Annotated in this window: 59 protein-coding genes (2 of these 59 cut by a window edge); 56 read left to right on the top strand and 3 right to left on the bottom strand. The window is 45.1% G+C overall.

From position 1 onward, the window contains the following. The 10 genes from CVD23_RS09030 to CVD23_RS08985 form a co-directional block, all read left to right on the top strand. A protein-coding gene (locus CVD23_RS09030; protein WP_101665808.1) for a heterodisulfide reductase-related iron-sulfur binding cluster crosses the window boundary here: on the top strand, window positions 1-437 show its 3' end. Its footprint begins 1,675 nt before the window's first position; the window shows 437 of its 2,112 coding nt (coding positions 1,676-2,112); the start codon falls outside the window, past its left edge; its stop codon occupies window positions 435-437. A 328-nt stretch (window positions 438-765) separates the two neighbouring features. Beyond that, a complete protein-coding gene (locus tag CVD23_RS09025) occupies window positions 766-1,953 on the top strand; it encodes an acetyl-CoA C-acetyltransferase (protein WP_101665807.1) in 1,188 nt (395 codons plus the stop codon). Between the two features lie 29 nt (window positions 1,954-1,982). After that, window positions 1,983-2,834, top strand: a complete 852-nt coding sequence (locus CVD23_RS09020; RefSeq protein ID WP_101665806.1) for a 3-hydroxybutyryl-CoA dehydrogenase — start codon at window positions 1,983-1,985, stop codon at window positions 2,832-2,834. Between the two features lie 45 nt (window positions 2,835-2,879). Then, window positions 2,880-4,010, top strand: coding sequence for an acyl-CoA dehydrogenase (locus tag CVD23_RS09015; protein WP_101665805.1), 1,131 nt, complete (start codon window positions 2,880-2,882; stop codon window positions 4,008-4,010). Window positions 4,011-4,025: 15 nt separating this feature from the next. Next, window positions 4,026-5,165: an acyl-CoA dehydrogenase gene (locus CVD23_RS09010; RefSeq protein ID WP_101665804.1), complete on the top strand. Its 1,140-nt coding sequence runs from the start codon at window positions 4,026-4,028 to the stop codon at window positions 5,163-5,165. A gap of 118 nt (window positions 5,166-5,283) precedes the next feature. Further along, window positions 5,284-5,907, top strand: coding sequence for a TetR/AcrR family transcriptional regulator (locus CVD23_RS09005; protein WP_101579389.1), 624 nt, complete (start codon window positions 5,284-5,286; stop codon window positions 5,905-5,907). Window positions 5,908-5,909: 2 nt separating this feature from the next. Further along, window positions 5,910-9,176, top strand: coding sequence for a fused isobutyryl-CoA mutase/GTPase IcmF (gene icmF / locus CVD23_RS09000; protein ID WP_101665803.1), 3,267 nt, complete (start codon window positions 5,910-5,912; stop codon window positions 9,174-9,176). 265 nt (window positions 9,177-9,441) lie between these two features. Then, on the top strand, window positions 9,442-9,642 hold the full coding sequence (locus CVD23_RS08995) for a hypothetical protein (protein ID WP_245917554.1): 201 nt from the start codon (window positions 9,442-9,444) through the stop codon (window positions 9,640-9,642). Between the two features lie 128 nt (window positions 9,643-9,770). Further along, window positions 9,771-10,364, top strand: coding sequence for a DNA-directed RNA polymerase subunit delta (rpoE, locus tag CVD23_RS08990; RefSeq protein WP_308303530.1), 594 nt, complete (start codon window positions 9,771-9,773; stop codon window positions 10,362-10,364). A gap of 246 nt (window positions 10,365-10,610) precedes the next feature. Next, entirely contained in the window at window positions 10,611-12,215 is a 1,605-nt protein-coding gene (locus CVD23_RS08985) for a CTP synthase (RefSeq protein ID WP_101665802.1), read from the top strand. Between the two features lie 409 nt (window positions 12,216-12,624). On the opposite strand, the gene CVD23_RS08980 is transcribed toward CVD23_RS08985, so the two are convergent. Next, entirely contained in the window at window positions 12,625-13,155 is a 531-nt protein-coding gene (locus CVD23_RS08980) for a DUF2529 family protein (RefSeq protein ID WP_101665801.1), read from the bottom strand. A gap of 239 nt (window positions 13,156-13,394) precedes the next feature. Between CVD23_RS08980 and CVD23_RS08975 the strand changes: the two genes are divergently transcribed. The 10 genes from CVD23_RS08975 to prmC all read left to right on the top strand — a co-directional run bounded on the left by CVD23_RS08975 (window position 13,395) and on the right by prmC (window position 23,264). Further along, window positions 13,395-13,766: a response regulator gene (locus tag CVD23_RS08975; RefSeq protein ID WP_101579375.1), complete on the top strand. Its 372-nt coding sequence runs from the start codon at window positions 13,395-13,397 to the stop codon at window positions 13,764-13,766. 256 nt (window positions 13,767-14,022) lie between these two features. Further along, window positions 14,023-14,880 (top strand): class II fructose-bisphosphate aldolase, encoded by an 858-nt coding sequence (locus CVD23_RS08970; protein WP_101665800.1) that lies wholly within the window; start codon window positions 14,023-14,025, stop codon window positions 14,878-14,880. 108 nt (window positions 14,881-14,988) lie between these two features. Further along, entirely contained in the window at window positions 14,989-15,633 is a 645-nt protein-coding gene (fsa, locus tag CVD23_RS08965) for a fructose-6-phosphate aldolase (protein WP_101579373.1), read from the top strand. Between the two features lie 359 nt (window positions 15,634-15,992). Then, window positions 15,993-17,279, top strand: a complete 1,287-nt coding sequence (locus CVD23_RS08960; protein WP_101579372.1) for a UDP-N-acetylglucosamine 1-carboxyvinyltransferase — start codon at window positions 15,993-15,995, stop codon at window positions 17,277-17,279. A gap of 51 nt (window positions 17,280-17,330) precedes the next feature. Next, window positions 17,331-18,296: a class II fructose-bisphosphatase gene (gene glpX / locus CVD23_RS08955; RefSeq protein ID WP_101579371.1), complete on the top strand. Its 966-nt coding sequence runs from the start codon at window positions 17,331-17,333 to the stop codon at window positions 18,294-18,296. A 407-nt stretch (window positions 18,297-18,703) separates the two neighbouring features. Further along, window positions 18,704-19,969 (top strand): transcription termination factor Rho, encoded by a 1,266-nt coding sequence (rho, locus tag CVD23_RS08950; RefSeq protein WP_101579370.1) that lies wholly within the window; start codon window positions 18,704-18,706, stop codon window positions 19,967-19,969. Between the two features lie 168 nt (window positions 19,970-20,137). After that, window positions 20,138-20,347, top strand: coding sequence for a 50S ribosomal protein L31 (gene rpmE, locus CVD23_RS08945; protein ID WP_101576074.1), 210 nt, complete (start codon window positions 20,138-20,140; stop codon window positions 20,345-20,347). Between the two features lie 178 nt (window positions 20,348-20,525). Further along, the gene (locus CVD23_RS08940) at window positions 20,526-21,146 is read left to right on the top strand and encodes a thymidine kinase (RefSeq protein WP_101576082.1); all 621 of its coding nucleotides are present in this window, start codon (window positions 20,526-20,528) and stop codon (window positions 21,144-21,146) included. Between the two features lie 185 nt (window positions 21,147-21,331). Beyond that, window positions 21,332-22,405, top strand: coding sequence for a peptide chain release factor 1 (gene prfA, locus CVD23_RS08935; protein WP_101576073.1), 1,074 nt, complete (start codon window positions 21,332-21,334; stop codon window positions 22,403-22,405). Between the two features lies 1 nt (window position 22,406). Continuing rightward, entirely contained in the window at window positions 22,407-23,264 is an 858-nt protein-coding gene (gene prmC / locus CVD23_RS08930; RefSeq protein WP_101665799.1) for a peptide chain release factor N(5)-glutamine methyltransferase, read from the top strand. 36 nt (window positions 23,265-23,300) lie between these two features. Here prmC and CVD23_RS08925 read toward each other — a convergent pair whose 3' ends face one another. Continuing rightward, the gene (locus CVD23_RS08925) at window positions 23,301-23,648 is read right to left on the bottom strand and encodes a hypothetical protein (protein WP_101665798.1); all 348 of its coding nucleotides are present in this window, start codon (window positions 23,646-23,648) and stop codon (window positions 23,301-23,303) included. Window positions 23,649-23,858: 210 nt separating this feature from the next. Between CVD23_RS08925 and spoIIR the strand changes: the two genes are divergently transcribed. From spoIIR to wecB, 11 genes are all read left to right on the top strand, one after another. Continuing rightward, window positions 23,859-24,536, top strand: a complete 678-nt coding sequence (gene spoIIR, locus CVD23_RS08920) for a stage II sporulation protein R (RefSeq protein WP_101576081.1) — start codon at window positions 23,859-23,861, stop codon at window positions 24,534-24,536. Between the two features lie 224 nt (window positions 24,537-24,760). After that, window positions 24,761-25,204, top strand: a complete 444-nt coding sequence (locus CVD23_RS08910; protein WP_101576071.1) for a hypothetical protein — start codon at window positions 24,761-24,763, stop codon at window positions 25,202-25,204. 181 nt (window positions 25,205-25,385) lie between these two features. Continuing rightward, the gene (locus CVD23_RS08905) at window positions 25,386-26,432 is read left to right on the top strand and encodes an L-threonylcarbamoyladenylate synthase (RefSeq protein WP_101665796.1); all 1,047 of its coding nucleotides are present in this window, start codon (window positions 25,386-25,388) and stop codon (window positions 26,430-26,432) included. A 128-nt stretch (window positions 26,433-26,560) separates the two neighbouring features. Continuing rightward, window positions 26,561-27,112, top strand: coding sequence for a manganese efflux pump MntP (locus CVD23_RS08900; protein ID WP_257988221.1), 552 nt, complete (start codon window positions 26,561-26,563; stop codon window positions 27,110-27,112). Between the two features lie 114 nt (window positions 27,113-27,226). Continuing rightward, window positions 27,227-27,670, top strand: a complete 444-nt coding sequence (locus CVD23_RS08895) for a low molecular weight protein arginine phosphatase (protein WP_101665795.1) — start codon at window positions 27,227-27,229, stop codon at window positions 27,668-27,670. A 21-nt stretch (window positions 27,671-27,691) separates the two neighbouring features. Beyond that, window positions 27,692-28,987: a methyl-accepting chemotaxis protein gene (locus CVD23_RS08890; RefSeq protein ID WP_101665794.1), complete on the top strand. Its 1,296-nt coding sequence runs from the start codon at window positions 27,692-27,694 to the stop codon at window positions 28,985-28,987. A gap of 149 nt (window positions 28,988-29,136) precedes the next feature. Next, complete coding sequence (gene rpiB / locus CVD23_RS08885; RefSeq protein WP_101576066.1) at window positions 29,137-29,577, top strand: ribose 5-phosphate isomerase B; 441 nt, start codon at window positions 29,137-29,139, stop codon at window positions 29,575-29,577. 63 nt (window positions 29,578-29,640) lie between these two features. After that, a complete protein-coding gene (locus tag CVD23_RS08880; RefSeq protein ID WP_101576065.1) occupies window positions 29,641-30,210 on the top strand; it encodes a TIGR01440 family protein in 570 nt (189 codons plus the stop codon). A 244-nt stretch (window positions 30,211-30,454) separates the two neighbouring features. Beyond that, complete coding sequence (gene glyA / locus CVD23_RS08875) at window positions 30,455-31,687, top strand: serine hydroxymethyltransferase (RefSeq protein ID WP_101665793.1); 1,233 nt, start codon at window positions 30,455-30,457, stop codon at window positions 31,685-31,687. A gap of 207 nt (window positions 31,688-31,894) precedes the next feature. After that, on the top strand, window positions 31,895-32,524 hold the full coding sequence (gene upp, locus CVD23_RS08870; RefSeq protein WP_101576063.1) for a uracil phosphoribosyltransferase: 630 nt from the start codon (window positions 31,895-31,897) through the stop codon (window positions 32,522-32,524). Window positions 32,525-32,542: 18 nt separating this feature from the next. Next, complete coding sequence (wecB, locus tag CVD23_RS08865) at window positions 32,543-33,691, top strand: non-hydrolyzing UDP-N-acetylglucosamine 2-epimerase (protein WP_101665792.1); 1,149 nt, start codon at window positions 32,543-32,545, stop codon at window positions 33,689-33,691. A gap of 273 nt (window positions 33,692-33,964) precedes the next feature. On the opposite strand, the gene CVD23_RS08855 is transcribed toward wecB, so the two are convergent. Further along, on the bottom strand, window positions 33,965-34,399 hold the full coding sequence (locus tag CVD23_RS08855) for a hypothetical protein (protein ID WP_257988217.1): 435 nt from the start codon (window positions 34,397-34,399) through the stop codon (window positions 33,965-33,967). 152 nt (window positions 34,400-34,551) lie between these two features. On the opposite strand from CVD23_RS08855, the gene CVD23_RS08850 reads away from it, so the two are divergent. The 25 genes from CVD23_RS08850 to murA all read left to right on the top strand — a co-directional run. Further along, entirely contained in the window at window positions 34,552-36,798 is a 2,247-nt protein-coding gene (locus CVD23_RS08850) for a S8 family serine peptidase (protein WP_441296844.1), read from the top strand. Between the two features lie 254 nt (window positions 36,799-37,052). Continuing rightward, entirely contained in the window at window positions 37,053-37,274 is a 222-nt protein-coding gene (locus tag CVD23_RS08845) for an AtpZ/AtpI family protein (protein ID WP_101576060.1), read from the top strand. Between the two features lie 6 nt (window positions 37,275-37,280). Then, complete coding sequence (locus CVD23_RS08840) at window positions 37,281-37,670, top strand: ATP synthase subunit I (protein WP_101576059.1); 390 nt, start codon at window positions 37,281-37,283, stop codon at window positions 37,668-37,670. A gap of 6 nt (window positions 37,671-37,676) precedes the next feature. Then, the gene (gene atpB / locus CVD23_RS08835; protein ID WP_101576058.1) at window positions 37,677-38,387 is read left to right on the top strand and encodes a F0F1 ATP synthase subunit A; all 711 of its coding nucleotides are present in this window, start codon (window positions 37,677-37,679) and stop codon (window positions 38,385-38,387) included. Between the two features lie 76 nt (window positions 38,388-38,463). Further along, window positions 38,464-38,676: a F0F1 ATP synthase subunit C gene (atpE, locus tag CVD23_RS08830; protein WP_023613579.1), complete on the top strand. Its 213-nt coding sequence runs from the start codon at window positions 38,464-38,466 to the stop codon at window positions 38,674-38,676. 157 nt (window positions 38,677-38,833) lie between these two features. Then, complete coding sequence (locus CVD23_RS08825; protein ID WP_101576057.1) at window positions 38,834-39,358, top strand: F0F1 ATP synthase subunit B; 525 nt, start codon at window positions 38,834-38,836, stop codon at window positions 39,356-39,358. Next, a complete protein-coding gene (locus CVD23_RS08820) occupies window positions 39,355-39,891 on the top strand; it encodes a F0F1 ATP synthase subunit delta (RefSeq protein WP_101665791.1) in 537 nt (178 codons plus the stop codon). Before CVD23_RS08825 ends, CVD23_RS08820 begins: the two co-directional genes overlap by 4 nt. A 24-nt stretch (window positions 39,892-39,915) precedes the next feature. Then, on the top strand, window positions 39,916-41,424 hold the full coding sequence (atpA, locus tag CVD23_RS08815) for a F0F1 ATP synthase subunit alpha (RefSeq protein WP_101665790.1): 1,509 nt from the start codon (window positions 39,916-39,918) through the stop codon (window positions 41,422-41,424). A 124-nt stretch (window positions 41,425-41,548) separates the two neighbouring features. Further along, window positions 41,549-42,406, top strand: a complete 858-nt coding sequence (locus tag CVD23_RS08810) for a F0F1 ATP synthase subunit gamma (protein ID WP_101665789.1) — start codon at window positions 41,549-41,551, stop codon at window positions 42,404-42,406. Window positions 42,407-42,526: 120 nt separating this feature from the next. Continuing rightward, the gene (atpD, locus tag CVD23_RS08805; RefSeq protein WP_101665788.1) at window positions 42,527-43,948 is read left to right on the top strand and encodes a F0F1 ATP synthase subunit beta; all 1,422 of its coding nucleotides are present in this window, start codon (window positions 42,527-42,529) and stop codon (window positions 43,946-43,948) included. Window positions 43,949-43,970: 22 nt separating this feature from the next. After that, a complete protein-coding gene (locus CVD23_RS08800; RefSeq protein ID WP_101576052.1) occupies window positions 43,971-44,378 on the top strand; it encodes a F0F1 ATP synthase subunit epsilon in 408 nt (135 codons plus the stop codon). A gap of 520 nt (window positions 44,379-44,898) precedes the next feature. Next, window positions 44,899-45,273: an NADH-quinone oxidoreductase subunit A gene (locus tag CVD23_RS08790; RefSeq protein WP_101576078.1), complete on the top strand. Its 375-nt coding sequence runs from the start codon at window positions 44,899-44,901 to the stop codon at window positions 45,271-45,273. Further along, window positions 45,264-45,776 (top strand): NuoB/complex I 20 kDa subunit family protein, encoded by a 513-nt coding sequence (locus CVD23_RS08785; protein WP_125928316.1) that lies wholly within the window; start codon window positions 45,264-45,266, stop codon window positions 45,774-45,776. Before CVD23_RS08790 ends, CVD23_RS08785 begins: the two co-directional genes overlap by 10 nt. A gap of 3 nt (window positions 45,777-45,779) precedes the next feature. Then, a complete protein-coding gene (locus CVD23_RS08780) occupies window positions 45,780-46,952 on the top strand; it encodes an NADH-quinone oxidoreductase subunit C (RefSeq protein WP_101665786.1) in 1,173 nt (390 codons plus the stop codon). Between the two features lie 3 nt (window positions 46,953-46,955). Next, the gene (locus CVD23_RS08775) at window positions 46,956-48,056 is read left to right on the top strand and encodes an NADH-quinone oxidoreductase subunit D (protein ID WP_101665785.1); all 1,101 of its coding nucleotides are present in this window, start codon (window positions 46,956-46,958) and stop codon (window positions 48,054-48,056) included. Next, entirely contained in the window at window positions 48,056-49,066 is a 1,011-nt protein-coding gene (nuoH, locus tag CVD23_RS08770) for an NADH-quinone oxidoreductase subunit NuoH (protein WP_101576047.1), read from the top strand. The genes CVD23_RS08775 and nuoH overlap by 1 nt, the downstream gene beginning before the upstream one ends. 32 nt (window positions 49,067-49,098) lie before the next feature. Beyond that, window positions 49,099-49,518, top strand: a complete 420-nt coding sequence (gene nuoI / locus CVD23_RS08765; RefSeq protein ID WP_101665784.1) for an NADH-quinone oxidoreductase subunit NuoI — start codon at window positions 49,099-49,101, stop codon at window positions 49,516-49,518. Further along, the gene (locus tag CVD23_RS08760) at window positions 49,515-50,036 is read left to right on the top strand and encodes an NADH-quinone oxidoreductase subunit J (protein ID WP_101576045.1); all 522 of its coding nucleotides are present in this window, start codon (window positions 49,515-49,517) and stop codon (window positions 50,034-50,036) included. Before nuoI ends, CVD23_RS08760 begins: the two co-directional genes overlap by 4 nt. Continuing rightward, window positions 50,033-50,347, top strand: coding sequence for an NADH-quinone oxidoreductase subunit NuoK (nuoK, locus tag CVD23_RS08755; protein WP_101665783.1), 315 nt, complete (start codon window positions 50,033-50,035; stop codon window positions 50,345-50,347). Before CVD23_RS08760 ends, nuoK begins: the two co-directional genes overlap by 4 nt. A gap of 199 nt (window positions 50,348-50,546) precedes the next feature. Continuing rightward, on the top strand, window positions 50,547-52,412 hold the full coding sequence (nuoL, locus tag CVD23_RS08750; RefSeq protein ID WP_101665782.1) for an NADH-quinone oxidoreductase subunit L: 1,866 nt from the start codon (window positions 50,547-50,549) through the stop codon (window positions 52,410-52,412). Next, a complete protein-coding gene (locus CVD23_RS08745; protein WP_101665781.1) occupies window positions 52,409-53,917 on the top strand; it encodes a complex I subunit 4 family protein in 1,509 nt (502 codons plus the stop codon). The genes nuoL and CVD23_RS08745 overlap by 4 nt, the downstream gene beginning before the upstream one ends. 6 nt (window positions 53,918-53,923) lie before the next feature. Next, complete coding sequence (nuoN, locus tag CVD23_RS08740; RefSeq protein ID WP_101576041.1) at window positions 53,924-55,435, top strand: NADH-quinone oxidoreductase subunit NuoN; 1,512 nt, start codon at window positions 53,924-53,926, stop codon at window positions 55,433-55,435. A 233-nt stretch (window positions 55,436-55,668) separates the two neighbouring features. Continuing rightward, window positions 55,669-55,926: a DUF1146 family protein gene (locus CVD23_RS08735; RefSeq protein ID WP_101576077.1), complete on the top strand. Its 258-nt coding sequence runs from the start codon at window positions 55,669-55,671 to the stop codon at window positions 55,924-55,926. 230 nt (window positions 55,927-56,156) lie between these two features. Then, window positions 56,157-56,900, top strand: coding sequence for a YwmB family TATA-box binding protein (locus CVD23_RS08730; protein WP_101665780.1), 744 nt, complete (start codon window positions 56,157-56,159; stop codon window positions 56,898-56,900). Between the two features lie 32 nt (window positions 56,901-56,932). After that, window positions 56,933-57,671 carry the 5' portion of a UDP-N-acetylglucosamine 1-carboxyvinyltransferase gene (gene murA / locus CVD23_RS08725; protein WP_101576039.1) on the top strand. The gene runs 575 nt beyond the window's last position, so the window shows 739 of its 1,314 coding nt (coding positions 1-739); it begins with the start codon at window positions 56,933-56,935; the stop codon falls past the right edge of the window.

Genomic DNA, 57,671 nt, shown 5'->3' with positions numbered 1-57,671 from the left:
CTGAAGTTTTGGCGAAGCTTGTGGCAGAAGGGAAGCTAATGCCGCGCTATGAGGTCAACGAAACGATCACCTTCCATGATTCCTGTTATTTAGGTCGTTACAATGATGTGTATGATCCGCCGCGTGAAATCCTCAGATCGATTCCGGGTGTCACGCTTGTCGAAATGGAACGCAATCGCGAAAACGGCATGTGCTGTGGGGCCGGGGGCGGATTAATGTGGATGGAAGAAGAAACGGGACACCGGATTAATGTTGCTCGTACTGAGCAGGCATTAGCAGTAAATCCATCCGTAATCAGTTCGGGTTGCCCATATTGTTTAACGATGATTTCAGATGGAACAAAAGCAAAAGAGGTTGAAGAGACAGTGCAGACGTATGATGTCGCGGAATTGCTTGAAAAAGCAGTGTGCGGCACCCAGCAAGCGCTTGTTTCTTAAATGGTTTGGGGTGGTGAGGCTTCGGCTGTCATCCCCTTCTTTTTCTGAATAAAAATTTCGCGTGCAGAGTTTTGTGAATTTTATATAAAGTATTTTAATTCTTAATATTATTAAAGTATTATATAATTATATATAAAAGCGCTTACATTTTTGAGTGAATAGTTTCAGGGAGACCTTTTTTCTTTGCGCAGTGCCTGAGCGAGCGTTCAGTCGTGTTGTGCCGGCATATTACGTTCCGAAATTAGTTTACTTTAAGTAACTGTGCGTTTTTCAAATCAAGAATTGCTTTATGAAATTCATTCAATCAACTATAAAGGAGAGGTTTTGGATGGGCAAAACCGTTATTTTAAGCGGAGTGAGAACACCGTTTGGTAAATTTGGCGGAGCGTTGAGCGGTTTCACTGCTTCCCAGCTTGGAGGGATTGCTGTCAAGGAAGCGCTTCGGCGTGCTGATGTAAAGCCTGAAGACGTAGAAGAAGTGATTTTAGGAACGGTCCTCCAAGGAGGCCAGGGCCAGCTTCCTTCGAGGCAGGCGGCACGGCATGCTGAACTTCCCTGGAACATAACGACTGAAACGATCAATAAAGTGTGTGCATCAGGAATGAGAAGTGTCACACTTGCCGACCAAATGATTCGCGCTGGCGATGAGGAGGTCATTGTTGCAGGTGGAATGGAGTCGATGAGCAACGCGCCATATATTTTGCCGAAAGCGCGCTGGGGACTCCGGATGGGCGATGCTTCGGTCAAGGATTTGATGGTTCATGACGGATTGAGCTGCAGCTTTACCGGAGTTCATATGGGCACGTACGGAAACAGCACCGCCGAAGAGCTTGAAATAAGCCGTGAAAAGCAGGATGAGTGGGCCTATCGCAGCCACCAGCGCGCCATTGCAGCGATTGAATCAGGAAAACTTGCTGAGGAAATTGTTGCCGTTCTGGTACCGCAGCGTAAGGGTGATCCACTCGTCATCTCCAGTGATGAGGCCCCGCGCCAGGATACTTCACTTGAAAAACTGGCGAAACTATCCCCTGTCTTCGATTCTAAAGGCACGATTACAGCAGGTAATGCACCCGGAGTTAATGACGGTGCGGCCGCACTTGTGCTAATGAGTGAGAAGCGGGCAGAGCTGGAGGGCAGGAAAGCAGAGGCATACGTAATCGGCCATGCTGCGGTTGCTGTTGAAGCAAAGGATTTCCCGAAGACACCAGGCTTCGTCATTAACGAAATTTTACGGAAAACGGGCAAGTCTTTAGAAGAAATCGATTTGTTTGAAATCAATGAGGCCTTTGCAGCCGTTGCATTGGCCAGCAGTCAAATTGCTAACTTAGACACAGAAAGAGTGAATGTGAACGGCGGCGCTGTTGCGCTTGGCCACCCGATCGGCGCGAGCGGAGCGAGGATCATTATCACCTTAATGCATGAACTGAAACGGCGCGGCGGCGGTATCGGGATCGCGGCGATTTGCAGCGGTGGCGGCCAGGGTGATGCAGTGATGATTGAAGTGCCAAAGCAATAATTTTTAAAATGATTCGGGGGGTGTAGCGTATGAATGTTCAAACAATCATGGTGATCGGTGCAGGACAAATGGGCTCAGGCATTACCCAGGTTTGTGCCCAGGCAGGTTTTAACGTCATTTTGAACGATCTAAAGCGGGAATTTACAGACCGGGGCATGGGGATTATTTTAAAAAATCTTTCGCGGCAGGTTGAAAAAGGAAAATTAACCACTGAGCAAAAGGATGAGATCATTAGTAGGCTTACTTTATCCACGGATCTTCAAGATGCAAACAAGGCCGATCTCATTATTGAAGCAGCTGTGGAAAATCTCGACGTGAAAATGAAAATCTTTTCACAGCTTGACCAAATTGCTTCACCCGGGGCGATTTTGGCCAGCAATACGTCGTCTTTGCCGATCACCGAGATTGCTGCAGCTACGAGTCGGCCCGAAAAAGTCATTGGCATGCATTTTATGAATCCGGTGCCGGTGATGAAGCTCGTCGAGATCATTCGCGGCCTGGCAACGACAGATGAAGTCTATGAAACAATCGAAGCTGTTACGAAAAGGCTTGCCAAGGTTCCCGTTGAAGTGAACGACTTTCCGGGGTTTGTTTCAAACCGTGTGTTAATGCCGATGATTAACGAAGCGATCTTCACTTTGTATGAAGGGGTTGCCTCAAAGGAGGCGATCGATGAAGTGATGAAGCTTGGGATGAACCATCCGATGGGACCGCTCACCCTTGCTGACTTTATCGGTCTTGATACTTGCTTATACATTATGGAAACATTGCACGAAGGCTTTGGCGATGATAAATACCGCCCTTGTCCGCTCCTGCGCAAATATGTGAAAGCAGGCTGGCTTGGGCGTAAATCGGGCCGGGGCTTCTATGTGTATGAATAGAGGCAGGGCTGGATCAGCAACTTGACCCCGCAGGAGGAGATTAGCGTGAACCTGAGATTTACAGAAGAACAGGAAATGATCAGAAAAATGGTCCGCGATTTTGCCCGCAATGAAATCGCCCCATTTGTTGAAAAGATGGAACAAGGTGAATTCCCGCGCGCAGTCCTGACGAAAATGGGTGAGCTTGGCATAATGGGAATCCCAATCCCGGAGCAATATGGCGGTTCCGGCATGGATTTCACTTCCTATATTATCGCTATCCATGAAATTTCGAAAATAAGTGCAACGGTCGGAGTCATCCTCTCGGTCCACACCTCTCTTTGCACAAACCCGATTCTTTTCTTCGGGTCGGACGAACAAACGAAAAAATATGTGACGAAGCTTGCTTCAGGAGAGTATTTAGGCGCTTTTTGCCTGACTGAGCCAGGTTCGGGCTCGGATGCAAGGAGCTTAAAGTCAAAGGCTGTCAAGGATGGGGAAGATTATATTCTGAACGGCTCAAAGGTGTTTATCACAAACGGTGGCGAAGCAGACGTATATATTGTTTTTGCGAGAACGAACGAGGAGGCGGGCAGCAAAGGGATTACCGCTTTCATCGTTGAAAAGGACACTCCTGGATTTATTGTTGGGAAAGATGAACAGAAAATGGGATTGCACGGATCCCGGACCGTCCAGCTTGTGTTTGAGGATATGCGCATTCCAGCGGGAAACGTCCTTGGCAAGCCAGGAGAAGGTTTTAAAATAGCGATGGCCAACCTGAATGCCGGGCGAATCGGGATCGCTGCACAGGCACTCGGCATTGCAGAGGCCGCTCTCGAAGCAGCCGTCTCCTATGCGCGGGAACGCCAGCAATTCGGCAAACCAATCGCCGCCCAACAGGGGGTTGCCTTTAAAATCGCCGATATGGCGACCAATATTGAAGCTGCCAAACTATTAATATACCGGGCGGCGGAAATGCGTTCAAAAGGTGTTAATTGTGGAAAAGAAGCCGCGATGGCGAAGTTGTTTGCTTCACAAACGGCAGTCGAAACGGCGATTGAAGCGGTGCAAATTTTTGGCGGTTACGGATATACAAAAGACTACCCAGTCGAACGATATTTTCGTGATGCAAAGGTTACCGAGATTTACGAGGGCACCAGCGAAATTCAGCGGCTTGTTATCAGCAAAAACGTATAATTGGAGGGTAAACGAATGAATTTTCAGCTCACTGAGGAACATGAAATGATTCGAAAAATGGTCCGGGATTTTGCCAGGAATGAAGTGGCGCCATCAGCGGCAGAACGGGATGAAGAAGAGCGTTTTGACCACGATATATTCGATAAAATGGCCGAGCTCGGCTTAACAGGGATCCCGTGGCCGGAAGAATACGGCGGCATCGGCAGTGACTATCTCGCTTATTGTATCGCTATTGAAGAGCTGTCCCGTGTTTGTGCTTCGACGGGTGTAACGTTATCGGCTCATACGTCGCTTGCGGGCTGGCCTTTATATAAGTTTGGCAGTGAGCAGCAAAAGCAGACGTATTTGCGGCCAATGGCAGAGGGAAAGAAGATTGGTGGTTACGGACTGACAGAACCGGCCAGCGGTTCGGATGCCGGCGCCATGAAAACAACGGCCCGCCTTGACGGCGATCACTATGTTTTGAACGGATCGAAAATTTTTATAACCAATGGTGGAATTGCTGATATTTATGTCGTATTTGCGCTGACAGATCCGGGCAGTAAACATAAAGGGACAAGCGCATTTATCATTGAAAAAGATTTTCCCGGTTTTTCCGTCGGCAAAAAAGAAAAAAAACTAGGAATTCGTTCCTCGCCAACAACAGAAATCATTTTTGAAGATTGCCGGGTTCCAAAGGAAAACCTTTTAGGCAAGGAAGGTGACGGCTTCAAAATTGCGATGATGACTCTTGACGGCGGCCGCAACGGGATTGCAGCCCAGGCGGTCGGGATTGCCCAGGGTGCGCTGGATGCTGCGGTTGATTATGCAAAGGAGCGCGAACAATTTGGAAAGCCAATTGCTGCCCAGCAGGGAATCGCCTTTAAGCTGGCCGACATGGCGACAAGTGTGGAAGCAGCCAGGCTTTTAACCTATCAGGCAGCATGGCTTGAATCAGCAGGACTTCCTTACGGGAAAGAATCTGCGATGTCAAAGCTTTTTGCCGGGGATGCAGCGATGAAGGTTACAACAGAAGCGGTTCAAGTATTTGGTGGTTACGGCTATACGAAGGACTATCCGGTTGAAAGATATATGCGCGATGCAAAAATTACGCAAATTTATGAAGGAACGCAGGAAATCCAAAGGCTGGTGATCTCGCGCCTCTTGACGAAATAAACGATTAAACAGATTTTTGGCTGTTAAGTTTTGCTCTTATCAAAAGAATCTCCGGGAGTATGGTCTCCGCTGCTTTTATTATAAAGATAGGAGACAACAAAGGCGGTTGGAAAACGTGATTAATAAACGGGAAGTGCATGCTTCGGTAAAGGATGAACGCCTTGTAATCAAAAGGCGCAACCAAATGATTAAAGGGGCAGTCAGCCTTTTTAAAGAAAAAGGCTTTCATCGTACAACGACAAGGGAGATCGCTAAAGCATCCGGTTTCAGCATTGGAACCTTATATGAATACATCCGCACGAAGGAGGATGTTTTATACCTTGTCTGCGACAGTATTTATGACCAGGTGCGCGACCGGCTTCAAAAAGACCTTGATCAAACCGAGGGAACACTCGAGAGCTTGAAGCTTGGAATCGCCAACTATTTTAAGGTCATGGATGAAATGCAGGATGAAGTGCTCGTCATGTACCAGGAAGCAAAATCGCTGTCAAAGGATGCCCTTCCATATGTATTGAAAAAGGAATTTGAAATGGTTTCAATGTTTGAAGATGTGATCCGGCGGTGTGTCGAAAATGGCGAGCTTGCTTTAACGGATAAACAAGTTGAATTCATTGCCCATAGCATCGTCGTCCAAGGGCAAATGTGGGGGTTTCGCCGCTGGGCCCTGCAAAAGGTTTATTCCCTTGACGAATATATTGAACTGCAGACGGAGCTCTTGTTTAACGGAATACGAGGGGGATGAGGATGAAAACGATTGAAAAGTATAAGCCAAAGCACCATATTCGGTTCGTAACAGCGTCAAGCTTATTTGATGGTCATGATGCTTCAATCAATATCATGCGCCGCATTCTCCAGGCTGGCGGTGCGGAAGTGATTCACCTTGGACACAATCGTTCTGTCGAAGAGGTTGTCAATGCTGCCATCCAGGAGGACGTCCAGGGCATCGCCATTTCATCTTATCAGGGCGGCCATGTAGAATATTTTAAATATATGTACGATCTGTTAAAGGAAAAAGGCTCATCCCACATCCGCCTTTATGGCGGCGGTGGCGGGGTGATTATTCCCCGTGAAATAAACGAGCTGCACGACTACGGAATAGCAAGGATTTTTTCTCCCGAAGACGGGCGCCAGCTTGGATTGGAAGGCATGATTGATCTGATGCTGAAGGAATGCGATTTTCAAACGGCCCCTGCGGAAGCAGACGGTTTCACTGAAAAGCTTCAGGCAGGTGAGACCGCTGCTGTTGCGAAAATGATTACATTGGCGGAACAGCAAGTCGGCCTGAAGGATGAAGCAGCTGCCGCTGTTGAAACATTAATGGAAAAAGTGAAGAAAATCGCTAAGCCGGTGCCGGTCGTTGGGATTACCGGTACGGGCGGAGCGGGGAAAAGCTCGCTGACAGACGAACTGATCCGCCGCTTTATCAATGAAATTCCTGAAAAAAGAGTCGCCATCCTTTCTGTCGATCCGACTAAGCAAAAAACAGGCGGGGCCCTCCTCGGAGACAGGATACGCATGAACGCAATTTTTTCACCGCGCGTCTATATGAGAAGTTTGGCAACACGATCTTCGAAAAATGAGCTTTCCTTGGCGATTAAGGATGCAATCGCAGTTGTAAAAGCAGCCGGGTTTGACCTCGTGATTGTCGAGACGAGCGGCATCGGCCAGGGAGATGCAGAGATTGCGGAAATATGTGATTTATCGATGTATGTGATGACAAGCGAATTTGGGGCTCCGACCCAGCTTGAAAAAATCGATATGATCGATTATGCCGATCTGATTGTCATCAATAAATTTGAACGCAAAGGTTCAGAGGATGCGCGGCGCCAGGTTCAAAAGCAATACCAGCGCAGCCATAGGCTGTTTGATAAAGAGCTTGATGACATGCCTGTGTACGGCACGATTGCGAGCCAGTTTAACGACCCGGGCACAAACGCTCTATTTGCTGCCTTAATCGACAAGATAAACGAAAAGGCCGGTACAGGATGGTCAACATCTTTTCAAAAAACCGCTCTTGTAGAAAAACAGAATGTGATCATCCCGAATGACCGCCGCTACTATTTGCGGGAAATTTCCGACAAGGTTCGGACTTATCATAAGAAAGCGCAGGAACAAGCCGAACTTGCCCGCCGGCTGTTTCAGCTTAACGGAGCGATTGCCGCTGTAAAAGAACAACAGCACAACGAAGAAGTTGTCGCTTCCCTCGAAGCTTTAAGGGCCGATGTAAAAAGGAAGCTGACAGCTGAATCAACAAAAATTCTCGATGGCTGGGAGCAGTTAAAGCAAAAGTACGCGGCTGACCAGTTCATAACGAAAATCCGCGACAAGGAAATTGTCACTGAATTAAAGACAACGAGCCTGTCCGGACTGGCGATTCCAAAAGTGTCGCTTCCGAAATACAAGGACTATGGTGAGATTTTAAGCTGGGTTTACAGAGAAAATGTTCCGGGATTCTTTCCGTATACAGCAGGTGTGTTTCCTTTTAAGCGGCAGGGTGAGGACCCGAAACGGCAATTTGCCGGCGAAGGAACACCGGAACGAACAAACCGGCGTTTTCATTATCTTTCAAAGGATGATCCTGCGAAACGATTAAGCACCGCCTTTGATTCCGTAACTCTCTATGGAGAAGATCCGGACTACCGTCCCGATATTTACGGAAAAGTCGGCGAGAGCGGCGTCAGCATTTGTACCCTTGATGATATGAAAAAACTCTATGCGGGCTTTGACCTGTGCGATCCGTCAACCTCCGTGTCGATGACGATTAACGGTCCGGCCCCGATCATTTTGGCGATGTTCATGAATACAGCGATCGATCAACAGGTCCGGATGCGCGAGGAAAAGCTCGGGCGCAGCTTGAACGAGGAAGAATATCAGCAAGTAAAGGAATTTACCTTGCAAACAGTCCGGGGAACGGTTCAGGCTGATATTTTAAAAGAAGACCAGGGCCAGAATACGTGCATCTTCTCAACTGAATTTGCCCTCAGGATGATGGGAGACATCCAGCAATATTTTATTGACAATAAAGTCCGCAACTACTATTCCGTGTCGATTTCCGGCTATCATATTGCTGAAGCAGGCGCCAACCCGATCTCGCAGCTGGCATTTACGCTTGCCAACGGATTTACCTATGTTGAGTACTATTTAAGCCGCGGTATGAATATTGATGACTTTGCAGCGAATTTGTCCTTTTTCTTCTCGAACGGCCTCGATCCGGAATATACGGTTATTGGCCGTGTAGCCCGCCGCATTTGGGCAACCGTTATGCGCGATAAGTATGGGGCAAATGAAAGAAGCCAGAAGCTAAAGTACCATATTCAAACCTCAGGCAGGTCTCTCCATGCACAGGAGATCGATTTCAATGACATCCGTACGACTTTACAGGCATTAATGGCCCTTCATGATAATTGTAATTCGCTCCATACAAACGCGTATGATGAAGCGATTACGACTCCAACCGAAGAATCTGTACGCCGGGCGATGGCGATCCAAATGATTATTACGAAAGAGCATGGCTTAACGAAAAATGAAAATCCGCTCCAGGGTTCGTTTATCATTGAAGAGCTGACAGATCTTGTTGAGGAAGCCGTGCTGCAGGAATTTGAGCGGATCGACGACCGCGGCGGCGTGCTCGGTGCGATGGAGACCCAGTATCAACGCGGAAAGATTCAGGAAGAGTCGATGTATTATGAAATGAAAAAACATTCAGGAGAGCTGCCGATTATCGGGGTCAACACTTATTTAAATCCGAATCCTCCTACTGAAGATGAGGTAAACAGCATGCAGCTTGCCCGGGCAACAAAGGAAGAGAAAGAGTTGCAAATCAATAATTTGCGAAAGTTCCAGGAACGAAACAGTGTTCATGGTGACGAAGCCCTTGTTAGGCTGAAAAAGGCCGCTGTCACCGGTGGTAATGTGTTTGCTGAATTAATGGAAACGGTAAAATCAGCGAGTCTCGGCCAAATTAGCCACGCTTTATACGAGGTAGGGGGCCAATATCGCCGCAATATGTAACAATCTGTTAAAATGGCTTATAGCCAAGCGCTATAAGCCATTTTTGTCTGGACGATGCGGAGCTTATATTATGCAAATACTTTTGCTAACAAAATTTGGCTCGAAAAATGCTTCTATTTATGCTATTCTTTCCGTACATATCAAAAAAGAAATGTCATCCCGTACAACGGAGCTTCGAAAATATAAATGATTGTACAATCCTTTATAATCCATATTGGATGAAATCCGTGAGCCTTCAAAGATGAGATGCAGGATGTGAAAGATTTTGAGACAGTTTTTTTTAATTGCTTCATTTGTTGGTGCACTTGCCGCGCTGTATTACCTATATCAACGGCAGCTCGGGGCAATTTCTTTTTTCCTTTTATCCATCTTTTTCTTCAGTCTTGCTGTAAATCAGCTTTCAAGGCAGCCGGATCAAAAACAGGGTAACCGGGAAAGAAGCGAATCGGACAGTGAAAAAAAGTGATGGAAACCGCAGATAGAAGTAGCATAAACGCTAAGAATTTGTTTATAATGAAGAATATGTATTTTGGGAGATTCCATTTCCAATTGCCGTTATCGCTCATATAAGAGCGCGAAATAGAGAAAGGAAGTGTGCCGAAGTTGAGCTTAAAACAATACACAAAAGAACAATTAAAAGAAATTTCATTAATCGAAGCCGCTTACGAGTGGCTGCATGATCAAAAACAAGCGGTTCCTTTTCACGAAATGATGAAAGCATTAACGTCCCGTCTGGAGCTTAGCGAAGCTGAAGTAAAGACAACGATTGCACAGTTTTATACAGACTTAAATATAGATGGACGTTTTTTATGTCTGGGTGACAACCGTTGGGGCCTGCGTGTTTGGTATCCTATCGACCAAAGTGAAGAAGATACAGTCACACCAGTTAAACCAAAAAAGAAAAAGGCTAAAAAGGTTGTCGATGAAGATGAGCTCGACGTCGTTGAATTTGATGATGCTGAGGAAGAAGAGATTGAGTACGATGAGCTCGACACCTTTGATGATAATGACGATGATGATGAGGACGATGACTTGCTCGGGGATGACGATCTCATTGAAGAAGACGACTTGGATGAAGACTTTGATGATGAAGATGAGGAAATTCTCGAAACCGAAGATGAATATGACCTTGATGAAGAGGCAGAAGACGAGGAAGACGAAGTCGTTGACGAAGACGCGGACAAATAGATAATCAATCATCTTGACTTTTTGAAAAAGGGCTTGTACAATTCTTTTTGGGCTCCTTAAAAAGGAACGTTAAAATTTAGCCGATCAAACGCTCCCCTACTGATTTTGTGGGTGGGGCGTTTTTTATTTTTTTATCCGGAAATTTTTCCATGCACGGTATAAAAAGCTGAGCAAAATTTTTCGCTGATACAACCTTTAAATAAAGGTTAATATGCACAAACTGATCTCTAGAGGGGGCAAACACAGATGACAAAGTATATTTTTGTAACAGGCGGGGTCGTTTCGTCGCTTGGAAAAGGAATCACCGCAGCTTCACTGGGCCGGTTATTAAAAAATCGCGGACTCAATGTCACGATCCAAAAATTTGATCCTTATATTAACGTGGATCCGGGAACGATGAGTCCCTACCAGCATGGTGAAGTATTCGTCACCGATGACGGCGCCGAGACAGATCTTGACTTAGGTCATTATGAACGTTTTATCGACATTAATCTCAACAAATTCAGCAATGTGACAACAGGAAAAATTTACTCAACTGTTCTGAAAAAAGAACGGCGTGGTGATTATCTGGGTGGAACGGTTCAAGTAATTCCGCATATTACGAATGAAATTAAAGAACGGGTTTTCCGGGCAGGCAGTGAAACAAACGCAGATGTTGTGATTACTGAAATTGGCGGAACGGTTGGCGATATTGAATCGCTGCCATTTTTAGAAGCAATCCGCCAAATTAAGAGTGACATCGGCCGTGATAACGTCATGTATATCCACTGTACGCTCGTTCCTTATATTAAAGCGGCAGGTGAAATGAAAACAAAGCCGACGCAGCATAGTGTGAAAGAACTTCGCAGCCTTGGAATTCAGCCAAATGTGATTGTTGTTCGTACCGAAATGCCTATATCGGATGATATGAAAGATAAAATCGCTTTGTTCTGTGATATCGCACCAAAAGCTGTTATTGAGTGCCGGGATGCAGAAACCCTTTATTCTGTGCCTTTAGCACTTCAGGACCAGAATCTTGATAAGATCGTTTGTGAGCATCTAAAGCTCCAATGTGCTGAAGCAGATATGACAGAATGGCAGGAGCTTGTTGACCGGGTTGTCAATCTTTCGCAAAAAACAACGATTGCGCTTGTCGGCAAGTATGTCGAACTTCAGGATGCTTATATTTCCGTTGTAGAAGCACTGAAACATGCCGGCTATGCCTTTGACGCCGACGTGCAAATTAAATGGATCAATTCAGAAGAAGTAACGTCCGAAAATGTCACTGAACTTCTGCAGGGTGTAGATGGAATTCTCGTTCCTGGTGGTTTTGGTGATCGCGGAATTGACGGGAAATTACTTGCAATCCAATATGCCCGTGAACAAAAAACACCTTTCCTCGGCATCTGCCTTGGAATGCAATTGGCTTCCGTAGAGTTTGCCCGTAATGTTCTCGGCCTGGAAGATGCGCACTCTGCTGAAATCAATCCAAATACAAAACATCCTGTTATTGACCTATTGCCGGAACAAAAAGACATTGAAGACCTCGGCGGAACATTGCGCCTTGGTTTATATCCTTGTAAACTGACGGAAGGCTCAAAAGCCAATATCGCCTACGACGATGAAGTCGTTTATGAGCGCCACCGTCATCGTTACGAGTTTAATAATCAGTACCGCCAGGCGATGGAGCAAGCAGGATTTATGTTCTCCGGGACAAGCCCTGACGGCCGCCTTGTTGAAATTATTGAAATCGAGGATCACCCATGGTTTGTGGCATCCCAATTCCATCCGGAATTTACGTCAAGACCAACGCGACCACAGCCTTTATTCCGTGACTTTATTAAAGCTTCATTAAAGTTACATCAAAATTAAACGAAAACCCTTGAACAGAGACAAGTTCAAGGGTTTTTTGTATTGATTGCTAATAAAACATGTACAAGTTTACATAACGTAAAAAAGCTGGGAATGTGCGGTGTCGCGCGTTTCGCTTAATTAATGCCCGTGAACGCTTAATTATTGTATTTTTCGCTTAAATCAGATGGGTTTTCGCTTAATTCCGATCATTTTCCGCTTAATTAATTGGGGCAGAGACCTGAGCTGCCCCACTTGCTAGTGTAATTGTAGCGATTATGTAAACTAAAGACTCACAGATGATCATCAAAGAACGATTCTGTTTGAGTATGATCAAAAGAAAGCTGCAATCCCGTAAAATTCAACCGAAATCATGATAAAATCACTGAACCAGAACCTACCTTGGGCAAGTCGTTACTTAAACAATCTGCTAAAGCTCATATTCAGTAAGAATCTCTTCATAAATAAACTTCAACCCATAGTAGGCAAACAGGGCGGCCATCGCTGACGGGTATCCGAAACGGTTGCCTTCCTCATCAGGGAGGAGCGGCTTGACCAGTTTTAAATCGATATGTATATCTGCCAGTGCCGTTAAATCATCGGTTGCCCCAGCGACAGCAGTCGAAACGGCAACAAAAGGAACTCTTCGGTCCGCAAGCATCTTCGCACATCGTACTGAATCTCCATCAGTTGATAAGCGGGAGAAAACAAGTACTCGGTCCATGTCTTTAATAGAGTCTATCTCTGCTGCGCCCTTCCATTTCTTCGCTTTTTTAAATGGCTCAGCGCCCTCAATCGCCTCAGACAGAACAGCTCTCATTTCACTGTTGCCGTAAATATAAACGAAACCATCCCCAGCAGCTGCCTGTGCCAACAGCCGCGCTCCTTCTTCTATTGATAACTCCTGGTCCTGTATCCTTTTAAAAAGCCCGGCTAATTGGGTTGAAAACATTTTTAACATCCAAAAACCTCCCTGTGTTGATAGGACAAATCAATGAAATGACAAGAACTGCTTGAAAATCCTTCATCCATTATAAGTTTTTTTAAGAAGCGCGTAAAATAAACCGGAAATTAGAACTTGTAACAGGAAAAGACAGGCAGGAATAATCAACTTCAAAATCGAAATATACGATGGGGAGAAATTTTATTTAATATTATTTTTGTAAACATACAAAAAATATGTGAAGGGAAGGTGGATTTATGAAAGGGAAAATATTAATTGTCGATGATCAGTTTGGGATACGCATCCTTTTAAATGAGGTTTTGCAAAAAGAAGGTTATGATACGTACCAGGCCGCCAACGGAGTCCAGGCTCTTGACATCGTGTCGAAGCATGCTCCTGATCTCGTCTTGCTTGACATGAAAATTCCGGGAATGGACGGGATCGAAATTTTAAAACGAATGAAGGTACTTGACGAAGGGATAAGAGTCATCATTATGACCGCTTATGGGGAACTTGATATGATTCAGGAAGCAAAGGACCTGGGGGCGCTCACTCATTTTGCAAAACCGTTTGACATTGATGACATCCGGGCCGCCGTTAAGAAATATTTGCCAATTACCTCAAGCTAAAAATTCAGGAATTAAAAATCAGAGTTATTTTAATCATTGATAACGCTTCCAATGTCTCAAATTTATGACAGTTATTAAAATGACAGTGGATTAATAGCAATTCTTTTTCCGATTTGGTATTATACAAGGGGAATTCCAATGGATCGGGCCTCATGAACGCAGAAAGTTCCATGGACATATTTAATGATATTAGGGGAAAACCTTAAACGGGATGCTCTGTGAAAATGAAGCCGATCACCAATAAGGAGGAAGACAAATGCCTTTAGTTTCAATGACCGATATGCTAAACAAAGGGAAAGCAGAAGGCTATGCAGTTGGACAATTTAATTTAAATAACCTTGAGTTTACTCAAGCGATTTTGCAAGCGGCTGAAGAAGAAAAGTCACCGGTTATTTTAGGTGTTTCAGAAGGTGCAGCCCGCTACATGGGTGGGTTTAAGACTGTCGTCAAAATGGTAGAAGGACTGATGGAAGACTATAAGATTACAGTTCCGGTTGCCATCCATTTAGATCATGGTTCCAGCTTCGACAAGTGTAAAGAAGCGATTGACGCAGGTTTCACTTCTGTTATGATTGATGCTTCCCACCATCCGTTTGAAGAAAATGTCGAAATAACTTCTAAAGTAGTCGAATATGCCCATTCAAAAGGAGTTTCTGTTGAAGCAGAGCTTGGAACTGTTGGCGGTCAGGAAGATGATGTTGTTGCCGATGGTGTTATTTATGCAGATGCTAAAGAATGTGAAGAGCTTGTGAAGCGGACGGGCATTGATTTTCTTGCTCCTGCTTTAGGTTCAGTACACGGTCCTTATAAAGGGGAACCAAATTTAGGATTTAAAGAAATGGAAGAGATCGGGAGCCTTACCGGGGTACCTTTAGTCCTTCATGGCGGCACAGGCATTCCAACAAAGGATATTCAAAGATCAATTTCGCTTGGAACAGCAAAAATCAACGTTAATACCGAAAACCAAATCGCGTCTGCCAAAGCAGTTCGTGAAGTGTTGGCTGCAAATCCGGATGTATACGATCCACGCAAATATTTGGGACCAGCACGTGAGTCGATTAAACAAACGGTTATCGGCAAAATGCGTGAGTTTGGTTCTTCAAACAAAGCGTAATTAGTGTCGATTATAATATAATTAATGTAAAATGAAACCGCCCTGTTAAAGGCGGTTTCAATTCATTTAAATTTGTTTAAAAATTTCGTCGAATGGAGAGGTTTACATATGAAATTTTTTATCGATACGGCTAATATCAACGAAATTCGTGAGGCTCATTCCCTGGGTATTTTAGCAGGAGTGACCACAAACCCGACTTTAGTAGCAAAAGAGCAAAACGTTTCCTTTCATGATCGGCTTCGGGAAATTACCGAGCTTGTTAAAGGCTCTGTCAGTGCTGAAGTAATCGCTCTTGATGCAGAAGGAATGATTAAGGAAGGCAGGGAGCTGGCAGCGATTGCTCCGAATATTACCGTAAAAGTACCGATGACTCCGGATGGGCTTAAAGCAGTCCATGCTTTGACAGAGGACGGAATTAAAACGAATGTTACGTTAATATTCAGTGCTAACCAGGCGCTTCTTGCGGCAAGAGCGGGGGCAACCTATGTATCTCCATTTCTTGGCCGCCTTGATGATATCGGTCATAATGGCCTTGAGCTTGTTTCGACGATCGCTGAAATTTTTGCGGTTCATGGCCTGGAAACAGAAATCATTGCCGCGTCGATTCGCCACCCGCAGCATGTGACGGAAGCAGCATTACGAGGGGCGCATATTGCGACGATTCCTTTGAATGTGATTCTGCAGCTGTGCAAGCATCCGTTAACCGATAAAGGAATTGATGCGTTCCTGGCAGACTGGAATTCCCGCGCCTGATCGGTTTCGCTTAACTTTTAAAACTGCAGGCTTGATTATTGAGCAGGCATAGTGTAAGTTGGAAAAGGAAAAGGTAATTTTTTCAAATCAGTCTTTTCATACATGAAAAAGAAGATTTCGTGTAAACTAAATATTAAGACAAACTGTCGGAATATGCCTTTCTTTGTTGGAAAATTATAGTAATTAACGTTTTCTTTGTAGATTTGCCAAACGGGCGCAACTCCCCGCATCTTTTGTAAGACTTATAAGCTCCCGTTATTCGCGAAGGAAATTCTGACATGTCACAATGAAAAGCCTTTATGGCCGGCCTTTTTAATAAGGTCGATCCATGCGGTTTACGGCTTAGAAGGGAGTCAAACATGGAAAAGCTTAAAATTGCAGGCGGTTATCCGCTAAAAGGGACAGTTCGAATCAGTGGAGCGAAAAACAGCGCTGTCGCTTTGATTCCTGCAGCCATTTTGGCCGATTCACCTGTCTCGATTGAGGGTTTACCAGATATTTCGGACGTACAGATTTTAAAAGGGCTTCTTGAAGAGATTGGCGGTACGGTCGAATTTTCCAACCATGAAATGACGGTTGATCCTTCTTCGATGATCTCGATGCCACTGCCAAACGGAAAAGTAAAAAAACTTAGAGCTTCGTATTATTTAATGGGAGCCATGCTGGGCCGCTTTAAAAAGGCTGTTATTGGACTTCCGGGAGGATGCCATCTCGGCCCGCGCCCGATTGATCAGCACATAAAAGGCTTTGAAGCACTCGGTGCCAGTGTTACCAATGAACAGGGCGCTATTTATTTGCGGGCTGATGAATTGCGCGGGGCGCGCATTTACTTGGACGTAGTCAGTGTTGGTGCGACGATCAACATTATGCTGGCTGCCGTTCGCGCTAAAGGCCGGACGATTATTGAGAATGCAGCGAAGGAACCGGAAATTATCGATGTCGCTACATTGCTCACCAATATGGGAGCAAATATAAAGGGAGCCGGGACGGACGTGATCAGGATTGAAGGTGTTGACGAGCTTCACGGCTGCCGTCATACGATCATTCCCGACCGCATCGAAGCGGGAACCTACTTAATTCTTGGTGCAGCGGTTGGAGAAGGAATCCTGATTGATAATGTGATTCCGCAGCATCTCGAGTCACTCATCGCAAAGCTTCGCGAAATGGGCGTGCCGATTGAAGCTGGAGATGACCAAGTGTTTGTCGGGCCTGCTGGAAAATTCAAGCCAGTCGACGTTAAAACACTTGTCTACCCTGGTTTCCCGACAGATCTACAACAGCCGTTTACTTCTTTGCTGACAAGGGCGGAGGGTTCAAGTGTTGTGACGGATACAATCTACGGAGCCCGGTTCAAGCATATTGACGAATTAAGAAGGATGAACGCGAATATTAAAGTTGAAGGCCGGTCTGCAATTATCAATGGTTCTGTGCAGCTCCAAGGCGCCAAGGTGAAGGCAAGTGACCTGCGAGCCGGTGCAGCGCTTATCATTGCCGGTTTGATCGCAGAAGGAATTACCGAAGTTACCGGGCTTGAACACATCGACAGAGGCTACAGCCATCTGGTTGAAAAGCTGAACGGCCTCGGAGCCACTGTCTGGCGGGAAGAATTAACGGGGGAAGAACTCGAACAATTGAAAAATGCCTAATAAGAAGCCTTTCTAGAGAAATAAATGGAACGAGCGGGAGGAAGAGAACAGATGGAGAGAAGCTTATCAATGGAGCTTATCCGTGTGACCGAAGCTGCTGCACTTGCTTCTGCACGATGGATGGGCCGCGGGAAAAAAGATGAAGCTGATGATGCGGCAACTTCTGCGATGCGGGATGTATTCGATACGGTTCCGATGAAAGGAACCGTCGTAATTGGAGAAGGAGAAATGGATGAAGCTCCGATGCTCTATATCGGTGAAAAGCTCGGAACCGGCTATGGCCCACGTGTTGATGTTGCAGTGGACCCGCTTGAAGGAACCAACATTGTTGCTTCCGGGGGCTGGAACGCCCTTGCCGTTTTAGCGGTAGCCGACCATGGCAATCTTCTTCATGCGCCGGATATGTATATGGATAAAATCGCCGTCGGTCCTGAAGCGGTTGGTCAAATAGATATAAATGCTTCGGTCATTGATAATTTAAAAGCTGTTGCGAAAGCAAAAAATAAAGATGTTGAAGATGTGGTGGCGACCGTTTTAAATCGCCCGCGCCACGAGCACATTATTACCCAGCTTCGCGAAGCGGGGGCCAGAATTAAACTCATTAATGATGGGGATGTAGCGGGAGCAATTAATACCGCTTTCGAATCAACCGGTGTCGATATTTTATTCGGATCCGGCGGAGCTCCGGAGGGAGTGTTGGCAGCCGTTGCCTTAAAGTCGCTTGGTGGAGAAATACAGGGTAAGCTCTTACCGCAAAATGACGCGGAGCTTGAAAGGTGTCTCTCGATGGGGCTTGAAGTAAACAAAATTCTTCGCATGGAAGACCTTGTCAGGGGCGATGATGCGATCTTTGCTGCAACAGGTGTTACCGATGGTGAGCTATTACGCGGTGTCCAATTTAAAGGTTCCTACGGTTCTACCCATTCTGTTGTAATGAGAGCAAAATCGGGTACTGTCCGTTTTATCGAAGGCCGTCACAGCTTAAAAAAGAAACCTCATCTAGTGATAAAAGGGTAAGTTCTCAGCTTTTCTGCAAACCCTTTCAACCGCTCCCTGGTTCTCACGGGAACAGGGAGCATCTTTTCATTTAGGTTGAAAATCTTATTGTGGCAATACTTCGAAAGAACACATCTTTGCTCCCTTCCTCAAAACTTTTATTCACAAACAAAAAAATTAGTTGATTAATTTTCAATAAACAGGGTAAAATAAAGATTGTTTTGGCGAACTCATAAATTTTTATAGTATAAAAGTTTTTGCTAGGTCTGCGATGTGCCCGCGCCCAAAGAAAGTCATGCTTCCTAGTTGAATTCACTTCTATAATGCTTCAAGAAACCCTTCAGTAGTCCATCCTTCCGTCCATATCGAAAACCTGTTCACAATTATATGGGGGAAACAATCGAAAAATTAAAAAGTGTGGTGTATATATGGAATTAACTATTACAAGTTTAGAAAATATGAAATTAAAAGAACTATACGAGCTTGCCCGTGAATTTAAAGTATCCTATTACAGCAAATTAACGAAAAAAGAGCTCATCTTTGCTATTCTTAAAGTCAGGGCCGAACAACAGGGCTATTTCTTTATGGAAGGTGTCCTTGAAATTATTCAGTCGGAAGGCTTTGGTTTTCTCCGCCCGATCAACTATTCGCCAAGCTCCGAGGATATATATATATCGGCATCGCAAATTCGCCGCTTTGATCTCCGAAATGGGGACAAGGTATCCGGAAAAGTCCGTCCTCCAAAGGAGAATGAAAGGTATTTTGGGCTACTTCATGTAGAGGCTGTAAATGGCGATGATCCTGAGACAGCAAAAGAGCGAGTCCATTTCCCGGCGTTAACGCCGCTTTATCCGGACAGGCAAATGAAGGTGGAAACGACGCAAAGAGGGCTGTCAACAAGAATTATGGACGTCATTGCGCCGGTCGGCTTTGGGCAGCGCGGTTTGATTGTGGCTCCGCCAAAAGCTGGTAAAACAATGCTTTTAAAAGAAATCGCCAACAGCATTACCACCAATCATCCGGAAGCGGAACTAATCGTCTTGTTAATTGACGAGCGTCCGGAGGAAGTAACCGACATCGAGCGTTCTGTTGCCGGTGATGTCGTAAGCTCGACTTTTGATGAAGTTCCGGAAAACCACATAAAGGTGGCGGAGCTTGTACTCGAGCGCGCAATGCGGCTTGTCGAGCATAAACGTGATGTTGTTATATTAATGGATAGCATCACTCGCTTGGCCCGTGCCTATAACCTCGTGATTCCTCCAAGCGGCCGGACATTGTCTGGTGGTATCGACCCTGCTGCTTTCCATCGTCCAAAGCGATTCTTTGGTGCAGCGCGTAACATCGAGGAAGGTGGAAGCTTGACAATCCTTGCGACGGCTCTTGTAGATACGGGGTCACGAATGGATGATGTTATTTATGAGGAATTTAAAGGAACAGGAAATATGGAACTCCATCTTGACCGTGCTCTTGCCGAAAGACGGATCTTCCCTGCGATTGATATCCGCCGGTCGGGCACGCGGAAAGAGGAATTGCTGATCCCGAAAGAACATCTTGATAAATTATGGGCGATCCGCAAATCTATGTCGGATTCACCTGAATTTGCAGAGAAATTTTTGCGCAAGCTAAAACAAACAAAATCAAATGAAGAATTTTTTGCACAGCTTTCTGAAGAAATGAAAGCAAAGCGTTCTTAATAAGAAAAAGGACGGATGACACACTTTTTGCTTAAAATCACTTCTTGCAAATCAGCTGTCCTCTTGTTATAATATCATTTGTATGGTTTTGAAATTTACGGTTTGGTCATACAGCCGTAATTATAACTCTGTTTCGAAAGACTCAGGGCGGAAAAGGAGATGAAAAGAATGAAAGCAGGAATTCATCCTAACTATAAAACAGTATCGGTGAAATGCGCTTGTGGTAATGAGTTTGAAACGGGTTCTGTTAAAGACGGAATTCGCGTAGAGACTTGTTCTGAGTGCCACCCATTCTATACAGGTCGTCAAAAGTTTGCTGAAGCAGGCGGACGTGTTGACCGATTCAATAAAAAATACGGCCTTAAGAACCAAGAATAAATGTCAGAAACAGGCAAGAGGTTTTCAGCGCTTGCCTGTTTTTTATTTTAAAGAATCAGGTATACATAAGAAAAAAGGTTTGTTTTTTGCTCACTTGCTAATAGTAGGACAAACAGATACGAACTGTATTGTGCTTTTAAAGTATCATTTGGCAGGGACAAGGAAGGAGACGCCATTCATGTATGAAATGAGACAGAGCGGATGGGTTGAGGTAGTTTGCGGAAGTATGTTCTCCGGGAAATCGGAAGAATTAATTCGCCGTGTAAGAAGAGCTCAATTTGCCAAGCAAAAAATAGCGGTTTTTAAGCCGAAAATTGATAACCGATACAGCAACGAAGAAGTTGTTTCGCATAATGGCAACTCGTTTATCGCTATTCCGATTTCAAAGTCAGCCGACATATTTCAGTATATTGACGCCGAAGTGGATGTAATCGCAATCGATGAAGTCCAGTTCTTTGACGAGAAGATTGTTGAAGTCATCCAGCAGCTTGCCAACAGCGGCTACAGGGTGATTGCTGCTGGCCTTGACCAGGACTTCCGCGGCGAACCGTTTGGGCAAATGCCTGCTATTATGGCGATTGCCGAGCTTGTGACAAAGCTCCAGGCCGTTTGCGCTGTTTGCGGATCGCCGGCAAGCCGCACGCAACGGTTGATAAATGGAAATCCAGCCTCGTATGATGATCCGGTTATTTTGGTCGGAGCTTCAGAATCATACGAACCGCGCTGCCGTCATCACCATGAAGTCCCGAAATCGTCCAAAGGCAGCTCGTCCCGGCTGAAAACTGAAACTTTATCATAGTTCTTATATTTCGACCCCCGCCTGGCTTTTGCTTTTGCGGGGTTTTGTCGTTTCCTTATGAATTCGCATATCCCATCTTTTTTTGACTGCCATTGTTCCGTGTACTATAATTAGACTGTTATGGATTAGTGTGATCACAGGCTCTGTTCTTGCAAAGAGCATGATGAAAATAGAGGTGAGTAGCTATGTTTGATCGACTTCAAGCTGTTGAGGACCGCTATGAAAAGCTTAATGAGCTTTTAAGTGATCCTTCAATTGTTAATGATACAAATAAATTAAGAGATTATTCAAAAGAACAATCCGATATTCAAGATACGGTTGATACGTATCGCGAGTATAAACAGGTACGCGAGCAACTCCAGGATGCAAAGGCAATGCTTGATGACAAGCTCGACCCTGAAATGCGCGAAATGGTCAAGGAAGAATTGTCAGAGCTTGAGCAACAAATGGAGAATCTTGAAGCTCGTTTGAAATTATTGTTAGTTCCGAAGGACCCGAATGATGACAAAAACGTGATCTTCGAGATTCGCGGTGCAGCAGGCGGGGACGAAGCCGCGTTATTTGCCGGGAACCTTTACCGAATGTACAGCCGTTTTGCCGAAATCCAAGGCTGGAAGACGGAAATCATTGATGCAAATCCGACCGGTCTGGGCGGATTCAAAGAAATTATTTTCATGATCAACGGAAAAGGGGCCTTTTCAAAGCTAAAATTTGAAAATGGTGCCCATCGTGTCCAGCGTGTGCCCGAAACGGAATCCGGCGGACGGATCCATACTTCAACAGCTACGGTTGCTTGCCTGCCGGAAGCAGAAGACGTTGAAGTTGAAATCCACGATAAAGATATCCGTTTTGATGCATTTGCATCAAGCGGCGCGGGCGGACAGAGCGTAAACACGACGATGTCTGCCGTTCGTTTAACCCACATTCCAACAGGTATCGTCGTTTCCTGCCAGGATGAGAAATCCCAGCATAAAAACAAGGACAAGGCGATGAAAGTATTGCGTGCCCGTGTCTATGATAAATTTCAGCAGGAAGCCCAGGCCGAATATGACCAGGTGCGTAAATCGGCTGTGGGCACCGGTGATCGTTCAGAACGGATCCGGACTTACAATTTCCCGCAAAACCGGGTAACTGACCATCGCATCGGCTTAACGATTCAAAAGCTTGACCAGATTCTAGAAGGCAAGCTCGACGACATCATTGATGCATTGGTTTTAGAAGACCAATCCAAAAAGCTTGAAAGTGCAGGAGAGCTGTAAGATGGCAAAAATATACGAAGCCCTGAACTGGGCTTCTTCTTTTTTAATGAAAAATGGCCGGGAGCAGCACGCGGCTGAGCTGCTGCTTCGCCATTATACAGGCATGGACAGGGCCGCTCTGTTCGCGAGCTTCCATGCCGGCCTGCCCGATGAAACAATGCAGTCCTTTCAAGAAGGAATAGCTCTTCATGTCAAGGGCATACCAGTACAATATATTATTGGAAGCGAAGAGTTTTATGGCCGAACTTTTCAAGTAAATGAGCATGTGCTCATTCCGCGTCCGGAAACAGAAGAGCTCGTTTTTGAAGCGATAAACAGAATAGGCAGCCTTTTTAACCAGGAAGATGTTTTGGAGGTTGTCGATGCCGGGACGGGGACAGGGGCAATCGCGATCACAATCAAACTCGAGCTGCCTGCACTAAACGTAACAGCTTCGGATATATCGGTTGCCGCCCTCAATGTCGCCAAAAACAATGCCAGAAATCTTGGGGCAGATCTGCAGTTCATCCACGGAGACTTACTGAAACCATTTATCGAAGCAGGGCAGAAATTTGATGTCATCCTCTCAAACCCTCCTTATATTCCTCTTCGGGATATCGATGGAATGTCGGAAGTCGTTAAAGATCACGAGCCTCATCTTGCCCTTTTTGCAGGTGATGATGGACTGGATATTTACCGAAGATTTATGGCCGAATTGCCATTCGTTGTAAAAGACAAAGCGCTTATCGGCTTTGAAATCGGCGCCGGCCAGAGCGATGATGTTGCGGTATTGTTAAAAAAGACTTTCCCTGCTGCTGACGTTGATGTCGTTTATGACATAAATAGAAAAGACCGCATTGTATTTGCTTATATCAGCTGATGCAGAAGACCCTTAGCCTTTTGGCTAAGGGTCTTTTTACAATGTTTTAGACAGTAGGGTCATTTCGCGGATAAACGGTACTTTTCGCGGATAAACCATACTTTTCCGCGGATAAACCAAGAACTGCTCATAGATGGAACCGAGCCAGTCGCGGGGTAAACAGCTCCTTTCGCGGATAAACCGAAAACCGCTCATCAAAGGAACCCAGCCAGTCGCGGATAAACCGGACTTTTCGCGGATAAAATGCACTATTTCGCGGATAAACGGTACTTTTTCGCGGATAAACAGTACTTTTTCGTGGATAAACCGAAAACCGCTCATCAAAGGAACCCAGCCAGTCGCGAATAAACCGGACTTTTCGCGGATAAACCGAGAACCGCTCATCAAAGGAACCCAGCCAGTCGCGGGTAAACAGCTCCTTTTCGCAGATAAACACCTCCCCGGGTGCAACAATCGCACTGTTTTTAATGAAAATCCACGATTATCGTGCTCGCTGAATGATGACGAATAAAAGCTACCACGATTTCTGCAATTACTAGTTTAAGATTCTAACATTTTGTCCACAATGGGGGTAGTGAAGGGACGGTGTTGGCGATGAGAACGAAAACATTGGCGTGGGCTTATATTGTGATTCTATCAATAGGCACGCTCTTGAACTTATATATACCGAAAAATGAAGCGGCCGCGAGCGACGCAGTCGTGATTCCAAATGAAGCGATCCGGCTGCGAATTCTTGCAAACAGTGATACAGAGCAGGACCAAGCATTAAAAAGGCTTGTCCGCGATGCGGTAAATGCAGAGATTTCTGAATGGGTTGCGGACCTTACGTCAATTGAAGAGGCAAGAAGCTTAATTCAATCCAGGCTTCCGGAGATTCAAAAAATCGCCGAAGAAGTTGTCGCGCGGGAGCAGTCGTCGCAAACGGTAAAGGCTGAATTTGGCCGAGTCCAATTTCCGACTAAACTGTACGGACAATTTCTTTACCCGGCTGGAGAGTATGAAGCGATCCTCATTTCACTGGGCGAAGGAAAAGGGGCGAACTGGTGGTGCGTATTATTTCCGCCCCTATGTTTTCTTGACTTTTCAAACGGTGTTGCCGTAAGTGAAGAAGAGCAGACGGTAAAGGACAGTGAAGAAACACTGCAACCGGTTAAGGAAGCAGTCGAGGTCGTGAACGATGGCCAAAAAGCGCCCGTATATACGGCAAAAGATGAAGAGCCAGTTGAGGTTAAGTTCTTTGTAAAGGAGCTTTGGGCGAAGCTTTTTGAATGAAATTTTGTAAAATGTGCGGCGCAAATATAACTGCAAATCATCAAAGGCATTTTATCAGCAGGGCGGGGAACACGGAAAAGCAGCGAAAGATAGGGCTCGTAAAGAGATTACCTAGTGTATATAATAAACTTCATTTCAAAAAAGTAGACTTTCCGTTCACCGGGTCTACTTTTTTATATTCTTTCATATTCATAGTAATAGAATAGGAAAAATGAGGTGGATTGATGGACACAATCGTACGTTGTGCAAATGAACAGGATTTGGCAAGGTTATTAACATTTCTCGAAGATGCTAAACTTGGCACGGAGGGAGTGGCGGCTGCAATTGATTATTTTTTGCTGGTTGAAGACGTGCACGGTAACTTAAAAGCGACGGTCGGTATTGAGCCTGCAGGTGAAGCGGGACTGCTGCGTTCCCTTGTGATCAGCGAAGGAATGGCAGAAAAGATAATTTTGATGTTATTTGAACAAATGCTCATCTTAGCGCGGGATAAGCAGTTGAAAGAGTTATACTTGGCAACAAATAAACAGGGCAGTTTGCTTTTTTTTAATATGCTTGGTTTTACCGCAATTGAGAGTGAGGACTTGCCGATGTCTATCCGTCAGCTCAAACACGTGAAATTCATTCTGGATGTGGATAATTCCAGATTTTTAACGTTATCCATGTAAGTAATGTGGATATATCCACAGTTTTATCCACAAAATCACGATGTTTATACACATTTTGTGGATAAAACTTGTGTTCCCCTCCATCTTCTTTTATACTTTCAAAGGTAGCAATTACTAGATTCTGAAGTAAAAACACCGGTAAATAGAGAGTATTTTGAGTTGACATAAAAGGTGGATGAACATGGATACAAAAATTTGGTCAGTGGATAAGTTTGTGACTAACTTAGAAGATTATCCACAGATTTCTGAAGCCGCCGCTTTGTTAAAAGAAAATGAAGTAGTCGCTTTTCCTACTGAAACAGTATATGGGTTGGGCGGAAATGCCGATAGTGACACTGCTGTGGCAAAGATTTTCGAAGCGAAAGGCAGGCCGGCGGATAATCCGTTAATTATCCACATTGCAAAAAAAGAGCAACTCGACAGTTTTGTGGATGGAGTTCCTGAAAAAGCCGGGATGTTAATGGATCATTTCTGGCCGGGACCATTGACCATTGTCTTCAATAAAAAAGCGGGACAGTTATCCGCTAAAGCAACAGCCGGCCTGTCAACAGTTGCGGTCAGAATGCCGGATCACCCGGTAGCTCTTGCCTTAATTAAAAAAACAGGGTTGCCGATTGCAGCACCGAGCGCAAACCAGTCCGGCAAACCAAGCCCGACTTCGGCGCAGCACGTCCATGATGATTTGTACGGGAGAATAAGCGGCATTATTGACGGCGGAGCAACAGGGGTCGGTGTTGAATCGACTGTTATTGATTGCACCGGGCCGGTCCCGGTTATTTTAAGGCCGGGCGGAGCTACGGTTGAGCAGATTGAGGCGGTTGTTGGTAAAGTCCAATTGGATCCGGCTCTGGCAGATCAAGAAATAGCACCAAAATCACCAGGCATGAAGTATCAGCATTATGCACCAAATGCTCCTCTCTATTTAGTAGAAGGAAGCCGTGACTTTTTGCAAGAGCTTATTAATGAGAAAAGGAAACTGGGATTGAAGGCAGGCGTGTTAACCACTGAAGAAAACGTCGCTTTTTTTCAAGCCGATGCCGTGCTTGGCTGCGGGAGCCGGGACAAGCCGGAAACGGTTGCCAGCTCTTTGTATGATACGTTAAGGGAGTTTAACGCCAAGGATCTTGATGTCATTTTTTCAGAAGTTTTCCCGCGGATTGGCGTTGGTGAGGCTGTCATGAACCGCCTGATGAAAGCGGCAGGCCAGCGGTTGATCAAGGAAGAATAGTCTGGCAGACAGGGACGCATTCTGGGAAGAGTGCGCTTTTTTCTATTGAATGAGCGGTTTAATAACCAGCTTCTAAATCCCTTTGGACGTGCATATGATGAAATAGCAAGTCCAAGGGGTGAACAAAAATGGAGGTAACTGGAGAAGTTTTTACACTAATCGTCATGGCATTTGCACTAGGAATGGACGCTTTTTCGGTCGGCCTTGGAATGGGAATGTACAAGCTTCGTCTCAGGCAGATCTTTAAAATAGGATTCACAATCGGTATATTCCATTTGTGGATGCCTATGCTCGGAATGATTGCAGGCAGATTTTTATCAGAAAAATTTGGTGCAATCGCCGGCTATATTGGTGGAATGCTTCTTGTTATTCTTGGCGTGCAAATGATTCTGGCTGTTTTTAAGGACGAAGAAAGCAGCATAATCACCCCCGTTGGCCTCGGAATGCTCATTTTTGCATTAAGCGTCAGCCTTGATAGCTTTTCAGTCGGGTTAACGCTTGGCATTTACGGAGCGAAAACAGCATTAGTGTTAATCTGTTTTGGTGCAGCTGCCACCGTGCTGGCGTGGCTCGGCCTATATCTCGGCAGGAAAGTCCGGGGTTTGCTGGGGGCATACAGCGAAGCACTTGGTGGGAGCATACTTCTCGCATTTGGCATCAAGCTTCTCTTCTCATTTTAAGGATACATAATCGTCGAACGGGCACCTTTAAAGGTGTCTGTTCTCTTTTTTTAAAGCAAGTCTATTGTAATAGGTAATAATGGCTTATAATGTAAATAAAGGAGGCAATCATCGATGACACGCATTTTATTTGTTTGTACGGGGAATACGTGCCGGAGCCCAATGGCTGAAGCAATCTTAAAAAGCAAATCCATTCCCGGAATTGAGGTACGATCCGCGGGTGTGTTTGCGGGTGTGGGCAGTGCGGCATCACCCAATGCGAACAAGGTTCTCGAAGAAAATAATATTTTCCATGAGCATCGCTCTACGCTTTTAACAAAAGCAGAAATCGATTGGGCAACATATATTTTAACGATGACCGCTGCGCACAAAGCGTCTGTTATCAGCCAGTTTCCATACGCGGCAGATAAAACGTTTACATTATATGAGTTTGCAGGAAATGATGCAGGTCGAGATATTGCTGATCCTTATGGCGGACCGGTTCACCTTTACCGGCAAACCTATCAAGAAATTCACCAAGTAATCGACAAAATCATGACACGTTTAAAAAACATTTAACAATGTTCGGAGGAGAAACTGATGGAGGAGAAAAAGCGCTACAAATTTGGATTAAGGAAGAAGCTTGTCCTGTTTACGACAGCTCTGGCGTTTATAACATATACGACCAGTGCAGTATTTATTTACTTTTTGTACCCTTATATTAACGAGATGATCGCAATCGGCGAGATGAGCTTTAGTGCTATCACCTTGTCCTTAGGAATTATTTGGTCAGGAATCCTTGCATTTATCGCGGCAGGCTTTATCATTAAACCGTTGCAAAGGCTAGAAAAAATCGCGATTAAAGCGGCCCATGGTGATATAAAGGAAGACGCTGAAGTCTCCAATTCCGATGATGAAATCCGCTCACTTGGAATTGCTTTTAACCACATGCTGTTCAGCTTAAGAGATATGGTGGAGAACATCGATGGAAATTTCCAGGACACGAATGCAAAGGTCCTTGCTATTTCAAAGGAGTCATCAGCAGCGTCATTACAAGCCGAAGCGATTTCCCGGACAATCCGCGAGATCTCGGCGGGTGCTGATAACTCAGCCGTTTCGATTCAGTCCACAGCTGAGTCTGTAGAAGATGTGATCAAAATTGCGGAAGAGGTGCAGGAAAAGGCCAAAGTATCTGGAATGGTTTCGCAGGAAATGGTCAACGATTTACGCGAATCGAAAGAAGTCATTCATTCCTTAATAGCAGGAATTGAAAAGCTTTCTAAAGAAAACCAGCATTCCTTACATACTGTTAAACGCCTTGAGGAAAATGCAGCAAAGGTCGAACAGATCATCCAGCTTGTCGGCGATATTGCCGCACAGACCAATTTACTTGCCTTGAATGCGTCTATTGAAGCAGCTCGTGCAGGTGAGCACGGCAAAGGCTTTGCTGTCGTTGCCGAAGAAGTCAGGAAGCTCGCAGATGAAAGTGGGAAGGCAGTTCAAGGGATTTCTGAATTGATTAAAGATATTCAAAAAGAAGTTCAAAATGTCGTCGAACAAATTTCCGGCCAGGTCAAAACGGCCAATGAAGAAGCGAAAAAAGGATCAAAAACGAAAGAGGTCATCGAAGAAATGGCCGGAACCGTCAATGAAATGGCGGAAGCGGTTGCGGCGATTACCACTCTGGTCGACAGGCAAATGGAAGGTATTCAGCATACTTCCACCCAGTCTCAGGAGGTGGCAGCTATTGCCGAGGAAACTTCCGCGGCTGCCCAGGAAGTAGCCACATCTACCCAGCAGCAGGCAATGGTTATTGCCAACGTAGAAAGCAGCGCGGCTCAGCTTAAAGCCCAAGCCGAACAACTGAAAAGCACAATCACCCGTTTTAAATTATAATTTTGGGAGAAAGGCTCCCTTCGACTTATAGTCGGGGGCCTTAATTTCACTACACCGGGCAAATTGTTTAAACCAGAGAGGGTTTTCTTTATTAATTTTCATCGGTATGTCAAAATAAAGGAAACGACAGCTTTATATGGGGGATTTAAATGAAGGTTGCGATTGCATCAGATCATGGCGGAATAAATATTCGTGAAGAAATAAAGAGCTTAATGGATGAACTCGGAATTGAATACGAAGATTTTGGGTGCGAGTGCAGCACATCTGTTGATTATCCCGATTACGCACTCCCTGTCGCTGAAAAAGTAGCCAACGGACAATTTGACAGGGGCATTTTAATTTGCGGAACCGGCATTGGCATGAGCATCGCTGCCAACAAAGTGAAAGGCATACGCTGTGCCCTTGTGCACGATGTTTTCAGTGCAAAGATGACCAGGGAACATAATGACAGCAACATTCTTGCGATGGGCGAACGGGTAATTGGACCTGGTCTGGCTCGTGAAATTGCTAAGACATGGCTGACGGCAGAATTTGCGGGAGGCCGCCATGCAAACCGGATCGGAAAAATTAACGAATATGAAAGCAAATAGCCGGTACTTTGTGGATCTCAGCTAGGTTCTAATATAATAAAAGCTTAAAAAGGGTGGGCTTTTATGGCGATAGAGAAATGGGAAAAAGACTTAAATCAAATCCTGTCAGAGTTTAAAGAGCAGGCATCGCTTTCGGAAAAGAATCTGCTTGTTGTCGGCTGCAGCACGAGCGAAGTGGCGGGCAGCCGGATCGGAACAGCTGGAACAGAAGAAACAGCTGCGATGATCTTCCGCCAGATAAAGCTGTTTCAGGAACAAACCGGTGTCCAGCTTGCTTTTCAATGCTGTGAACATTTAAACAGGGCGCTTGTTGTCGAGCGATCCACCGCAGAACAAAAAGGTCTGGAAGAAGTAGCGGTTATTCCCGTCCGTTCCGCAGGCGGGGCAATGGCAACTTATGCTTTTAGCCACTTTACTGATCCTGTCATTGTCGAACACATTAAATCCGACGCGGGAATTGATATTGGCGATACTTTCATCGGCATGCATTTAAAGCCGGTTGCTGTGCCTGTCCGGGTTTCTTTAAAACAGGTGGGCGGCGCCCATGTCACCCTTGCGAAAACCCGTCCTAAGTTAATCGGTGGATCGCGGGCCGTATATGAAACAAATCGGGATACACAATCCTGCCGTTAAGCGTAAAGCCTTTGCCGCCTGCAAAGGCTTTTTTCGATAGGTTTGTTTTTTCAAATGCTTAAGGACATTGGAAACGGTTACGTTAAAAATTTCCCGGTAAATAATCGAAAATTGGCTGATTTCCTTACACCTTATCTATCTTTTCAAGCAGAAAGCATGTTAAAATATAAAAGAATTTTCAAACAAGTCATGTTTTCAGTACATATTATTATTTAACAGTGCGGTTGATCAAAGGAGGATGAAGATGAAGCATTTGGCACAACAGGATGAGCAGGTTTTTCAAGCAATACAGGACGAACTGGGACGGCAGCGGACAAAGATTGAATTAATCGCATCAGAAAATTTCGTCAGTGAGGCAGTAATGGAAGCACAAGGATCTGTGTTGACGAACAAATACGCAGAGGGTTACCCTGGACGCCGTTACTATGGCGGCTGTGAGCATGTAGACGTGGTCGAAAATTTGGCCCGCGACCGAGCAAAGCAAATTTTCGGTGCTGAACATGTAAACGTCCAGCCGCACTCAGGCGCACAAGCGAATATGGCCGTTTATTTTACGATTTTGGAACACGGTGATACGGTATTGGGGATGAATCTGTCCCACGGAGGCCATTTAACACATGGAAGTCCAGTTAATTTCAGTGGCGTCCAATATAACTTTGTCGAATACGGTGTTGATGAAAAAAACCAACGCATTAATTATGATGATGTGCTTGCTAAAGCTCGCGAACATAAACCAAAATTGATTGTCGCCGGTGCAAGCGCCTATCCCCGTGAAATAGATTTTAAACGATTCCGGGAGATTGCTGATGAAGTCGGTGCGTACCTGATGGTAGATATGGCCCATATCGCCGGGCTCGTTGCGACTGGATTGCATTCAAATCCCGTTCCGTACGCTGATTTCGTGACCACTACGACACACAAGACGCTGCGCGGTCCGCGCGGTGGCATGATTTTATGCAAGGAAGAGTTCGCTAAGAAAATTGACAAATCAATTTTCCCGGGGATTCAAGGCGGTCCGCTTATGCATGTTATTGCAGCAAAGGCAGTCGCATTCGGTGAAGCACTACAAGGCAGCTTCCAAGAGTACGCAAAAAATATTGTTGAAAGCGCGAAGCGGTTAGCGGAAAAACTGCAAAGCGAAGGGCTCGACCTCGTCTCAGGCGGGACCGATAATCATTTGCTGCTTTTGGATTTGCGTTCACTCGCGATAACCGGGAAGGTTGCTGAGAAAGTTCTTGACGAAGTCGGAATTACGGTTAATAAAAATACAATTCCGTTTGACCCGGAAAGCCCGTTTGTTACAAGCGGAATCCGGATCGGCACAGCAGCGGTTACATCGCGAGGATTTGGCACAGCTGAAATGGATGAAATAGGCTCGCTTATTGCATTCACTCTAAAGAATCATGAAGACGCTGAAAAGCTTGAGGAAGCAAAGCAACGCGTCCTTAATTTAACAGGAAAATTTCAACTATATTAAAAAAAGAAAGCCCGGTTCTGCGTTTAAAGCAGAGCCGGGCTATTTTTTTCAGGCGGTCATAAATCCAATTATGACGTTTCTTTTACAGTTTGCGGCCCGAGTTGCTCAACGGGCGTTTTTTCTGTAAAATTAGACGAAGTGTGTAGACGGCTTTTTACATACAGTGAAACAAAAAATTTAAAATTGAGAAGAAAAGGGGAGATTGTTATGGCAAAGGTATATGTTTTTGATCACCCACTCATTCAGCATAAGCTTACATACATTCGTGACAAGGGAACAGGCACAAAGGAATTCCGTGAACTTGTCGACGAGGTTGCCACATTGATGGCGTTTGAAATCACCCGTGACCTGCCTTTGGAGGACATCGAAATCGAGACACCGGTCAATAGGACAAAATCAAAAGTATTAGCCGGTAAAAAACTTGGGCTCATTCCGATCCTGCGGGCCGGAATCGGCATGGTCGACGGGATTTTAAAATTAATCCCCGCTGCAAAGGTCGGCCATATTGGCCTCTACCGCGACCCGGAAACATTAATGCCGGTCGAGTATTATGTGAAGCTTCCGAGTGATGTCGAAGAAAGAGATTTTATCGTCGTTGATCCGATGCTTGCGACGGGCGGATCTGCTATTGAAGCAATCAACTCTCTCAAAAAGCGCGGTGCGAAAAATATTAAGTTCATGTGTTTAATCGCTGCTCCAGAAGGGGTCGAAGCGGTGAAGCAAGCGCACCCGGACGTCGATATCTATATTGCCGCCCTCGATGAAAAGCTTAACGACCATGGCTATATTGTCCCGGGCTTAGGCGATGCCGGCGACCGTTTATTCGGAACGAAGTAATCTAAAGAGGTGTAAAAAATGAACCGTCCCATAAAAGTAATGACGATTTTCGGTACAAGACCCGAAGCAATCAAAATGGCGCCGCTTGTTCTTGAACTGAAAAAGCGGCCTGGGCAGTTTGAATCGATTGTGACCGTTACAGCCCAGCACCGCGAAATGCTTGATCAAGTGCTAAATATATTCGCGATTAAACCGGACTATGACCTGAATATTATGAAAGACCGCCAAACCCTTATTGACGTAACAACAAGAGGATTGGAAGGCCTTGATAAAGTGATGAAGGAAGTTAAGCCGGACATTGTCCTCGTGCACGGCGATACAACAACGACGTTTGTTGCCAGCCTTGCCGCGTTCTATAATCAAATTGTTGTCGGACATGTTGAAGCCGGCCTCAGAACCTGGAATAAATACTCGCCTTTTCCTGAAGAAATGAACCGCCAGCTGACAGGAGTGATGGCCGATCTCCATTTTGCTCCTACTGCCAAATCAGCCGAAAACTTGCTCGAAGAAAACAAGCCGGGTCAGAACATTTTTGTGACGGGAAATACGGCGATCGATGCCTTGGAAACAACGGTGAAAGAGGAATATCATCATGAGGTTCTCGACAAGCTTGGCAAAGACCGGTTAATCCTTTTGACCGCCCATCGCCGCGAAAACCTTGGCGAACCAATGCGAAATATGTTCAGGGCGATTAAGCGGCTTGTCGAGGAACAGGCAGACGTTCAGGTTGTCTACCCGGTCCATCTGAATCCTGCCGTTCGCGACACTGCTGCCGAAATTCTTGGCAACGATCCACGCATCCACTTAATTGAGCCTCTTGACGTCATTGATTTTCATAATTTTGCCTCAAGAGCCCATTTAATCTTGACCGATTCAGGGGGAGTGCAGGAGGAGGCTCCCTCGCTCGGCGTCCCGGTCCTCGTATTGCGCGATACAACCGAGCGCCCGGAAGGAATCGAAGCTGGAACGCTTAAACTTGCCGGCATTGAAGAAGAACCGATTTATCAGATGGCAACTGAACTGTTAACCGATCCTTCCGCCTATGAAAAAATGGCTAAAGCGATCAACCCGTATGGTGACGGAAATGCTTCAGCGCGAATCTGTGACGCGATCCGCTATTATTTTAAGCAAACAACAGAGCGGCCTGCTGATTATAAACCCGAATAGCAAACAAAAGGCTGGCCTGGAGCATTGGGCCAGCCTAATAATAACTACAAAAATCCTTCACGGATTAGAAAGCTATTTTTTATCATTAAAATATTCTTCTGTAACTTGAAGTTGCTTCTTTAAAATTTCTTTCCACAAATGTCCTCTCGCTTCTCCCGTACCTCTTGAAAGTCTAGTCCGCTTTAAAGTGCCATCATCCATTTGCTTCATAAAATAAATATGATGAGCCCTTTTGTTTATACTCTTTCCAGCCGTCTCTCCGGCAAAAACGTTCTATTTCTCTCCAACTGGGCATCGGATCAAGGACTTAACTCCTTCAATATTATCTTGGACTAAAACATTCATAATATAAGGGAAGTGATCGTGTCTATTGGGAGCTTGAAAATAGGATTTAAAATTATCTTGATACTCATTTGCATATTCGACTAATTCTTCTGTTAATAAATCAATTGCTTCGTCTGCAGTCTCGCCATTCTCTACTAAATCGAATCCTTTAATAGTTGCTGTAACAGAACCATCGTCTTCATATAATAGTTCGGCTTCAAAAGTAAATGCGGAAAAAGCTGCTTTGAGATGTTCTGAACTAATTGCCACCCACTCATCACGATTTCGTTTAACAAAACGAGGACCTTCTCTTACGATATCATCGTTAAATTGGCTCCAGTGTCTTCGCACATCAGTAGCATTAAGTGTTCCTTGCACGAGCATCTCTCCTTTCACCTCCTATATTAACATATTATGTTCAAAGTGTACACAATGTACACTTTATTAAACTGAATTTTATCTTTCATAAAATCTAAACCCTGCATAATTCGACCACCCCCGGAAAACTCTATTGAAAAAGGAGCGGGTCAATGATGATCAGGAAAATTGCCTCCATAATCACTTTCATGTGGCTGCTAGCCGGTTCTGCTGCCGGTCAGTCAAAAACACTTGAGCACCCCCCGATTCCAAAAGGCGATCCCGGGCAAACAAACATAGCGATCGCCATCCTCAAAGACACAGAATCACATATCGATATCAAGGGGCTGTTAGCTAAATTTCAAGGCTTGGAGCTTCGCCATATTTTTAAACATTCATTCAATGGGTTTTCCGTAAAAGGTGATACCGAAACCCTTGAGAAGTTGGCTAAACAACAAGCCGTTTCGCTGATTTCTCCAGTCCAGGCGTACACCGTCAATACGGAAGAAAATATTAAAATGATCGGCGGCGACGCAGTGCGCGGGCTGTTCGGTCCTGACAATGCACGGTTAACGGGGAAAGGAGTTACCGTTGGCGTAATTGATACGGGAGTGGATTATACCCACCCGGATTTGCGAAGAAATTATCGCGGCGGGAGCGATCTTATCGATGGTGATCATGATCCAATGGAATCGAAAGGCGACCCGCGCCAACGCACTCTGCACGGCACTCACGTTGCAGGTGTGATTGCGGCGAATGGAAAGTTTAAAGGAGTGGCACCAGGAGCAGGGATCGTCGCCTACCGTGCGCTTGGACCTGGGGGAGGAGGCACGACAGAGCAAATCATCGCCGCGATCGAGCAAGCAATAAAAGATCGTGTTGATATATTGAACCTATCACTCGGCAACAATGTGAACGGACCGGACCTCCCGATCAGCCTCGCTTTAAACAAAGCGGTTGAAAATGGCATTATAGCTGTCACCTCTTCAGGTAATTCCGGTCCCGGGATATGGACGGTCGGTTCACCAGGTACAGCATCGAAAGCCATTTCTGTCGGGGCATCAACTCCGCCGATGAAGATTCCGTATTTATTGCTTGAAGGATCAGCTAAGAAAATCAGGATGGAACCGATGCAAGGAGCAGATGTATGGAAGCTGGACCGTTCCCTGCAAATGGCGTTTGCCGGCCTCGGTGAGGAAAAGGATTTACAAAATGTCGCAGGAAAAATAGTACTCCTTAAAAGGGGTAAGCTGACATTTACCGAAAAAGCACGAAATGCCAAAAACGCGGGTGCGGCTGCTGTCATTATTTATAACAATACAGATGGCCATTTTATTGGAAACCTTGAAGAAAATGTTTCAATTCCAGTCGGTTCTGTTTCAAAAAAAACTGGAAGCCAGCTGAAAAAACAACTCGAGAACAAAGAGATTTTTTCACGAATTATATTAATAGAAGAAAAAGATTTGCTTGCTGAATTCAGCTCGCGGGGACCTGTTACCGAGTCATGGGAAATTAAACCGGATATCGTCGCGCCCGGGGTGGCGATCAACAGTACGGTTCCGGGAGGATATCTATCTTTGCAGGGAACAAGCATGGCGGCACCCCATGTGGCCGGCGTCTGTGCGCTCATAAAGCAGGCTCATCCAAACTGGACTCCCGAACAGATCAAAGCTTCATTAATAAATACGGCAAAAAAACTCCATAACCAGAAAGGCGAAGCATATCGAACTTATGAGCAGGGAGCAGGAAGGATTCAGGCGGTTGAGGCGATAAGCACCGAAACACTTGTCATGCCGGGAACGATGCAATTCGGAAAGTTTCAGCTTGCTGAACACTTGCATCGCCACCACGCGTCCTTAGTCATTAAAAATACTGGCAGCGCTGTAAAAAAATACTCTTTTTCGGTTCCGAAAAAAACCGCTGGCATTCATTGGGAGATTCCGCTTTCCTTTACGCTGCTTCCGAACGAACAGAAAAAAGTTGAGATCGCAATGCGTGTCGAACCATCACAACTAAAAGAAAAGATCCAGGACGGGGAACTTATATTGCGAGAGGGTTCCAAAGAAATCAGGATTCCATATTTATATGTTCTTGAAGAACCAGCTTACCCGAGAATTATGGGCTTTGATTTTGTCATCGGGGATGATAGCCAGTCATATCGTTACGAAGTGTACTTGCCCGGCGGGGCTGAAGAATTCGGAATTGCCATCTTTGCTGCGGATAATTTTCGTTTTTTGGGATTTCTTGATTGGGAACGGAACGTTAAAAAGGGATTAATTCAAAAAAAAGTGGAAGCTGGGCGGTTGCCTGGCGATGGATCGTATTTACTGAAGATTTTCGCCAAAAAAGCCGGAAAGGAAGATATGATTGAAGCCTATATTCAAATTGGAAAAAAAGAACCCCACAATCTAAGCAGAAGTGACTAAAAAAATCAATATTATTTCGAGAAAAAATTTCGAAAAATGTGTGAACATACCAGATTTTAGTCTTTTTATATGTGAACTTTTTCACTCCAAATTAATTGACATTGACATAACCCTATTGTATGCTTACAAAGGGTATAAATGACAAGGTTTTCAGTCTTCATTGTGCACTCTTTTTTTCCACTTCTGCACAATGCGAAATGTAACAAAATCGCCCCCCGCCCATTACCATTCTCTTAATGCGAGGATGCGTTTATATGAACCAAAACAACCGCCACCCTTTTAAAGCAATGGCATTAACATCTGCCATTCTATCTCAATTAGCGGGCTCCACATTGATTGGCATCTTCGGGGGAAGATGGCTTGATCGGATGTATGGCACTGAACCGCTTTTTTTAATTATCGGATTGCTTTTGGGGTTGGCAGCGGGAATTTATGCCATGCTTAGCCTGGTCCGCCACTTCTTTTCAGGAGAATAAACAACCATGCCGGAAATAAATGAAATGTTTTCCAGACAGCGTAAATACATATTTTATTTAATGGCTGTCTATATTCTCGGTTGGGGATTTACTTCTTATCAATCTATTTTTCTTGGATTGGCTTTCGGTACAAGCTTGAGCCTATATAATCTCTGGCTGATGGCAAGAAAAGTGCGGAAATTTGGCGATGCGATTTCAGAAGGAAAAAAAGTAGTCTCACTCGGCTCTTTTTCCCGGCTTGCATCTGCGGCGTTTGCCGTATTAATAGCACTGAGATATCCGGAGCACTTCCACCTTATCAGTGTAGTTGTGGGATTAATGACATCCTATTTTGTCATTATGATAGATTTTTTTCTTCATTCTTATCATTTACGTAAAAAGCGGGAAAAGAGGTGAATACTGTTGCATCACGAAGCTCCATTATATGAACTTATGGGACTAACCTTCAACTTGGCCAACGTGTTAATGATTACTGTTGCGAGTTTGATTGTGTTTATCATCGCTGTGCTTTCCACTCGTACTCTTGCCATGACGCCTACCGGTATACAAAACTTCATGGAATGGGTTATGGATTTTGTTAAAAACATTATTAATAGTACGATGGATTGGAAAACGGGCGGGCGGTTCCATGTTCTTGGAATCACGTTGCTTATGTATATCTTTGTTTCAAACATGGTGGGTCTGCCATTCTCGGTCGTCATCGACGGTGTATTATGGTGGAAATCGCCAACTGCCGACCCGGTCATAACACTAACGTTGGCGGTAATGGTAGTGGGCTTAACACACTATTATGGAATTAAGATGAAGGGTGCCAGGGAGTATGGCCGTGAATTTTTAAGGCCTATGCCTTTTTTATTCCCGCTAAAAATTATTGAAGAGTTTGCAAATACTCTGACGCTTGGTCTCCGTCTTTACGGAAACATTTTTGCCGGGGAAATTCTGCTCGGCTTATTGGCAGGCAGCCTTGCAACCGGAGTCGGCGGGCATTTAGCCGCTGTTATTCCAACGCTCGCATGGCAAGGATTCTCGATTTTTGTCGGTGGGATCCAGGCATTTATTTTCACAATGTTAACAATGGTTTATATGTCTCACAAAGTGAGCCATGACCATTAATATATACCCTGTCCTTTTTCTGGACAAAACATTTAAAACTATTATTTTTCGATACATTTAAAGGAGGAACATTAGAATGGGTCTTTTAGCAGCAGCAATAGCAATCGGTTTGGCAGCACTGGGTGCTGGTATTGGTAATGGTCTTATCGTATCTCGTACAGTAGAAGGTATCGCACGTCAACCGGAAGCTCGTGGTATGCTTCAAACTACTATGTTTATCGGGGTTGCGTTAGTTGAGGCGATTCCTATCATCGCGGTAGTTATTGCGTTCATGGTAATCGGCGGATAATGATCCGTTAACAATAAAGTTCAAAATGGCGAAGATCATTTAATGGAGCCTTCGCCATTCCTTTATGTCCAAGATCTCTGGAAATGAACAGATTTATATACAATTTAGGCACTTGTTTTTTCTTAACTGAACGACTCTTGAAGGGAGTGAATCGAGGGTGTTAACAAGCGGTTTTGTATTAGGTGCGGCTGCTCACGGCGGTCTTAACCTCGGGGACATTGTGTTCCAGTTATTGATGTTTATTATATTGTTAGCATTGCTTAAGAAATTTGCATGGGGTCCGCTGATGGGCATTATGCAGCAGCGTGAAGAGCATATTGCAAACGAAATTGAAGCGGCGGAACAAAGCCGTGCAGAATCAAACAAGCTGCTTGAAGAACAGCGCAGCCTGTTGAAAGAAGCTCGTACAGATGCACAAGGGCTTATTGAAAGCGCAAAAAAGCAAGGCGATGTTCAGCGTGAAGAGATTATTTCACTAGCGCGTACAGAAGCTGAACGCATTAAAGAAGCAGCAAAGATTGAAATTGAGCAGCAAAAAGAAAAGGCTGTTGCAGCTATTCGTCAGCAAGTGGCTTCCTTATCTGTTTTAATTGCCTCCAAAGTAATTGAAAAAGAATTAAGTGCTGAAGACCAGGAAAAGCTGATTAACGAATACATTCAAGAGGCAGGAGAAGAGCGATGAGCAACTCAACTGTAGCAAAACGTTACGCGTTGGCTCTTTTCCAGCTTGCAAAAGAACAACAGCTCCTTGACCAAATGGAACAAGAGCTTCGTGTAGTCAAAGAAGTTTTCAGCAATAACCAGGACTTAAATTCGGTTTTGAAGTCTCCAAAACTTCCTGTTGAAAAGAAGAAAGAGATTATAAAAGAAATATTTTCTACTGCAAATACGTACGTTTTAAATACACTTATGATATTGATTGACCGCCACCGCGAAGATCATGTCGCTGACGTGGCGAATTATTTTATCGGACTTGCTTATGACGAAAGAGGAGTTGCCGAAGCAAAGGTTTATTCCGTCCGCCCTTTAACAGAGGAGGAACGGGAAGCGATCTCTTCTTCATTTGCAGAAAAAGTCGGGAAAAAATCATTGCAAATTGAAAATATTGTTGATTCCAACCTGCTTGGCGGCATCAAGCTTCGAATCGGAAATCGAATTTTCGATGGCAGCTTGAAAGGCAAGCTGGAGCGTTTGGAACGTCAATTGTTAGGCTAAGATTCGTAGATAGGGGTGAAACTCATGAGCATCAATGCTGAAGAAATCAGTGCGCTGATAAAAAAGCAAATCGAAAACTATCAGACGGAAATTCATGTGAGTGATGTTGGTACGGTTATCCAAATTGGTGACGGTATCGCTCGTGCTCATGGCCTCGACAATGTCATGGCTGGAGAGCTTGTTGAATTTTCAAACGGCGTTATGGGTATGGCACAAAACCTTGAAGAAAACAACGTCGGTATCATTATTCTAGGACCATATACAGAAATTCGTGAAGGTGACGAGGTTCGCCGTACGGGCCGCATCATGGAGGTTCCGGTAGGTGAAGATTTAATCGGCCGCGTCGTGAACCCGCTCGGGCAGCCAGTGGATGGAATGGGTCCGATTAACACAACTAAAACACGTCCCATCGAGTCAGGAGCACCTGGTGTTATGGATCGTAAATCCGTACATGAGCCGCTGCAAACTGGAATTAAAGCGATCGATGCCCTCGTGCCAATTGGCCGCGGACAGCGTGAGCTTATTATCGGTGACCGTCAGACAGGTAAAACATCTGTTGCAATCGATACAATCCTGAACCAAAAAGACCAGGATATGATTTGTATTTACGTGGCAATCGGACAAAAAGAATCGACTGTACGTAATGCTGTTGAAACTTTGCGCAAGCAAGGTGCCCTCGATTACACAATCGTTGTGACTGCTTCCGCGTCACAGCCGGCTCCATTGTTATTCCTGGCTCCTTATGCAGGTGTTTCAATGGCCGAAGAATTTATGAACAATGGCAAGCACGTATTGGTGGTTTATGACGACTTAACAAAGCAAGCGGCAGCATACCGTGAGCTTTCATTGCTATTACGCCGTCCGCCAGGCCGTGAAGCTTATCCGGGGGATGTATTCTACTTGCACTCCCGCTTGCTGGAGCGCGCTGCCAAATTGAGCGACGCAAAAGGTGCCGGTTCGATCACAGCACTGCCATTTATCGAAACACAGGCAGGAGACGTTTCTGCCTATATTCCAACAAACGTTATCTCTATTACCGACGGACAAATTTTCCTTCAGTCTGACCTGTTCTTCTCGGGTGTACGCCCGGCGATCAATGCCGGTCTTTCTGTATCACGTGTAGGTGGATCAGCGCAAATCAAGGCAATGAAAAAGGTTGCCGGTACACTGCGTCTTGACCTTGCCTCATACCGTGAACTGGAAGCATTTGCCCAGTTCGGTTCCGATCTTGATAAAGCAACACAAGCAAAATTAAATCGCGGTGCCCGCACAGTTGAGGTTTTAAAACAGGATCTTAACAAGCCGTTAAAAGTTGAAAAGCAAGTAGCGATTCTTTATGCTCTTACACGCGGCTTCTTGGACGATATTCCTGTTCAGGATATTCGTCGTTTCGAATCTGAATTCCATTCATGGTTAGACCACAACCGCAAAGATTTGTTAGACCATATCGCAACAACAAAAGAACTTCCAGCTGATGACGATATGGCCGCTGCGATCAACGACTTCAAAAAAACATTCGCAGTATCCGAATAACGAGAATGTTAAAGGGTGAAAAAAGCTGCCAAGGCAATTTTCACCTGACCTTTTTAACAAACTCATACGCTTAAGATTCAAACGCTTTAGTCGGACATTCTTTGATAAAGGGTGGTGAGAACCTGTGGCATCATTACGCGATATAAAATCTCGGATTACTTCAACGAAGAAAACGAGCCAAATTACAAAAGCCATGCAAATGGTATCTGCGGCGAAAATGAACCGTGCGGAAATGAATGCAAAGGCATTTGTTCCCTATATGGAAAAAATCCAGGAAGTGACCGCATCAATAGCGATGGGAAGCAATGATGCTTCACATCCAATGCTGACGTCCCGTCCGGTTAAAAAGACAGGATACGTTGTGATTACCTCTGATCGCGGACTTGCCGGAGCTTATAACAGCAACATTTTACGCCATGTATTCCAAACGATTAAAAATCGCCATCAATCCGATGATGAATATGCGATCATTGCGATCGGCAGAGTCGGCCGCGACTTTTTTAAGAAGCGTGGGATGAATGTAATCCTCGACATTGTCGGGGTGGCAGATCAGCCGTCTTTTGCAGACATTAACGACATTACAAGCAAAACAGTCGGCATGTTTGCGGATGAAACATTTGATGAATTATATTTGTATTACAGCCATTATGTCAGCGCGATTCAACAGGATGTAACAGAGAAGAAACTTCTCCCGCTTTCCGATATTTCAACTTCTGCAAAGCTTACATCCTATGAGTTTGAACCATCCGCTGAAGATATTTTGGAAGTACTGCTGCCCCAGTACGCTGAAAGCTTGATTTACGGGGCGCTTTTAGACAGCAAAGCAAGTGAACATGCCGCAAGGATGACAGCGATGAAGAGTGCGACAGATAACGCCAATGAGCTGATTAGCTCACTCAGCCTCAGCTACAACCGTGCACGCCAGGCAGCAATCACGCAAGAAATTACCGAAATCGTCGGCGGTGCGGCAGCATTAGAATAGCCGTTTTGCAGGTGGGTGCTCTATTTTGCCCAAGCTTGGTTGACGATAAATAATAGAAACAGCATCGACTTCTGAAATCAGCTTTAAAATTGTCGATAGAGAACGATAGGAGGGAAATAGATGAACAAAGGACGCGTTCTTCAAGTTATGGGTCCGGTTGTTGACGTAAAGTTCGAAAGCGGTCAGCTTCCAGAGATTTATAATGCTTTAAAAGTTGTCAATGCAGCGCGCAGCGAATCCGAAGTTGACATCAACTTAACCCTTGAAGTAGCCCTTCACTTAGGTGATGATACAGTTCGTGCTATTGCCATGGCTTCTACTGATGGCTTAACACGCGGTGCAGAGGTATTGGATACTGGTGCGGCTATCTCCGTTCCTGTAGGAGACGTAACACTGGGACGTGTATTTAACGTATTGGGTGAATCGATTGATTTGGACGAGGAACTTCCTGAAGGTGTTCGCCGTGATTCAATCCACAGAGAAGCACCTAAATTTGAACAACTTTCCACAGAGGTTGAAATTCTTGAAACTGGAATTAAAGTAGTAGACCTTCTTGCTCCATATATTAAAGGTGGAAAAATTGGTCTATTTGGCGGAGCCGGTGTAGGTAAAACCGTTTTAATCCAGGAATTGATCAATAACATCGCTCAAGAACACGGCGGTATTTCTGTATTCGCCGGTGTAGGTGAGCGTACACGTGAAGGTAACGACCTTTATCATGAGATGACTGATTCAGGCGTTATCAAGAAAACAGCGATGGTTTTCGGCCAGATGAATGAACCGCCTGGTGCACGTATGCGTGTTGCCTTAACAGGTTTAACAATGGCTGAGTATTTCCGTGATGACCAGGGACAGGACGTTCTGTTCTTTATGGACAATATCTTCCGTTTTACGCAAGCAGGTTCTGAGGTTTCCGCGCTGCTTGGCCGTATGCCTTCTGCCGTTGGTTACCAGCCAACACTTGCTACCGAAATGGGTAGATTGCAGGAACGGATCACATCTACTAACGTAGGGTCTGTTACCTCCATCCAGGCAATATATGTTCCAGCCGATGACTATACGGATCCGGCTCCGGCAACAACTTTTGCCCACTTAGATGCAACAACAAACCTTGAGCGTAAGCTTTCTGAAATGGGTATTTACCCAGCGGTGGATCCGCTTGCTTCAACTTCCCGTGCCTTAACACCGGAAACGGTTGGTGAAGAGCATTATTCAGTCGCGCGCCAGGTGCAGCAAACATTACAGCGTTATAAAGAATTACAGGATATCATTGCGATCCTTGGTATGGATGAGCTTTCTGACGAAGATAAGCTTATCGTACACCGTGCCCGCCGTATCCAGTTCTTCTTATCACAAAACTTCCACGTTGCTGAACAGTTTACTGGACAGCCAGGTTCATACGTACCTGTAAAAGAAACAGTAAAAGGCTTCAAGGAAATCCTTGAAGGTAAATATGACCATCTTCCAGAAGATGCATTCCGACTCGTCGGTAAAATTGAAGACGTTATTGAGAATGCAAAAAGTATGGGTGTAGAGGTCTAATCACGGACCAGGAGGGTAAAAAATGAAGACGATTAAAGTCAGTGTTGTTACTCCCGATGGACCGGTGTATGAATCAGATGTGGAAATGGTAAGTACAAAGGCTCAAAGCGGTGAGCTCGGTATTCTGCCCGGCCACATTCCTATGGTTGCACCGTTGCAAATTGGTGCTGTTCGATTAAAAAACAGCGGAAAAACGGATTTCGTGGCAGTGAGCGGCGGTTTTCTCGAAGTGCGCCCTGACCAGGTAACGATCCTTGCCCAGTCTGCTGAATCATCCTCAGAGATTGACATCGATCGTGCTGTCAGAGCGAAGCAACGCGCCGAAGAACGTCTGCATTCTCAAAAGCGGGAAGATGTAGACTTTAGACGTGCCGAGCTTGCTCTCCAGCGTGCAATTAACCGTATATCTGTTGCGGAAAGAAAAATATAAAAATCAAAGTAGTGCCCCAAAAGAATTCTTTTTGGGGCACTTTTTTGATTTTTCATGAACCTCTTATAATTTTCCTAAAAATAAATCCTCTTCTACACGCCAAACTGCAGTCACGGAAACCCGAAAAATTATTTAAGCGAAACACCATATTGGGGTTCAAAATTTTAACTTCGCTTATTTTTATGAATCCTGCCCTGCAATCTTTCATAAATATATATAAGGCAAGCTTTAAGTTTCACACAAAAGTTCATAAAAGAAGAAATTGTGTTAAAAATCTCACTTACATGCTTGATTTTTTCATTTTTAATGGAGTATGAGAGTTAGTCAATTTTTGGTGTAGTTTGTATTTTTAGCGGGATTTTTCGGCTGTCGCTGAATCGATGCGAAGGCATGTTTTACAGGGCGGGAGAAATTCCAATATATAGGTAGAGCCTTGTCGACACGTATTTGGAAGAGTGCTATAATGGTATCGGTTACAAGTTTAAATGTTGTGAATATTTTTGGCGTTAGGGGGGAAGGCATGGAGCTTTTGAACTTGTATCAGAATAATTATTTAATTGTTTTCGTGTTTCTCTGTCTCGGCGTGCTGTTGCCGGTCGTGGCGATTACCTTTGGAAGGTTTTTGCGGCCTTTTAAGCCGATGGACACGAAATACACCACATATGAGAGCGGTATTGAGCCATTCCACGACTCAAGGGTGCAGTTCAATGTCCGCTATTATATTTTTGGTTTGATGTTTGTGATTTTTGATGTCGAGACAGTTTTTCTTTATCCTTGGGCAGTAGCTTATGAAAAGCTTGGTATTTTTGCTTTGATTGAGATGCTGATTTTTGTGTTTATGCTCGTTATTGGCCTTGTGTACGCATGGAAGAAGAAGGTGCTGAAATGGATTTAAAATTGGACAACATTACACCAGAGGAAATGGAAGAGCTAAAGCGGAATGTTTTTTTATCGACGCTGGAACAGATTAAAGCATGGGCACGGAGTAATTCGTTGTGGCCGATGACGTTTGGATTGGCCTGTTGCGCGATTGAAATGATGGGAGTAGGTTCTTCTCATTATGACCTGGATCGTTTCGGGTCCTTTTTTCGCACCTCGCCGCGCCAGTCAGATGTGATGATCGTATCCGGAACCGTCACGAAGAAAATGGCCCCGATTGTCCGCCGCTTGTATGATCAAATGCCTGAACCAAAATGGGTAATTGCAATGGGATCCTGCGCCACTGCCGGAGGACCTTACGTAAGATCGTACGCGGTTGTAAAAGGGGTTGACCAAATTGTGCCTGTTGATGTTTACATACCCGGCTGTCCGCCGAATCCTGCTGCACTCATTTACGGAATTAATAAATTAAGAGAAAAAATCCGTTACGAGGCGAAAACCGGGAAGAAGGTGATCTAGTCGATGAGCGGGGAAAAAGATCTTGAACAATTAAAGAAAGAAGCGGCAGAAAAAGCGAAAGAGCTTGCCAGGCAACGGTTAGCTGAAAGGAAAGCGGCCGCTGTGAAGCCTGAAACACAGGTTTCTTCACCAAAACCGTCAGCACCAGCGCCAGAAGAGCAACCATCTGCAGTACCTCAAGATGAAGATATGGACCTTGAGAAGCGCAAGGCAGCAGCTGCAGCAAAGGCTAAAGCCGCCGCTTTAGCGAAAATGAAAGCGAAGCAGCAAGCAGAAGAAACCAAGACAGCTTCGCAAGCACAACAGTTAACAACACCAGCACCGGAGGGGAAATCGACAGCAACGGCTTCCGGGGATGAGGGAGATGACCTGGCGAAGCGTAAAGCGGCCGCCGTGGCCAAGGCGAAAGCGGCAGCCGCAGCAAAAAAGAAAGCAATGGAACACGCCGGGGGCGCAAGCGACGCGGCCAGTGACGATAAGGCGAAAGCCATCGCAGCAGCCAAGGCGAAAGCCGCTGCGGCAGCGAAAGCAAAGGCGGCCGCACAGGCCAAACAGGCTGGCACTGCAACAGGTGATGATGAAAAAGCCAAAGCGATTGCGGCCGCAAAGGCAAAAGCGGCAGCAGCAGCCAAAGCGAAAGCCACAGCATCTGGCAATGGCGGAAGCGAATTGGAACAAGCCGTCGAAGCGGCACCATCTCAAAACCAGCCGTTCCTTGATAAATACGTGAAGGTGATTGAAGAACATCTTGGAAATGGTGTTTTAGAAGAATACTATATAAATAAACTTTCAAAAGATGTGCCAACTCTTGTCGCCAATAAAGATACATATTTTAGAGTAGCTGAATTTTTAAAATACAATGAACAGCTTGGCTTCGATTACTTATCAGAACTGCATGGCACAGATTTTGAAACACATATGGAAGTGTATGCTCATCTATACTCATACAAAAATCGCCAGTCAGTTGCATTGAAGGTGAAAATTGATCGTGACACACCGGCTATTCAATCGCTGCAGCCACTTTGGGCCGGGGCGAACTGGCCTGAGTGTGAAGCGTATGATCTACTGGGGATTCAATTTATTGGCCACCCGAATCTGCATCGGATCATGCTTGGTGATGATTGGGTCGGCCATCCGCTTAGAAAAGATTACGAACCGTATGATGTGGAGGTATAACTCATGATACGCACAGAAGAAATGCTGCTTAATGTAGGACCTCAGCATCCAAGTACACACGGTGTTTTTCGGCTTGTCATAAAAATTGACGGTGAAATCATTACTGAAGCGAAGCCGGTAATCGGCTATCTGCACCGAGGTACCGAAAAGCTGGCTGAGGACCTTCAATACACACAAATCATCCCCTATACGGACCGATTGGATTATCTGTCGGCAATGACGAACAACTATGTCCTTTGCCATGCTGTCGAGACGATGATGGACCTGGAAATACCTGAACGTGCCGAGTACTTGCGCGTGATCGCAATGGAACTGGGAAGAGTGGCAAGCCACTTGGTCTGGTGGGGAACATTTTTATTGGATATCGGCGCCGTCAGCCCGTTTCTCTATGCATTCCGCGAGCGCGAAATGATCATTAACATGTTAAATGAATTATCTGGTGCCCGATTGACCTTTAATTATATGCGTGTCGGAGGGGTGAAATGGGATGCACCTGAAGGCTGGATCGAAAAGGTCGGCGATTTCATCCCATACATGCGTGAACAGCTCAAAGGCTATCACCAGCTTGTAACCGGGAATGAAATTTTCTTGAACCGTGTAAAAGGTGTCGGAACGTACACGAAGGAAGATGCCTTAAATTATTCCTTAAGCGGGGCAAACTTGCGTTGTACGGGTGTGAAATGGGATTTGCGCAAGGATGAACCATACTCTATTTATGACCGCTTTAATTTTGATGTTCCTGTCCAGAAGGGTGGAGACGCGTGGGCTCGCTACCAAGTCCGGTTAGCCGAACTTGAAGAGTCATTAAAAATTCTTGAGCAGGCGGTTGAACAATTTCCACATGAGGGAGAAATCATCGCGAAGGTGCCGAAGATTGTCAAGGTGCCAAAAGGGGAAGCTTTTGTGCGGATTGAATCACCGCGTGGTGAGATCGGCTGCTATATTGCCAGTGACGGTAAAAAAGAGCCTTACCGATTAAAATTCAGAAGACCGTCTTTTTATAACCTGCAAATTCTCCCTAAATTGTTAGAAGGTGAAAATATCGCAAACTTGATTGCGATATTAGGAGCAATTGATATTGTTCTCGGGGAGGTGGACGGCTAATGGTAGAGGATCTATTATATTCAACCCCTGGCCTGGCCAATTTTGGGATATTCTTTTTACTCGCAACCGCTTTACTGTTTGTTGTTTTAGGCTTCGTTACATATGCGATTCTTGCGGAGCGGAAGGTAATGGGGTTTATGCAGCTGCGCCATGGCCCAAACCAGGTCGGCGGCCGCTGGGGGCTGCTCCAGACAGTGGCCGATGTTTTAAAGCTGCTTCTTAAAGAGGATACGATTCCAAAGCTTGCTGATCGGCCATTGTTTATTTTGGCTCCTGTCATTGCCTTTGCACCGGCGTTTATGGTGCTGGCGACGATTCCGTTTACCGACCGGCTCCAATTTGCTGATCTAGGTGTTGGCCTCCTCTATTATATTGCGATTTCAGGCTTAACGACGATCGGGATCGTAACCGGGGGATGGGCTTCCAATAACAAGTATGCCCTGCTCGGCGGAATGCGTGCTGCTGCACAGATGATCTCCTATGAGATTCCGCTTGTCATGTCAGTACTCGGAATCATTTTGTTATCAGGCAGCTTAAACTTAAATGATATTGTTGCCACACAGGCGGAACATGGCTGGTTCATTATATGGCAGCCGATTGCGTTTATTATCTTTTTGATTGCGTCTGTTGCTGAATTAAACAGGGCACCGTTCGATTTACCCGAGGCAGAATCAGAGCTGGTTGCCGGTTTCCATGTCGAATATTCCGGATTCCGCTGGGCGTTTTATATGCTTGCCGAATACGTGTATTTCTTTGCGATGGCGTCATTGACAACAGTGCTGTTTCTGGGTGGATGGCTGCCGCTGCCATTCCTTGATTTTATTCCAGGTGCTGTCTGGTTTGCATTGAAATTCAGCCTTGTCGTTTTTATATTAGTTTGGTTCCGCGTAACCTTTCCGCGTATTCGTGCCGACCAATTAATGGAGTTCGGCTGGAAGGTGCTGCTGCCGATTGCTCTCGCCAATATTTTCTTGACGGCGATCATCAAAGAAGTGTTCAACTTGTTCTAAAATAGCCTATTTTAACCGCAAGGGGTGAAAACATGCTTGGATTAGCGAAAGGTTTAAAATATACCCTGAAAAATATGACGCGCAGTAAAGTGACCTATGATTATCCAAATGAGCCGATTCCGCTCCCTGACCGGTTTCGCGGGGTTCAAAAATTTTATCCGGAAAAGTGCATCGTTTGTAACCAGTGCGCTGCCATCTGTCCAACCGATTGTATCCAGCTCACGGGTAAAAAACATCCTGACCCTGCGAAAAAAGGGAAGATCATTGACACATATGATATCAACTTTGAAATTTGTATTTTGTGTGATCTGTGCACCGAGGTCTGCCCGACTGAGGCAATTATCATGACCAATAATTTTGAGTTGGCGGAGTACAGCCGTGATGAGCTTTTCAAAAACCTTGAATGGCTGGATGAGAACGATGAAAACAAACGGCAGGTGAATAAAGCATGACGTTATCAGGCGAATTAATTGCGTTTATGTGTCTTGCGATCGTGGCGGTGATCGGCGGCGTGCTCTTATTAAACCTTTCCAAAGTCGTTCATATGGTCATTGCGCTCGTTTTTACATTTATCAGTATCGCCGGCATTTATATTCTGCTGTCTGCTGAATTTCTGGCCGTTGTCCAAATCTTGATTTATTCAGGTGCCGTTACGATTATTATGCTATTCGGGATTATGCTGACGCGCCATAATGACACGAGTGAAGCAAAAACGGGGAAATGGCGCAAGCTGCTTTTACTGGCAGCTGTTCTCGGCTTCGCATTTGCCGTCTATATTGGAATCTACAATCTTGAGCTTCCTGCGGCAGAAAACACGCTCCACGAAAACAATACGGAACAGATCGGGATTGCGTTGTATTCTAAATTTATTATTCCGTTTGAACTGACTTCCGTCGTTCTGCTCGTTGCGTTGGTTGGCGCGATTGTTCTCGCCAGAAAAGATGATCTGAAGGAGGAGGGGAAGGAATGAGCCATGTTCCTGTTTCAGCTTACCTGGCCCTTGCCTTAATTTTATTCTGCATCGGCTTGTATGGAGCTTTAACAAAGCGCAATACAGTCATTATCCTGATTTCGATTGAGCTAATGCTGAATGCGGTCAATATCAACCTGGTGGCTTTCAGCAAATACGGGGTGGCGCCATCCATTGACGGGCAAATCTTTGCTTTGTTCGGAATTACGGTTGCGGCGGCTGAAGCTGCTGTCGGCCTTGCGATATTAATCGCATTATATCGTAATCGTAAGACAGTTAACTCGGATGAAATGAATATTTTAAATCATTGACCATTTGTAATAGCGACACGCACGGATTGAAAGAGAGAAAAGGTTCCGAAATTTTTTTAGGAATCTAAAGACGCCATCCTTCTGATTGGAGGTTTCGTCTGTTAGACCCGTACAATGCGGGTCCAATCAAACGCGCTGAACTGGACCAGGCAGCCTTGCGTGGCACCTGCGCGTTCTAAAAAAGGGGATTGTGATAGAGATGGAGAGTGCTTGGATCATACCGCTTTTCCCGCTTTTATCGTTTGTAATCCTTCTTCTATTTGGCAAACGGCTCAAAGAAGCAAGTGCATATGTAGGGATTTTGCTGACTTTAGCTTCTTTTGTCTATTCTCTGTTGGTATTGTTTGAACGTTTTACATCACCGACATATAAGACAGAAGCCGTCTGGCTCACGATAGGAGATGTTCAACTAACAGCGGGGATTGAAGTCAATCAATTAAATGCATTGATGCTGATTATTGTATCGCTCGTCAGTTTAATAGTACATACATATTCAAAAGGTTATATGCATGGTGATGAGCGGCTTTCAGTTTTTTACGCTTATTTAGGATTATTTACATTTGCAATGCTTGGCCTTGTTTTATCACCGAACCTTTTACAAACTTATATTTTCTGGGAGCTTGTTGGTGTCGGTTCCTTCCTGTTAATCGGGTTTTACTTTTATAAAGATGAAGCCAGGCACGCCGCTAAAAAAGCGTTTGTTATGACACGAGTCGGCGATGTCGGCCTCTTTATCGGGATGATCCTGTTATTCTGGCAGGTTGGCAGCTTTGAGTATGATGAAATTTTCAGGGCGGTTGACGAAGGAATTATTTCCGAAGGAATGATTACGCTGACTGCGATTCTCGTCTTTATCGGGGCAGTCGGAAAATCGGGTCAATTCCCGCTTCATACATGGCTCCCGGACGCGATGGAAGGGCCGACTCCTGTTTCCGCCCTTATTCACGCAGCGACAATGGTTGCGGCCGGTGTCTACTTAGTAGCCGCGCTCTTTCCGCTTTTTACAGCGAGTGAAACGGCGTTAATGACGGTGGCGGTGATTGGAGCATTCACAGCGATTTTTGCGGCAAGCATCGGCCTTGTCCAAAAGGATATTAAAAGGGTGCTCGCCTATTCCACGGTCAGCCAGCTTGGTTACATGATGCTGGCATTAGGATCTGCCGGGTATGTTGCCGGTGTTTTTCACTTAATGACCCACGCCTTTTTTAAAGCCTTGCTCTTCCTTGCGGCTGGAAGCGTGATCCATGCTGTCCATACGCAGGACATTGAACAAATGGGCGGCTTATGGAAAAAGCTGCGCCTGACCGGACCGTTATTTCTAATCGGGACTCTTGCAATAAGTGGTGTACCGTTATTTTCCGGATTTTTCAGCAAGGACGAGATTTTAATTGCGGCATGGGCCCACGGGAATACTGCATTGTTCTGGCTTGCCGTGGCAGCAGCGTTTTTTACAGCTTTCTATATGTTCCGGCTCTTTTTTATGGTATTTAGCGGAGAAGCGCGTTCCGATATGGGAAAAGTCCATGAATCGCCTGCGGTGATGACTTTTCCGATGATCGTTTTAGGTGTACTCGCGGTTGTGGCCGGCTATGTCAATACCCCTTGGTTTGGAACCTTTTTGGGTGATTGGCTGACGAAGGGAAATGAAGCACTTGGCCACGGCCACATTGAAGGCCCGGCCTGGATCATGATCGTGGCGACCGTTGTTTCTTTGCTGGGAATCCTGCTCGCCTGGCTTATTTATGGCAAAGGCTCGCTTTCAAGGGAAGTGTTTAGCAGCCGGATGCCAATGGCCTATAACATCCTCTACAACAAATATTATATTGATGAGTTTTACCAGCTCGCCTTTGTGAATGGCGCCAAGAGCATAAGCTACTTTCTCCGTTACATTGAAGAGTTTTTAGTCGAGGGAATTATCAAGGGAATCACCACGTTCGTCCAGGCTTTAGGAAAACTGGGAGCAAAACTTCAGGATGGCCAGGTGCAAACGTACGGAACAGTTGCCTTTTTCGGTCTCGCCTTGCTGGTGGTCATCTTTGCTTTAACAGGGGGGTATTTCGGATGAACAGCAGCTATCTTTTAACCGCATTAGTATTCTCCCCCTTGCTTGGTATTCTTGTGCTCGCCTTTCTGCCAAAAGCAAAGGAAACGATGATTAAGACGATCGGCTTTATCGCAACACTGCCTGCGCTTATCCTCGCTTTGGTTGCTTATTTCCAATACCGGGGCGGGGCAGATTTGGACCGTTTTTCGGTTGAGCTTCCATGGATCAAATTTGCAAACCTGCCGGACGAGTATTTATATGCAATCTTTTACGAGCTCGGTGTAGACGGTTTTTCCTTAATCATGATTGTGTTAACTGCCATACTGTCAACACTGGCAGCGATTGCCTCCATTCATATTAAGAAAGAATGGAAAGGCTATTTCATGCTGTTTTTGCTTTTGCAAACGGGAATGCTCGGTGTATTTGCCGCTGAAAACCTGGTTTTGTTCTTTATCTTTTTTGAGATTACGTTAATCCCAATGTTCTTTTTAATTGGGAAGTGGGGTTATTTTGAAAAAGAAAAAGCGGCATTCAGCTTCCTTGTCTATAACGGGTTGGGGTCGGCTGTCCTGCTGATCGTCATTATGGTTCTGTTTGCAAAAACGGGTACAGCCAATATTGATCTGCTCTCACAGCTATTAGATGCGGACGGACCACAGTCACTTTTGTCTGAGCCGCTGAAATTCGGCTTGCTGATTTCGCTTATTGTCGCTTTTGGCGTCAAGCTGCCGATTTTTCCTTTGCACAGCTGGATGCTGAAGGTGCACGTTGAGGCGCCGCCATCAATTGTAATGCTGCACTCCGGGATATTATTAAAGATTGGTGCATTCGGTCTGATCCGTTTTGGGATGGGGATTTTTCCAGAACAGTTTTTGCAGCTTGCTCCGGTGTTGGCGGTCCTTGGTGTCATTAACCTGCTTTACGGGGCGTTCCTGGCCTTAATTCAAAAGGATTTCAAAATGGTGCTTGCTTACTCCTCCATTTCGCATATGGGGATCGTCTTAATTGGATTGGGGGCAGCTAATGAGGCAGGCATTCAGGGAGCGATTTTCCAGGTTGTCTCCCATGGATTAATCTCCGCATTGCTGTTCTTCCTTGTCAGTATCTTTTATGAGCGTCTGCAAACCTCCCATCTTGACAACCTTGGCGGGCTTGCAAAGGGAATGCCGCTCACGGCAGGCTTTTTAATGGCCGGGGCAATGGCTTCGCTCGGCCTGCCGGGAATGTCCGGCTTCATAAGTGAGTTCATGGCATTTCTCGGCCTGTTTGAAACAAATCCAATTTTAGCGGCGGTCGGGACAATCGGGATCATCATGACAGCTGTTTATCTATTAAGGGCAGTTCTTTCGATCACATTTGGAAAAGCACACCGGGAGTTTGCCGGAGTTCCCGATTTGCGAACGGTTGAAATGGTGCCAGTCTTAACGCTGATCGGTTTAATCATTTTAATTGGAGTGTACCCGGCTGTTCTCGGCGGGGCACTGGAGACAACAATAGAGACGATCATGCTGGGGATAGGAGGCTGATGAAGGATGGAACTCAAAACTTTATTATCGTTTGAATGGGGAATCATGGCACCGGAATTCATCATCCTCGGTTTAACGGTCTTGCTGTCACTTCTCGACCTTTTTATGCCAAAGAAAATCGACCGGAAAGTTTTAGGCTGGGTCGGGTTTGCCGGGATAGTAGCTGCAATTGCCTTCCTCGTCGGCTTAATCGACGATCCGGTTGGCTCGATTCTTTATGATACTTTCAGGCTTGATTCATTTTCGAAGCTTTTCAAGCTGCTGCTTTTAGGTGGCGCTGCTTTGGTCATGCTGCTGGCGCTCAGCTATGAGCCGAAAGAAGGAATGAAGGAGTACAGGGGAGAGTTTTTCTATCTGTTTCTGGCAGGCCTGCTCGGCGCGATGATGATGACGTCAAGCGGTGACCTGATTACGCTGTTCGTTGGCCTTGAATTGTTATCGATTTCCTCCTACATTTTAGCGGGAATGCGAAAAACGAATTTGCGATCCAATGAAGCAGCGATGAAGTATGTGATCAACGGCGGAATCTCAACCGGAATCACATTGTTTGGGATGAGCTATGTATATGGTTTAACAGGGACAACCAATTTGATAGAAATGGGCAGTTTTTTGACAACCAGTCTTGAGTCCCAATATATATATCTGCTTGGATTAGCCTTCTTTATGATCTTTGTCGGGTTATCCTTTAAGCTCGCAACAGCTCCGTTCCATATGTGGGCACCGGATGTTTATGAAGGGGCACCGACACCCGTTACGGCTTTCTTGAGCGTTGTCTCGAAGACGGCAGGATTTGTCTTGCTAGTCCGCGTGCTGTTGACGATTTTTGCGAGCATCTCTTCCGATGGGGCAGGCTCGCTCCCTTTATTGCTGAAAGTGCAGGATTATATGGCGTTTCTGGCAGGAGCAACGATGGTGATCGGAAATGTTGTCGCACTAAGGCAGCGGAATATAAAAAGGATGCTGGCCTATTCCAGCATCGCACATGCCGGTTACCTGCTTGTTGCTGTGACCACATTTACCTTTATATTCGATGCTTTGTGGTTTTATCTGCTAGCTTATCTGTTCATGAATCTTGGTGCCTTCGCGGTCGTCCAGTTACTGACGGAAAAAGCCGGCACTGAAGATATCAGCGGGTTTGCCGGCCTTTACCGCCGCGCACCGTTTCTGGCTGTAGTGATGGGCATTTTTATTCTCTCGTTAGCCGGCATTCCCGGAACTGCTGGTTTTATCGGAAAGTTAAATATTTTCATCGGTGCACTGGCACCAAACCCGGGCCATTATGTGCTGGCATCGCTCATGATTGCAGCAACAGTTGTTTCATACATTTATTATTTTGGCATAATGACACAAATGTTTTTCAGGCCTTCAGCAAGTGATGAAAAGATTAGAATTCCGGCTGGTGTTTCAGCCGTTGTGCTTGTTTGTGCTTTTGCGACCGTCCTGTTTGGTCTGATGCCAAACATCGCAATTGACTTTTTCCACTCTGGAAATTTTAACTTGCTTGATTATTTACAATAATAAAATCAAGGCAGTTTTTAGGGGAAAAACAGCATGAATTTTACGGACAAGGCAGCATACAGGGGTAGAAAATAGAAGGGGGCAATATGTCTCCTTCTTTTATTATGCAGCTGACGCTGTAAAAAATGAAACCTTTCACAATGGTTTTCCGTCAAATGATAGGGCAACGCCTCTTTCTTGCTCTTAAAAGAAATGATAAAATGGTCAACAGTAAAAATTAGGAGGTCGTGATCATAATGACAGGATTTGGAGAACAGGCAGTAATTAGTATTTTGGCACACCTTATTTTTATTGCTCTGGCATGGTGGGCACTTCAGGCTATCAATATTGATAAGATTCTCCGTGGAAACCATGTAATCCAGGCCAGAACGCTCTATATTCTTTTATCGATTGCACTCGGATCGACTGTTAGCAATTTCTTTCTCGACTACCTGTTATGGTCCCAACAGCTCCCGCTCTTTTTCCAATTTATTTTTATGGGAAAAAATTAGGTCTTCATACATGTTCCCAAAACGGAAGTTTTTAAGTACAATACTTTTTGTTGTTGTTTTTTAAGGGTGTTTTTTAAGTCCTTACATAAAAAGACCGGTTTGTCGCAAATGGCAACTGCATTGTGATTTATTGAGCGCACGCATCTTCTATTTGTCTAAAAGTGACGAGAATTCCCAAGTATGATGAGCTCCTCCATGGTAACAATGGTACTAAGGGGAGGAGTATCGAAATGAAGAAATTTTCTATAGTTTTATCATTTATTGGCATAATTGGTTTTATCATCTTTCAATTTGGGAATAGAACGACTGAAGCGAATGGACAACAAGACCTATTAACGTTAGCAAAAATATTGCATGACGAGAATATTATCATCAATGAATGGTCTTTACATGCAAGAGAAAAAATGGAAACTTTTCAAACCGCCCATGCTGTAGAGCAACACATAGATGCTTTGCAACAGGAGTTTTCCTCATGGAAATGGTCGAATTTTGACGGCAAAAAACATCGTGAGGTTTCTGCTGTCAGCTCAGGTCCGACATATCAGGAAAAGATTCGGCTTCTGATCACACCTGCTAACGAGGAATTCCATGCATATCTCATTTACGAGGTGAATGGAAAACAATGGAGTGAAACATCGGAAAATTTTCTCAAAATTGGTATCGCCGAGCGAATTTCTGACATTTTTCGAGGAAAAGCCACAATTTTCTCTTGTATCAAAGGCGAATTCAATGATAAGCTTAAAACGGCTTTGCCTGAATATGTAAACATGTTACTCGAAGTCTTAAATGGAAAAGAAATTGAAGCTCTTCAGGAAGATTCATTTATTTCAATGTCGGCATACTCGCCGCTATTTGCCGCTGAGCTTAAGGGCAAATCTGAAAAGATGAACTTTCAGTTGGCTTTACGCAATCAAGGATTGGGTGGAAAGACTAGCATCGTAGTTGGCACACCCATCATCACGATTGAATATTAATATAGAGAAATTGGACGCGGAGGGGAATACTTTTGGAAAAAATCATCGTCCGCGGCGGAAGAAGGCTTAACGGCACCGTAAAGGTAGAAGGAGCAAAAAACGCCGTATTGCCTGTAATCGCTGCAACACTATTAGCAAGTGATGGAAAAAGCATAATTCGTGATGTGCCGACTCTCTCCGATGTATATACCATCAATGAAGTGTTGCGCTATTTGAACGCCGAAGTGGAGTTTGAAAATAACGAAGTTGTTGTTAATGCATCTGGTGACTTAAAGGTGGAAGCGCCTTTCGAATATGTTCGCAAAATGCGCGCTTCAGTATTGGTGATGGGATCACTTTTAGCACGAAATGGCCGTGCGCGTGTAGCATTGCCAGGCGGTTGTGCGATTGGCTCCCGCCCGATAGACCAGCACCTCAAAGGTTTTGAAGCAATGGGTGCGGTAGTAAAAGTAGGGAATGGTTTCATTGAAGCTGAAGCAGCCGGAGGCCGCTTGCATGGAGCAAAAATATATCTCGATTTCCCAAGTGTCGGCGCTACGGAAAATATCATGATGGCAGCAACACTTGCTGAGGGTACAACAGTGATCGAGAACGTGGCCAAAGAGCCGGAGATTGTTGACCTGGCAAACTTCCTAAACAAGATGGGTGCAAAAGTAAGAGGTGCCGGTACCGGGACGATTCGCATTGAAGGTGTGGATGTACTTTTTGGAGCTGAGCACAATATTATTCCTGACCGAATAGAAGCAGGAACATTTATGGTTGCAGCAGCGA

It is taken from the genome of Bacillus sp. V33-4, assembly GCF_002860225.1.
GTDB lineage: Bacteria > Bacillota > Bacilli > Bacillales > Cytobacillaceae > Bacillus_BJ > Bacillus_BJ canaveralius.
This window is presented reverse-complemented; position numbering and strand designations above follow the sequence as displayed.

Bases quoted from the DNA above. Each gene is read 5' to 3' on its own strand.
- rpmE (WP_101576074.1), top strand. From the start codon at position 20,138: ATGAAAGCAGGAATTCATCCTAACTATAAAACAGTATCGGTGAAATGC.
- nuoK (WP_101665783.1), top strand. From the start codon at position 50,033: ATGAGCCATGTTCCTGTTTCAGCTTACCTGGCCCTTGCCTTAATTTTA.
- CVD23_RS08900 (WP_257988221.1), top strand. From the start codon at position 26,561: ATGGAGGTAACTGGAGAAGTTTTTACACTAATCGTCATGGCATTTGCA.
- CVD23_RS09010 (WP_101665804.1), top strand. From the start codon at position 4,026: ATGAATTTTCAGCTCACTGAGGAACATGAAATGATTCGAAAAATGGTC.
- nuoN (WP_101576041.1), top strand. From the start codon at position 53,924: ATGGAACTCAAAACTTTATTATCGTTTGAATGGGGAATCATGGCACCG.
- CVD23_RS08780 (WP_101665786.1), top strand. From the start codon at position 45,780: ATGAGCGGGGAAAAAGATCTTGAACAATTAAAGAAAGAAGCGGCAGAA.
- CVD23_RS08855 (WP_257988217.1), bottom strand. From the start codon at position 34,399: ATGCTCGTGCAAGGAACACTTAATGCTACTGATGTGCGAAGACACTGG.
- CVD23_RS08980 (WP_101665801.1), bottom strand. From the start codon at position 13,155: ATGTTAAAAATGTTTTCAACCCAATTAGCCGGGCTTTTTAAAAGGATA.
- icmF (WP_101665803.1), top strand. From the start codon at position 5,910: ATGAAAACGATTGAAAAGTATAAGCCAAAGCACCATATTCGGTTCGTA.
- CVD23_RS08925 (WP_101665798.1), bottom strand. From the start codon at position 23,648: ATGAGCGGTTCTCGGTTTATCCGCGAAAAGTCCGGTTTATTCGCGACT.
- CVD23_RS08975 (WP_101579375.1), top strand. From the start codon at position 13,395: ATGAAAGGGAAAATATTAATTGTCGATGATCAGTTTGGGATACGCATC.
- glyA (WP_101665793.1), top strand. From the start codon at position 30,455: ATGAAGCATTTGGCACAACAGGATGAGCAGGTTTTTCAAGCAATACAG.
- CVD23_RS09025 (WP_101665807.1), top strand. From the start codon at position 766: ATGGGCAAAACCGTTATTTTAAGCGGAGTGAGAACACCGTTTGGTAAA.
- glpX (WP_101579371.1), top strand. From the start codon at position 17,331: ATGGAGAGAAGCTTATCAATGGAGCTTATCCGTGTGACCGAAGCTGCT.
- CVD23_RS08790 (WP_101576078.1), top strand. From the start codon at position 44,899: ATGGAGCTTTTGAACTTGTATCAGAATAATTATTTAATTGTTTTCGTG.
- CVD23_RS08760 (WP_101576045.1), top strand. From the start codon at position 49,515: ATGACGTTATCAGGCGAATTAATTGCGTTTATGTGTCTTGCGATCGTG.
- prmC (WP_101665799.1), top strand. From the start codon at position 22,407: ATGGCAAAAATATACGAAGCCCTGAACTGGGCTTCTTCTTTTTTAATG.
- CVD23_RS08895 (WP_101665795.1), top strand. From the start codon at position 27,227: ATGACACGCATTTTATTTGTTTGTACGGGGAATACGTGCCGGAGCCCA.
- CVD23_RS08840 (WP_101576059.1), top strand. From the start codon at position 37,281: ATGCCGGAAATAAATGAAATGTTTTCCAGACAGCGTAAATACATATTT.
- upp (WP_101576063.1), top strand. From the start codon at position 31,895: ATGGCAAAGGTATATGTTTTTGATCACCCACTCATTCAGCATAAGCTT.
- prfA (WP_101576073.1), top strand. From the start codon at position 21,332: ATGTTTGATCGACTTCAAGCTGTTGAGGACCGCTATGAAAAGCTTAAT.
- nuoI (WP_101665784.1), top strand. From the start codon at position 49,099: ATGCTTGGATTAGCGAAAGGTTTAAAATATACCCTGAAAAATATGACG.
- CVD23_RS08910 (WP_101576071.1), top strand. From the start codon at position 24,761: ATGGACACAATCGTACGTTGTGCAAATGAACAGGATTTGGCAAGGTTA.
- CVD23_RS08905 (WP_101665796.1), top strand. From the start codon at position 25,386: ATGGATACAAAAATTTGGTCAGTGGATAAGTTTGTGACTAACTTAGAA.
- atpD (WP_101665788.1), top strand. From the start codon at position 42,527: ATGAACAAAGGACGCGTTCTTCAAGTTATGGGTCCGGTTGTTGACGTA.
- CVD23_RS08785 (WP_125928316.1), top strand. From the start codon at position 45,264: ATGGATTTAAAATTGGACAACATTACACCAGAGGAAATGGAAGAGCTA.
- atpE (WP_023613579.1), top strand. From the start codon at position 38,464: ATGGGTCTTTTAGCAGCAGCAATAGCAATCGGTTTGGCAGCACTGGGT.
- CVD23_RS08800 (WP_101576052.1), top strand. From the start codon at position 43,971: ATGAAGACGATTAAAGTCAGTGTTGTTACTCCCGATGGACCGGTGTAT.
- atpA (WP_101665790.1), top strand. From the start codon at position 39,916: ATGAGCATCAATGCTGAAGAAATCAGTGCGCTGATAAAAAAGCAAATC.
- CVD23_RS08880 (WP_101576065.1), top strand. From the start codon at position 29,641: ATGGCGATAGAGAAATGGGAAAAAGACTTAAATCAAATCCTGTCAGAG.
- rho (WP_101579370.1), top strand. From the start codon at position 18,704: ATGGAATTAACTATTACAAGTTTAGAAAATATGAAATTAAAAGAACTA.
- CVD23_RS08745 (WP_101665781.1), top strand. From the start codon at position 52,409: ATGAACAGCAGCTATCTTTTAACCGCATTAGTATTCTCCCCCTTGCTT.
- spoIIR (WP_101576081.1), top strand. From the start codon at position 23,859: ATGAGAACGAAAACATTGGCGTGGGCTTATATTGTGATTCTATCAATA.
- CVD23_RS08890 (WP_101665794.1), top strand. From the start codon at position 27,692: ATGGAGGAGAAAAAGCGCTACAAATTTGGATTAAGGAAGAAGCTTGTC.
- CVD23_RS08940 (WP_101576082.1), top strand. From the start codon at position 20,526: ATGTATGAAATGAGACAGAGCGGATGGGTTGAGGTAGTTTGCGGAAGT.
- CVD23_RS08730 (WP_101665780.1), top strand. From the start codon at position 56,157: ATGAAGAAATTTTCTATAGTTTTATCATTTATTGGCATAATTGGTTTT.
- fsa (WP_101579373.1), top strand. From the start codon at position 14,989: ATGAAATTTTTTATCGATACGGCTAATATCAACGAAATTCGTGAGGCT.
- CVD23_RS08775 (WP_101665785.1), top strand. From the start codon at position 46,956: ATGATACGCACAGAAGAAATGCTGCTTAATGTAGGACCTCAGCATCCA.
- wecB (WP_101665792.1), top strand. From the start codon at position 32,543: ATGAACCGTCCCATAAAAGTAATGACGATTTTCGGTACAAGACCCGAA.
- CVD23_RS08970 (WP_101665800.1), top strand. From the start codon at position 14,023: ATGCCTTTAGTTTCAATGACCGATATGCTAAACAAAGGGAAAGCAGAA.
- CVD23_RS08985 (WP_101665802.1), top strand. From the start codon at position 10,611: ATGACAAAGTATATTTTTGTAACAGGCGGGGTCGTTTCGTCGCTTGGA.
- nuoL (WP_101665782.1), top strand. From the start codon at position 50,547: ATGGAGAGTGCTTGGATCATACCGCTTTTCCCGCTTTTATCGTTTGTA.
- rpiB (WP_101576066.1), top strand. From the start codon at position 29,137: ATGAAGGTTGCGATTGCATCAGATCATGGCGGAATAAATATTCGTGAA.
- CVD23_RS09020 (WP_101665806.1), top strand. From the start codon at position 1,983: ATGAATGTTCAAACAATCATGGTGATCGGTGCAGGACAAATGGGCTCA.
- CVD23_RS08845 (WP_101576060.1), top strand. From the start codon at position 37,053: ATGAACCAAAACAACCGCCACCCTTTTAAAGCAATGGCATTAACATCT.
- nuoH (WP_101576047.1), top strand. From the start codon at position 48,056: ATGGTAGAGGATCTATTATATTCAACCCCTGGCCTGGCCAATTTTGGG.
- CVD23_RS08820 (WP_101665791.1), top strand. From the start codon at position 39,355: ATGAGCAACTCAACTGTAGCAAAACGTTACGCGTTGGCTCTTTTCCAG.
- CVD23_RS08960 (WP_101579372.1), top strand. From the start codon at position 15,993: ATGGAAAAGCTTAAAATTGCAGGCGGTTATCCGCTAAAAGGGACAGTT.